The sequence below is a fragment of the Nocardia tengchongensis genome (genome assembly GCF_054781395.1).
This window is the reverse complement of record NZ_BAAGUM010000006.1, coordinates 2445677-2502586: the sequence shown is the minus strand read 5'-3', so window position 1 is coordinate 2502586 and position 56910 is coordinate 2445677. Positions and strand designations below refer to the sequence as shown.

At 69.4% G+C, this 56910-nt stretch carries 53 protein-coding genes (2 of these 53 only partly in view); 20 read left to right on the top strand and 33 right to left on the bottom strand.

The window, feature by feature from the left end; translation table 11 throughout:
• Positions 1 to 1087: the end of a helix-turn-helix transcriptional regulator gene (locus tag ACYVKL_RS22535; RefSeq protein ID WP_379165633.1), read on the top strand. Its footprint begins 1526 nt before the window's first position; only the last 1087 of its 2613 coding nucleotides appear in the window; its start codon lies beyond the left edge, outside the window; it ends in the stop codon at positions 1085 to 1087.
• Positions 1088 to 1322: 235 nt separating this feature from the next.
• Positions 1323 to 2387 (top strand): hypothetical protein, encoded by a 1065-nt coding sequence (locus ACYVKL_RS22530; protein ID WP_460772636.1) that lies wholly within the window; start codon positions 1323 to 1325, stop codon positions 2385 to 2387.
• A gap of 1 nt (position 2388) precedes the next feature.
• On the opposite strand, the gene ACYVKL_RS22525 is transcribed toward ACYVKL_RS22530, so the two are convergent.
• On the bottom strand, positions 2389 to 2949 hold the full coding sequence (locus ACYVKL_RS22525; RefSeq protein ID WP_379165631.1) for a methylated-DNA--[protein]-cysteine S-methyltransferase: 561 nt from the start codon (positions 2947 to 2949) through the stop codon (positions 2389 to 2391).
• Positions 2950 to 3001: 52 nt separating this feature from the next.
• Positions 3002 to 3304: a hypothetical protein gene (locus ACYVKL_RS22520; protein WP_379165629.1), complete on the bottom strand. Its 303-nt coding sequence runs from the start codon at positions 3302 to 3304 to the stop codon at positions 3002 to 3004.
• Positions 3305 to 3366: 62 nt separating this feature from the next.
• Here ACYVKL_RS22520 and yczR point away from each other — a divergent pair, with 62 nt between their 5' ends.
• Positions 3367 to 4860, top strand: a complete 1494-nt coding sequence (gene yczR / locus ACYVKL_RS22515; protein WP_379165628.1) for a MocR-like transcription factor YczR — start codon at positions 3367 to 3369, stop codon at positions 4858 to 4860.
• Between the two features lie 76 nt (positions 4861 to 4936).
• Here yczR and ACYVKL_RS22510 read toward each other — a convergent pair whose 3' ends face one another.
• Positions 4937 to 6226 (bottom strand): adenylosuccinate synthase, encoded by a 1290-nt coding sequence (locus ACYVKL_RS22510; protein WP_213558421.1) that lies wholly within the window; start codon positions 6224 to 6226, stop codon positions 4937 to 4939.
• 257 nt (positions 6227 to 6483) lie between these two features.
• Between ACYVKL_RS22510 and ACYVKL_RS22505 the strand changes: the two genes are divergently transcribed.
• Positions 6484 to 7143, top strand: coding sequence for a hypothetical protein (locus ACYVKL_RS22505; protein WP_379165627.1), 660 nt, complete (start codon positions 6484 to 6486; stop codon positions 7141 to 7143).
• A gap of 58 nt (positions 7144 to 7201) precedes the next feature.
• Positions 7202 to 7984, top strand: a complete 783-nt coding sequence (locus ACYVKL_RS22500; protein ID WP_379165626.1) for a site-2 protease family protein — start codon at positions 7202 to 7204, stop codon at positions 7982 to 7984.
• A 107-nt stretch (positions 7985 to 8091) separates the two neighbouring features.
• Here the strand turns inward: ACYVKL_RS22500 and ACYVKL_RS22495 are convergent, their stop codons facing one another.
• Positions 8092 to 9186, bottom strand: coding sequence for an FUSC family protein (locus ACYVKL_RS22495; RefSeq protein WP_379165832.1), 1095 nt, complete (start codon positions 9184 to 9186; stop codon positions 8092 to 8094).
• A 58-nt stretch (positions 9187 to 9244) separates the two neighbouring features.
• Positions 9245 to 9688 (bottom strand): DUF3151 domain-containing protein, encoded by a 444-nt coding sequence (locus tag ACYVKL_RS22490; protein ID WP_357189172.1) that lies wholly within the window; start codon positions 9686 to 9688, stop codon positions 9245 to 9247.
• Between the two features lie 83 nt (positions 9689 to 9771).
• Between ACYVKL_RS22490 and ACYVKL_RS22485 the strand changes: the two genes are divergently transcribed.
• The gene (locus ACYVKL_RS22485) at positions 9772 to 12363 is read left to right on the top strand and encodes an Rv0361 family membrane protein (protein WP_379165625.1); all 2592 of its coding nucleotides are present in this window, start codon (positions 9772 to 9774) and stop codon (positions 12361 to 12363) included.
• Positions 12364 to 12661: 298 nt separating this feature from the next.
• Positions 12662 to 13759, top strand: coding sequence for a fused (3R)-hydroxyacyl-ACP dehydratase subunits HadA/HadB (locus tag ACYVKL_RS22480; protein ID WP_379165624.1), 1098 nt, complete (start codon positions 12662 to 12664; stop codon positions 13757 to 13759).
• A 59-nt stretch (positions 13760 to 13818) separates the two neighbouring features.
• Here ACYVKL_RS22480 and ACYVKL_RS22475 read toward each other — a convergent pair whose 3' ends face one another.
• From ACYVKL_RS22475 to fbaA, 3 genes are all read right to left on the bottom strand, one after another.
• On the bottom strand, positions 13819 to 15285 hold the full coding sequence (locus ACYVKL_RS22475; RefSeq protein ID WP_379165623.1) for a DUF4185 domain-containing protein: 1467 nt from the start codon (positions 15283 to 15285) through the stop codon (positions 13819 to 13821).
• A gap of 64 nt (positions 15286 to 15349) precedes the next feature.
• Complete coding sequence (locus ACYVKL_RS22470; RefSeq protein ID WP_213558428.1) at positions 15350 to 16468, bottom strand: BTAD domain-containing putative transcriptional regulator; 1119 nt, start codon at positions 16466 to 16468, stop codon at positions 15350 to 15352.
• A gap of 90 nt (positions 16469 to 16558) precedes the next feature.
• Entirely contained in the window at positions 16559 to 17596 is a 1038-nt protein-coding gene (gene fbaA / locus ACYVKL_RS22465) for a class II fructose-bisphosphate aldolase (protein ID WP_379165622.1), read from the bottom strand.
• A gap of 228 nt (positions 17597 to 17824) precedes the next feature.
• Between fbaA and ACYVKL_RS22460 the strand changes: the two genes are divergently transcribed.
• Both ACYVKL_RS22460 and ACYVKL_RS22455 read left to right on the top strand, forming a co-directional pair.
• Positions 17825 to 18478 carry a DedA family protein gene (locus ACYVKL_RS22460; RefSeq protein WP_379165831.1) on the top strand — a complete coding sequence of 218 codons (654 nt, stop codon included), beginning with the start codon at positions 17825 to 17827 and terminating at the stop codon, positions 18476 to 18478.
• A gap of 8 nt (positions 18479 to 18486) precedes the next feature.
• The gene (locus ACYVKL_RS22455) at positions 18487 to 19221 is read left to right on the top strand and encodes a DedA family protein (protein WP_246598204.1); all 735 of its coding nucleotides are present in this window, start codon (positions 18487 to 18489) and stop codon (positions 19219 to 19221) included.
• Between the two features lie 25 nt (positions 19222 to 19246).
• On the opposite strand, the gene ACYVKL_RS22450 is transcribed toward ACYVKL_RS22455, so the two are convergent.
• From ACYVKL_RS22450 to ACYVKL_RS22440, 3 genes are all read right to left on the bottom strand, one after another.
• Positions 19247 to 20389 carry a glycoside hydrolase family 76 protein gene (locus ACYVKL_RS22450; RefSeq protein WP_379165621.1) on the bottom strand — a complete coding sequence of 381 codons (1143 nt, stop codon included), beginning with the start codon at positions 20387 to 20389 and terminating at the stop codon, positions 19247 to 19249.
• Positions 20390 to 20453: 64 nt separating this feature from the next.
• Positions 20454 to 21137, bottom strand: a complete 684-nt coding sequence (locus ACYVKL_RS22445) for a TrmH family RNA methyltransferase (protein WP_379165620.1) — start codon at positions 21135 to 21137, stop codon at positions 20454 to 20456.
• A gap of 17 nt (positions 21138 to 21154) precedes the next feature.
• Positions 21155 to 21556, bottom strand: a complete 402-nt coding sequence (locus tag ACYVKL_RS22440; protein ID WP_379165619.1) for a DUF4190 domain-containing protein — start codon at positions 21554 to 21556, stop codon at positions 21155 to 21157.
• A gap of 105 nt (positions 21557 to 21661) precedes the next feature.
• Here ACYVKL_RS22440 and ACYVKL_RS22435 point away from each other — a divergent pair, with 105 nt between their 5' ends.
• The 5 genes from ACYVKL_RS22435 (at position 21662) to ACYVKL_RS22415 (ending at position 25919) form a co-directional block, all read left to right on the top strand.
• The gene (locus ACYVKL_RS22435; RefSeq protein WP_379165618.1) at positions 21662 to 22273 is read left to right on the top strand and encodes a Uma2 family endonuclease; all 612 of its coding nucleotides are present in this window, start codon (positions 21662 to 21664) and stop codon (positions 22271 to 22273) included.
• A 112-nt stretch (positions 22274 to 22385) separates the two neighbouring features.
• Positions 22386 to 22832, top strand: a complete 447-nt coding sequence (locus ACYVKL_RS22430; RefSeq protein WP_357189188.1) for a hypothetical protein — start codon at positions 22386 to 22388, stop codon at positions 22830 to 22832.
• 63 nt (positions 22833 to 22895) lie between these two features.
• Positions 22896 to 24218: a purine-cytosine permease family protein gene (locus ACYVKL_RS22425; RefSeq protein WP_379165617.1), complete on the top strand. Its 1323-nt coding sequence runs from the start codon at positions 22896 to 22898 to the stop codon at positions 24216 to 24218.
• Entirely contained in the window at positions 24215 to 25327 is a 1113-nt protein-coding gene (locus tag ACYVKL_RS22420) for a phosphotransferase enzyme family protein (protein WP_379165616.1), read from the top strand. The genes ACYVKL_RS22425 and ACYVKL_RS22420 overlap by 4 nt, the downstream gene beginning before the upstream one ends.
• 103 nt (positions 25328 to 25430) lie before the next feature.
• Positions 25431 to 25919, top strand: coding sequence for a hypothetical protein (locus ACYVKL_RS22415; protein ID WP_379165615.1), 489 nt, complete (start codon positions 25431 to 25433; stop codon positions 25917 to 25919).
• A gap of 108 nt (positions 25920 to 26027) precedes the next feature.
• On the opposite strand, the gene ACYVKL_RS22410 is transcribed toward ACYVKL_RS22415, so the two are convergent.
• From ACYVKL_RS22410 to clpB, 7 genes are all read right to left on the bottom strand, one after another.
• Positions 26028 to 26714, bottom strand: a complete 687-nt coding sequence (locus tag ACYVKL_RS22410) for a lysoplasmalogenase family protein (protein WP_379165614.1) — start codon at positions 26712 to 26714, stop codon at positions 26028 to 26030.
• The gene (locus tag ACYVKL_RS22405; protein ID WP_357189198.1) at positions 26714 to 27772 is read right to left on the bottom strand and encodes a beta-ketoacyl-ACP synthase 3; all 1059 of its coding nucleotides are present in this window, start codon (positions 27770 to 27772) and stop codon (positions 26714 to 26716) included. The genes ACYVKL_RS22410 and ACYVKL_RS22405 overlap by 1 nt, the downstream gene beginning before the upstream one ends.
• A 152-nt stretch (positions 27773 to 27924) precedes the next feature.
• The gene (pyrE, locus tag ACYVKL_RS22400) at positions 27925 to 28470 is read right to left on the bottom strand and encodes an orotate phosphoribosyltransferase (RefSeq protein ID WP_213558438.1); all 546 of its coding nucleotides are present in this window, start codon (positions 28468 to 28470) and stop codon (positions 27925 to 27927) included.
• A gap of 8 nt (positions 28471 to 28478) precedes the next feature.
• Positions 28479 to 29294, bottom strand: a complete 816-nt coding sequence (locus tag ACYVKL_RS22395) for an SDR family NAD(P)-dependent oxidoreductase (RefSeq protein ID WP_357189200.1) — start codon at positions 29292 to 29294, stop codon at positions 28479 to 28481.
• Between the two features lie 145 nt (positions 29295 to 29439).
• Complete coding sequence (locus tag ACYVKL_RS22390; protein WP_379165613.1) at positions 29440 to 30543, bottom strand: type III secretion system chaperone family protein; 1104 nt, start codon at positions 30541 to 30543, stop codon at positions 29440 to 29442.
• Between the two features lie 59 nt (positions 30544 to 30602).
• A complete protein-coding gene (locus ACYVKL_RS22385; RefSeq protein WP_379165612.1) occupies positions 30603 to 31478 on the bottom strand; it encodes a DUF5666 domain-containing protein in 876 nt (291 codons plus the stop codon).
• 115 nt (positions 31479 to 31593) lie between these two features.
• Positions 31594 to 34149, bottom strand: coding sequence for an ATP-dependent chaperone ClpB (gene clpB / locus ACYVKL_RS22380; protein WP_379165611.1), 2556 nt, complete (start codon positions 34147 to 34149; stop codon positions 31594 to 31596).
• 240 nt (positions 34150 to 34389) lie between these two features.
• On the opposite strand from clpB, the gene ACYVKL_RS22375 reads away from it, so the two are divergent.
• Together ACYVKL_RS22375 and ACYVKL_RS22370 are read left to right on the top strand one after the other, a co-directional pair.
• Entirely contained in the window at positions 34390 to 35550 is a 1161-nt protein-coding gene (locus ACYVKL_RS22375) for a globin domain-containing protein (RefSeq protein WP_357189208.1), read from the top strand.
• Between the two features lie 199 nt (positions 35551 to 35749).
• Positions 35750 to 36535, top strand: coding sequence for an FAD-binding oxidoreductase (locus tag ACYVKL_RS22370; RefSeq protein ID WP_379165609.1), 786 nt, complete (start codon positions 35750 to 35752; stop codon positions 36533 to 36535).
• A gap of 142 nt (positions 36536 to 36677) precedes the next feature.
• Here ACYVKL_RS22370 and ACYVKL_RS22365 read toward each other — a convergent pair whose 3' ends face one another.
• The 8 genes from ACYVKL_RS22365 to ACYVKL_RS22330 form a co-directional block, all read right to left on the bottom strand.
• Positions 36678 to 37847, bottom strand: coding sequence for a globin domain-containing protein (locus ACYVKL_RS22365; protein WP_379165608.1), 1170 nt, complete (start codon positions 37845 to 37847; stop codon positions 36678 to 36680).
• A gap of 506 nt (positions 37848 to 38353) precedes the next feature.
• A complete protein-coding gene (locus tag ACYVKL_RS22360; protein WP_213558446.1) occupies positions 38354 to 38749 on the bottom strand; it encodes a heat shock protein transcriptional repressor HspR in 396 nt (131 codons plus the stop codon).
• Positions 38749 to 39933, bottom strand: coding sequence for a molecular chaperone DnaJ (gene dnaJ / locus ACYVKL_RS22355; protein WP_213558447.1), 1185 nt, complete (start codon positions 39931 to 39933; stop codon positions 38749 to 38751). Before dnaJ ends, ACYVKL_RS22360 begins: the two co-directional genes overlap by 1 nt.
• Before the next feature lie 54 nt (positions 39934 to 39987).
• Positions 39988 to 40572, bottom strand: coding sequence for a nucleotide exchange factor GrpE (grpE, locus tag ACYVKL_RS22350; RefSeq protein WP_213560708.1), 585 nt, complete (start codon positions 40570 to 40572; stop codon positions 39988 to 39990).
• 20 nt (positions 40573 to 40592) lie between these two features.
• Positions 40593 to 42431, bottom strand: a complete 1839-nt coding sequence (dnaK, locus tag ACYVKL_RS22345) for a molecular chaperone DnaK (protein WP_379165607.1) — start codon at positions 42429 to 42431, stop codon at positions 40593 to 40595.
• Between the two features lie 225 nt (positions 42432 to 42656).
• Positions 42657 to 43430, bottom strand: coding sequence for a DUF1707 SHOCT-like domain-containing protein (locus tag ACYVKL_RS22340; protein WP_379165606.1), 774 nt, complete (start codon positions 43428 to 43430; stop codon positions 42657 to 42659).
• Positions 43431 to 43438: 8 nt separating this feature from the next.
• Complete coding sequence (locus ACYVKL_RS22335) at positions 43439 to 44509, bottom strand: DUF1707 SHOCT-like domain-containing protein (RefSeq protein WP_379165604.1); 1071 nt, start codon at positions 44507 to 44509, stop codon at positions 43439 to 43441.
• A 63-nt stretch (positions 44510 to 44572) separates the two neighbouring features.
• The gene (locus tag ACYVKL_RS22330) at positions 44573 to 45211 is read right to left on the bottom strand and encodes an HhH-GDP family DNA glycosylase (RefSeq protein WP_379165603.1); all 639 of its coding nucleotides are present in this window, start codon (positions 45209 to 45211) and stop codon (positions 44573 to 44575) included.
• A 199-nt stretch (positions 45212 to 45410) separates the two neighbouring features.
• Here ACYVKL_RS22330 and ACYVKL_RS22325 point away from each other — a divergent pair, with 199 nt between their 5' ends.
• On the top strand, positions 45411 to 46304 hold the full coding sequence (locus ACYVKL_RS22325) for an LLM class flavin-dependent oxidoreductase (RefSeq protein WP_357189224.1): 894 nt from the start codon (positions 45411 to 45413) through the stop codon (positions 46302 to 46304).
• Position 46305: 1 nt separating this feature from the next.
• Here the strand turns inward: ACYVKL_RS22325 and ACYVKL_RS22320 are convergent, their stop codons facing one another.
• On the bottom strand, positions 46306 to 46794 hold the full coding sequence (locus ACYVKL_RS22320) for an SRPBCC family protein (RefSeq protein ID WP_379165602.1): 489 nt from the start codon (positions 46792 to 46794) through the stop codon (positions 46306 to 46308).
• Between the two features lie 123 nt (positions 46795 to 46917).
• Here ACYVKL_RS22320 and ACYVKL_RS22315 point away from each other — a divergent pair, with 123 nt between their 5' ends.
• A complete protein-coding gene (locus ACYVKL_RS22315; protein ID WP_379165601.1) occupies positions 46918 to 47400 on the top strand; it encodes a winged helix-turn-helix transcriptional regulator in 483 nt (160 codons plus the stop codon).
• Here ACYVKL_RS22315 and ACYVKL_RS22310 read toward each other — a convergent pair.
• From ACYVKL_RS22310 to ACYVKL_RS22300, 3 genes are read right to left on the bottom strand one after another with little or no spacing between them, the layout of a single operon-like run.
• A complete protein-coding gene (locus tag ACYVKL_RS22310) occupies positions 47389 to 48234 on the bottom strand; it encodes an RNA polymerase sigma factor (RefSeq protein ID WP_379165600.1) in 846 nt (281 codons plus the stop codon). The two genes, ACYVKL_RS22315 and ACYVKL_RS22310, sit on opposite strands and share 12 nt — an antisense overlap.
• A gap of 52 nt (positions 48235 to 48286) precedes the next feature.
• Positions 48287 to 49243, bottom strand: coding sequence for a haloalkane dehalogenase (locus ACYVKL_RS22305; protein WP_379165830.1), 957 nt, complete (start codon positions 49241 to 49243; stop codon positions 48287 to 48289).
• Positions 49240 to 49755: a MarR family winged helix-turn-helix transcriptional regulator gene (locus tag ACYVKL_RS22300; protein ID WP_379165599.1), complete on the bottom strand. Its 516-nt coding sequence runs from the start codon at positions 49753 to 49755 to the stop codon at positions 49240 to 49242. The genes ACYVKL_RS22305 and ACYVKL_RS22300 overlap by 4 nt, the downstream gene beginning before the upstream one ends.
• A gap of 113 nt (positions 49756 to 49868) precedes the next feature.
• Here ACYVKL_RS22300 and ACYVKL_RS22295 point away from each other — a divergent pair, with 113 nt between their 5' ends.
• Positions 49869 to 51551, top strand: coding sequence for an MFS transporter (locus ACYVKL_RS22295; RefSeq protein ID WP_379165598.1), 1683 nt, complete (start codon positions 49869 to 49871; stop codon positions 51549 to 51551).
• Between the two features lie 97 nt (positions 51552 to 51648).
• Positions 51649 to 52809 carry a zinc-binding dehydrogenase gene (locus tag ACYVKL_RS22290; RefSeq protein ID WP_379165597.1) on the top strand — a complete coding sequence of 387 codons (1161 nt, stop codon included), beginning with the start codon at positions 51649 to 51651 and terminating at the stop codon, positions 52807 to 52809.
• A 16-nt stretch (positions 52810 to 52825) separates the two neighbouring features.
• Here the strand turns inward: ACYVKL_RS22290 and ACYVKL_RS22285 are convergent, their stop codons facing one another.
• From ACYVKL_RS22285 to ACYVKL_RS22275, 3 genes are all read right to left on the bottom strand, one after another.
• Positions 52826 to 54412 (bottom strand): dynamin family protein, encoded by a 1587-nt coding sequence (locus ACYVKL_RS22285; RefSeq protein ID WP_379165596.1) that lies wholly within the window; start codon positions 54410 to 54412, stop codon positions 52826 to 52828.
• A 268-nt stretch (positions 54413 to 54680) separates the two neighbouring features.
• A complete protein-coding gene (locus ACYVKL_RS22280; RefSeq protein ID WP_379165829.1) occupies positions 54681 to 56534 on the bottom strand; it encodes a dynamin family protein in 1854 nt (617 codons plus the stop codon).
• 8 nt (positions 56535 to 56542) lie between these two features.
• Positions 56543 to 56910, bottom strand: the 3' end of a protein-coding gene (locus ACYVKL_RS22275; RefSeq protein ID WP_379165595.1) for an IniB N-terminal domain-containing protein. 1681 nt of this gene lie beyond the right edge of the window; the window shows 368 of its 2049 coding nt (coding positions 1682-2049); the start codon falls outside the window, past its right edge; it ends in the stop codon at positions 56543 to 56545.

Below are 56910 nucleotides of genomic sequence, written 5' to 3'. Positions count from 1 at the left end.
CGAGGCGGCCCGCCAGTTCGCCGAACGCGGGCACGCGGTGGAACCGCACATCGACGGGTTGAACCGGTTCATGTTCACGCACGCGGAAGTGCTGGCGCTCACCTTCACCGGTGAACTCGAGGCCGCGCGGCGGTGCGCCAACCGGCCGTACCCCTTCTCCTCCGCCGGGCAATACCTGGCCTGGGGAATGGCCAAGATCCTGCAGGGCACCGTGGATGTGGCACAGGGCAAGTTCCTGCAAGGCATCGACAATCTCGAGCAGGCGCTCGCGGCCCTCACGACCGAGGGCGCGGCCGCCTGGATGTTCCCCGCACAGTTGCGGCTGGCGGAGGCGTATTCGGCGCTCGGCCGGCCCGCCGACGCCGCGGAAGCCATTGCGGCGGCGTCCTTCCGAGGCGGACGGCACAGCGCGGTGTACGGGGCGCTGCTGGAATTGGCGCGGGCCATGCAGGCCGCCGCCGAGGGCACCGCGACACCGGCCGCTCGACTCGCCATCGAGGCCGCCGACCTGGCCGCGCGCTCACACCAGCACGCCGTCGAGGCGATGGCGCTGCACACCGCGGCCCGCTTCGGCGACTCCTCGGTGGCGGGGCGGCTCGCCGATCTGGCGGCCCGCGTCGACGGGCGGCTGGTGCAGGTGCAGGCCCGGCACGCGGTGGCGGTCGCCGCCCACGACGGGCCCGGATTGGACAACGCCGCAGCGGAATTCGAGGACATCGGGGCGATGCTGTCGGCGGCCGACGCCGCCGCGCAGGCCGCGTCCGCGCACGAGCGGGCCGGGGATCGCCGACGACTGCTGGAATCGGCCGCCACCGCCAACCGGCTGGCCGCCGCGTGCGGCGGGGCGGCCACGCCCGCGTTGCGGCAGTCCGCGCAGCCGTTGCCGCTGACCACGCGGGAACGTGAGATCGCGAATCTGGTTGCGGCCGGGCTGTCGAACCGGCAGATCGCCGACCGGCTGACCGTCTCGGTCCGTACGGTCGAGGGCCACCTGTACCGGGCGTGCATCAAACTCGACGTCACCGACCGCGAGGCGCTGGCCGAGCTGATGCGCGGCGGCACACCTTCCGGCAATACCGCTAGCTGACCTGGGCCGCGGTCAGTACACCGCCCCTGGAGTCGGGTCCCTCATCCTGCTCGGCCGTCCGCGCAGCGCCGTGGCGGCAAACTTCGCACCCCCAATTCGGTGCTGCGACCTGCGCGAACACGGTCGCACCGACGACGCGGCAACGCTCTGCCGGGGGCGGTCGCGAATCACCGGCATCGATGGGCGGTCTGCGGACCGGTGAAACGAAATATGTTCGGAAGGTTGGTGTTTCGGCATGCGCGGTCGGCAGCGTGACAATCGGAATCGGGAAACGGCGGGCAGCGTCGCATGGCGCGCCATCGTGGTGGGGGCCATTCCGCTGGCACTCGCCGTGGCCTGCTCGAGCACCGGCGACACCAAGATCGCCGACGGCACCGCCACCCAGGCCGCCGTACCCCTGACCGGCAGCAGCACGTCGCCGGGCGGCATCGGCCCCCAGCGTGTGGGCACCCCCAGCCTCGATGGGCAATTCGGCACCGCCAACCCGAACTCGGAGGGCTTCGAGGCCACCGGCCCCGTCGGCCACCTCCCCGGCCTGCGCACCGCCACCGCGCAGCCCGGCGTCGCGCTCCCCGCCGGCGACCCGGACCGCCCCGTCCGCACCGCCACCGTGCAGCCCGGCGTCACCGTCCCGAACCGCCCTGTCCCCCAGCCTATGTCGCCGCAGTCACAGCGCGCCGACTACCCGGTCCCGGCCAACTTCCGCCCGATCCCCAACACCCGAGACGCGGCCCCCGCCTTGGACGTCCAAACCCTGCACGCCCCCACCCCGGTCACCCCCGTCCTCCCGATCGCCCCGCCCCCGCGCACCGTCCGCATCGGCGACTTCACCACCCCCGCCCCCGACGACCTCCCCGACAACGTCCTCGACGGCGTCAACGGCCTCGCCGCCGACACCGAAGCGGGCCTCGCCACCGGCCTCAACTCCATCGGCGTCAACCCGAGCCGCTCCGACAAGATCGCCGCCGGCACCCTCGCGGGCGCGGCGGCGGGCGCGGGAATCGGCGCGGTCGGGGCGGGAGTCCCCGCCGCGCTGGCCGGAGCGGCCGTGGGCGGGACGGCCGGCGCCGCTATCGGTACCGCCGTCGGATTCGGGCTCGGCGCGGCCTCCGCGGCGGTCGCGCCGGGACTCGCGGCGATCGACGTCCCCGGCGGCATGATCGGCGGCGCACTGATCGGCGGCGGTGTCGGCGCGGCGGCGGGCGCCGCGGCGGCCGGACTCCCCGCGGCCGCACTCGGCGCAGTGGTCGGCGGCGCGGCCGGTGCGACGGTCGGCGGCTTCCTCGGCGGCGCCCTGTAGTTCAGAAGAGGGTGGGTTCGCCGAAGCCCGGGGTGCGCTCGATTTCGAGGAGACGCTGTTTGGTGGTGAGGCCGCCGGGGGCGGAGAAGCCGTGCAGGGCATGGTCGGCGGCCAGGACTCGGTGGCAGGGGATGATCAGGGGGATGGGGTTGCGGCCCAGGGATTGGCCGACGGCCTGGGCTCCGCCGGGGGCGCCGATGCGGTGGGCGACCGCGCCGTAGTTGAGGGTGTGGCCGGGGTCTATGGCTCGGGTGACCTCGTAGACCGCGCGGTCGAAGTCGTTGAAGAGGGTGGGGTCCACCGGGATCCAGCGCAGGTCGTCGAGGTCGCCGGTGAGGTGGGCCTGGATACGGGTGATGGCCGCGCGCATCTCCGGGGTGGGGTCGGCCTCGTGCAGGTCGGCGCGGCGGTGGCGGCGCAGGATGTAGGCACGGGTGGCCGCCGGGTCGCGGTCGGGGAGGGCGAAACGCAGGACGCCGGTGGCGCTCCAGGCGATGGCGCAGACGCCGATCGCGGTATCGAAGAGCGCCGCCGACGCCTGGGGGCGTGCCGGGGCGGACATAAGGCCAGTGTGCACGGTGGCACCGACAAAACGCGGATTCGAGGCCAGTTGGCTAGAACTGGACTGTTTCGTTTCGGCAGGGGATGGTGGAGAGGGCCGCCACGGCCGTAGTGCGGCGGCCGAATCTGCGAGGCGGGACCGCCGAGCAGACATCGGGACGCAGGGCCGCCACGGCGGCGAGATCCGAATACTGGCGCGCCGCCTCATATTCCGAGACTGACCAGTCCGACATGGGGGCATGCGGGCGATACCGCTCCAGAAGCACACCCCAGCGCTCGCCCGGCTCGGGTGCGTACCGGTACACCAGACCGGCGAAGGCGGCGACAATCACGAGGGAACCGAATAGAGCGACCATCACCCCATGGTGGACTTTTCGTGGACTTGAAGAAAATATCCAGTACCTGAATACTGGCCTGTATGGCGACACGAGTGATCGGCGCGGCCAGCCTCACGCGCGACCTGGGCCGGTGGCGCAACGACGAACCGGGCACCGCGATCGACAACGGCAAGCGGTCCACCCGGCCCGCGTACGTGGCCCTGGCGGAAAGCATCCGCCTGCTGATTCACGACGGCCGCGCGCCCCTCGGCGTGGCCCTACCCAGCGAACGCGACCTGTCCACCAGCCTCGCGGTCAGCCGCACCACCGTCACCTCCGCGTATTCGCTGCTGCGCGAACACGGTTACCTGATCAGCCGCCAGGGCTCCCGCAGCACCGTGGCGCTGCCCCCCACCGTGGTGCACGACGGCGCCAAGCCCGCCCGCAGCATCCTGGCCATGATGGCGCAGCCCGAACTGCCGACCATCGACATGACCTACGCCTCGATGGCCGCCCCGCCGCAGATGACCGAGGCGTACTCCTTTGCCCTGCAAGGTCTTCCGACCTATCTCGGCACGCACGGCATGGACCCGGTGGGTGTGCTCATGCTGCGTGAGGCGCTGGCCCGCCGCTACACCGAGCGCGGCCTGCCCACCGAACCCGACCAGATCCTGATCACCCTGGGCGCACAGCACGGCCTGCGCCTACTGCTCAATGTGCTCACCACCCCCGCCGAGCGCGTCCTGATCGAGCACCCCACCTACCCGAACGCCATCGAGGCGATTCGCGATGTGGGCGCGCGCCCGGTACCGGTGCCGATGCGCCCCGACGGCTGGGATCTGGACGGAATCCGCAGTGCCGCACGGCAGACCGCGGCCAGCATGGCCTACCTGATCCCCGACTTCAACAACCCCACCGGCCACCTGCTGGACGCGGAGGGCCGCGCCGAGCTGGCCGCCATCGCCCGCGAAACCCGCATGACGGTGATCGTCGACGAGTCGATGGGCGACCTGAACCTCTCCGATGTCGAATCCCCGCCGCCCGCTGCGGCTTTCGCCCGCGGTTCGGAGATCGTCACCATCGGGTCGGCGTCCAAGTCCTTCTGGGGCGGCCTGCGCGTCGGCTGGGTCCGCGCCAACCAGCCGCTGATCACCAAGCTGCTCGGCACCCGCTCCACCGTCGACCTCGGCACCCCGGTGATGGATCAGCTGGCCACCGTCCACCTGCTCCGCAACGAGGACGAGATCCTCACCACCCGCCGGGCGCAACTCCGCTCCCGCCGCGCGGTGCTGCTGGAAACCCTCGCCGAGGAACTCCCCGACTGGCGCGTCACCCCCGGCGCCGGCGGCATGTCACTGTGGGCCCAACTCCCCACCCCGGTCTCGACCGCGCTCGCCGCCACCGCCCCCAACCACGGCGTATTGCTCGCCGCCGGACCGCGTTTCGGCGTGCAGGGCGCGTTCGAACGCTTCATCCGCCTCCCTTACACCCACGAGGAAGCGGACATCAGGCTCGCGGTGAAGTCGATCGCCGCGGCCTACCAAGGGCTCAACCCGCACGCCGCCGACCCGCTGGCCCCGCTCATCACCTACTGAGAACGCCGGAAAAGACTTCGCCCCCACCGCATTCGATGCGGCGGGGGCGAAATGCTTTACGGCTCAGGGTCGCGCGTCAGCTGAGGATGTCGTGGCGGACGATGGTCTGGTCGCGGCCCGGGCCGACGCCGATGCACGAAACCCGGGCGCCGGACAGCTCTTCCAGGCGCTTGACGTAGGCCTGCGCGTTGGCCGGGAGCTCCTCGAAGGTGCGGCAGCCGGAGATGTCCTCCCACCAGCCGGGCATCTCTTCGTAGATCGGCTTGGCGTGGTGGAAGTCGGTCTGGGTGGTCGGCATCTGCTCGACGCGCTCGCCGTCGATCTCGTAGGCGACGCAGATCGGCACGGTGTCCAGGCTGGAGAGCACGTCCAGCTTGGTGAGGAAGTAGTCGGTGATGCCGTTGACGCGGGTGGCGTAGCGGGCGATCACGGCGTCGAACCAGCCGGTGCGGCGGGCGCGGCCGGTGGTGACGCCGACCTCGCCGCCGGTCTTGGCCAGGTAGGTGCCGGACTCGTCGAAGAGTTCGGTCGGGAATGGGCCGGAGCCGACGCGGGTGGTGTACGCCTTCAGGATGCCGAGCACCGTGGTGATCTTGTTCGGGCCGACGCCCGCACCCACGGCCGCGCCACCGGCGGTCGGGTTGGAGGAGGTGACGTACGGGTAGGTGCCGTGGTCGACGTCGAGCAGGGTGCCCTGCGAGCCCTCCAGCAGCACGATCTCGTCGCGCTCCAGCGCCTCGTTGAGCAGCAGGCGCGAGTCGGCGATGCGGTGCTTGAAACCCTCGGCCTTCTCCAGCACCTCGTCCACCACCTGCTGCGGGTCCAGCGCGCGGCGGTTGTAGATCTTCACCAGCACCTGGTTCTTGAATTCCAGTGCGGCCTCGACCTTCTGGGTGAGGATCTTCTCGTCCAGCACGTCGGCGACGCGGACACCGACGCGGGCGACCTTGTCCTGGTAGCAGGGGCCGATACCGCGGCCGGTGGTGCCGATCTTCTTGTTGCCCAGGAAGCGTTCGGTGACCTTATCGATGGCCACGTGGTACGGCATGATCAGGTGCGCGTCGGCCGAGAGCAGCAGGCGGGAGGTGTCCACACCGCGCTCTTCCAGACCGGCGAGTTCGGCGAGCAGCACGCCCGGATCGACCACCACGCCATTGCCGATGACGTTGGTCACATCGGGAGTCAGGATGCCGGACGGGATCAGGTGCAGTGCGAAGCTCTCACCATTGGGCAGTACGACGGTGTGCCCGGCGTTGTTGCCGCCCTGGTACCGAACTACCCACTGGACTCGGTCACCGAGCAGATCGGTGGCTTTGCCCTTGCCCTCGTCGCCCCACTGGGCGCCGATCAGCACGATTGCCGGCATGCGAGTGTCTCCTACGGGTTCGACGCGCAGCACCCATGTTGCTGCAGCCACCCGCCATCAGAAGGCGTGGCCGTAGGGACACTTTACGGGATGCCCCGTCAGGCCCCCGGGATGGCGTACCCGCAGTTCGCGCACAGCGAGGACAGCGGCGTCATGGAGACGGGACTATGGTGGCACGGGGAGAGGGACCGGCAGGGGGTCCATCGGAACCAGCGAGGCGGATAGGTGTTGGCAGGCCAGAGGAGGGTGTTCGGCAGTTGAGTACCCATGTTCTCCGCTGCGACGGCGCCCCCGTTCCCATCGCGCTCGCTTCTTTGCCCCTCACTCAGACCGCCGCCATCCCCGACACCGGCACCCTGGACGAACTGCTCCCGGTGATGGCCGCCGACAGTCTGCCCCGGCTGATCGTGCTCGGTGAGGACGCCGGCCTGGCCGCCGTGCTGACCCACCTGATGCGCACCGAACGCCTGCATGTGGAGATCGGCTACGTGCCCATCGACCGCACCTACGGTTCCCGCGCCTACGAGACCGGCACCGGTTCCGCCGCCGCCAAGCGCGCGCTCGAGGGCCGGCCCACCGAGACCCCGCTGATCCGCGACGACACCGGCAAGGTGCTCATCGGCCGCGCCACCATCGTCGGCGAGGACGGCGGCAAGCTCGAGGGCGAGGCCTACGTCGACGACACCCGGTTGTTCACCGGCAAGGTCTCCACCCTGCACGTCTCCCCCATGCTGGAAATGCCCGGCCTGCACGCCACCGTGCATCGCGGGCTGCGCAAGAAGCGCTGGGTCGCGGGCCGGGCCATGCAGCTCGGCACCCCCGGCGCGCTGGTCACCCGCGACGGCATCACCGCCGATCGAGTGGTGAAGCGCTCCACGTTCTATCGACACCACGAGCCTTGGCTGCTGGTTCGCTGATCCACCCCCAGAATGGGTATCGGCACGACGAAGCAGCCGAGCCAGTTGGGAGTCTCAGGTGAATTACCCGCGCGCGGTCGGACGGAAGTCCGGTGCGGTCCGGCCCAGTCCGGTGTTCCTGGCGGTGGTGGCGGTCACGGTACTGGGCGGCGTCCTGGCCTGGACCTCCGACTACGGTTCGCGGCAAGCACAATTCGGGGTTTTCATCCTGGTGGTGGCCGGGTGGATCGTGTCGGTCTGCCTGCACGAGTTCGCGCACGCCTTCGTGGCGTGGCGGGCCGGGGACCACGAGGTGGAGATGCGCGGGTACCTCACGCTGAATCCGCTCAAGTACAGCCATCCGCTGCTGTCGATCGGGCTGCCGGTGGTGTTCATCGCGCTCGGCGGTTTCGCGCTGCCGGGTGGCGCGGTGTACCTGCAATCGGGCAACTTCAGCCCGCGCACGCAGCGGATGATCAGTGGGGCCGGGCCCGCGGTGAACGCGCTGTGCGCGGCGGTGCTGCTGGTGATCGTGCGGGTGTACGGCAGCCAGCACTCGCACGAGGTGTTCTGGTTCGGGCTGAGTTTCCTTGCTTTCCTGCAGATTTCGGCGACCGTGCTGAACCTGCTGCCGATTCCCGGCACCGACGGGTACGGGATTCTGGAGCCGTCGCTGAGTTATCAGACGCGGCGGGCGCTGGATCAGATCAAGCCGTACGGCATCCTGATCCTGTTCGCGCTGCTGTTCACGCCCGAACTCAACCGGCTGTTCTTCGACAGCGTCAGCGCGCTGTTCGAGCTGTCCGGAGTGCCGGGCAACTGGTGGCGGTTCGGCAGCGGGCTGACCCGCTTCTGGCTCTGAAGCCGGACCAACCCCTCGCGGATCCGGCTTGCCATGAACGGTAGGCGGGCGCGATCGGACCGGCCCGAGTAGCGGACTACGCGAATCGGGCGGGCCGCGCCCGCAGGTCAGTCGATCGGCGTGACATAGGGGTGCGGGACGGTCGGGGGCAGCAATGCCATGGCCGACAGCCGGCGCACCCCGCACACCTGCATGAGATCCACCACGATGGACCGCAATTGGGCGAAGACCACGTGTGCGGACAGGCCCGCGCCGTCCACCAGATCCTTGGTCGCGCCCTTGCCGACCGAGCGCAGCGCGCGGGTCGCCTCGGCGGGATCGGGTTTCTCGTCGGGGTCGGCGAGCATCATGCGGCGCACCACGTCCACGGCCTGGCTCAGCTTCTCCAGCTCCGCGATGAGGCCGGGGGCGAGCACCTCGTCGTCACGCACCGAGGTGAGGGCGCGGCGCAACAGCACGCGGGTATTGCGGACCGCGTTGTCGAGCGGGTCGGCCGCGTCCCGCAAGCGGCTCAGTCGGGTGCGGGAGTTCCAGTACAGCGGGGAGATTCGAATGATCTCCTGGCTGCCTTCGAGAGTGTTGCGCAGAGAGTCGATCGCACCCTGGGTGCCGCGTACCGACTCCAGCGCCTGCTTGACCTTCGCGGCGTCCTGCTCGAGCAGGCCGTCCGCGCATTCGGTGAGGGCGGCGCCCATCACCTCGAGGATCCCGGCCGCCTGCTCACGGGCGCGGCGCACCGGATGCAGCGGAATCGCCGCCACCACCACGATGCCGACCAGGCCGCCCACCAGGGCGTCGATCATGCGCAGCGACGCCCCGCCCTGACCGGGCGGGTAGAGGGTCGCCACCAGCACCGCGGAACTGGCCGCCTGCATGGTGATCACCGGGCCGCCGTCGAGGAAGACGGCCGCGCACATGGCCAGCACCACCAGCAGCATGATCTGCCAGCCACCGGTGCCGACCCGGGACACGAACAGGTCCCCGATGCCGATGCCGACGGCCACGCCCACGATCAGCTCGATCGACCGGCGCAGCCGCGCCCCGAACGAGACGCCGATGGAGATCATCGCCGCCATCGGTGCGAAGAACGGACGCTCGTGCCCGATCACGTTGTGGGCGATGAACCAGGCCACGCCCGCGCCGATCGCGCACTGCACGATCGGCAGCAGCGACGAGCGGACCCGGCCGGCGGCCTTGCGCATGCGAGTGACGCCGCTCTCGCGGGCGGCGTCGATGGTTTCGCCTAGGCCACCGCTCAATTCAGTCGAGGCCGAGCTCGGCGGCGGCGCGGGGGTCGCAGTCCTCGAGCAGGTCCAGGCAGCGCGCGTACTCGTCGGTCTCACCGATGGCGCGGGCGGCCTTGGCCAGTGCGCCGACGCTGCGCAGGAAGCCCTGGTTGGGTTCGTGGCTCCACGGCACCGGGCCGAAGCCCTTCCAGCCGTTGCGGCGCAACAGGTCCAGGCCGCGGTGGTAGCCGGTGCGGGCGAAGGCGTAGGCGGAGATGATGTCGTGGTTGACATCGGTCTCGGCGGCGGCGCCCCGCTCCAGCGCCGCTTCGGCCAGGTAGGCCCAGGCGATCGAGGCGGTCGGGTGGGCCGCGGCGACCTGCACCGGGTCCTGTTTCTGGAGCAGCGCGTCCTCCGCGTCGGTGTTTTCCGGAAGGAGGACCGGCTGCGGTCCGAGCAGATCGCCGAAGGAGGTCATGCCGATCATTCTGCACCGGTACCCGGAATGCTCAGTAGGCTGACCTTCGAATCACAGTTCCGCCGAAGCGAGGGGTGCAGCGCGTGTCCGACCCGAAAGACGACCAGCAGCAGCAGGGGCCTGCCAACCCGGCGTCCGGCCCCGCCGCAGGCGAACGGGCCACCGGCACACCCTCGAACCCAGCCGACCAGTCCGCTGACCGGCCCGAGAACGGCAAGGACGCCGCGGCCGGCGCCGGCCCCGCCGACACCGCACCTCCGACCGCGGCCACCGAGGCCATCCCCTCCCCCAACGCCCGCACCGAGGAAATCCGCACCGGCGCAGGCAAACCCGCCGCCTCCGGCGCACCCGCCGCCAAGTCCGGCCCCTCCGGTTTCGCCACCATCCACTACGAAAACCCCAAGGCCGCAGGCCCCTCGGGCGCGAGCCGCGTGCAGCCGCCGGCCGGCGCGGGCCGCGTCCAGGCCCCGAAGTCCGGACCGCAGGGCGCACAGCCGCCCACCGCCGGACAGCAGAACGCCCCGGGCGGACAGACACCTTCCGCGGGAGCGCAGCGCGCGCCGGGTGGACAGGCCCCGACCGCGGGACCCCAGAACGCACCCGCCGGACAGACCCCAGCCGCAGGGCCGCAGGGCACGCCCGGTGGACAGGCCCCGGCCGCAGGCCCCCAGAACACACCCGCCGGGCAGACCCCAGCCGCAGGGCCACAGGCCACGCCCGGTGGACAGGCCCCGGCCGCAGGCCTCCAGAACACACCCGCCGGACAGACCTCGACCGCGGGACCGCAGCGCGCGCCCGGTGGACAGACTTCGACCGCGGGACCGCAGAACGCACCCGGTGGACAGACACCGGCCGCAGGACCTCAAGGCGCACCCGGTGGACAGCAACCGGCGGCCGCGCGACAGGGCTCGGGCGAATTCAAGCCGCAGAACTCTCCGAGCGGGCAGCCCCCGGCCCCCGGTTCGGCGGGGCAGACCGGAGCGCCCGCGCGTCCGGCTGCGGCCGGTCAGCCGCCCGCACCCGGCGGACGCCCCTCGGGCACAGCGCAATCCGAATCGGCCACACTCGCCGGCAGCGCAGCGGACGCTGACAAGTCCGGCACCGCCGCATCCGCCGGAGGCCCGGGTTCCTCCGCACCGCAGGGCGAGCAGCGCAGTGGCGCAGGGCAATCCGCTCCGGGCGGACAGCAGTCCGGCGCGGGCCGTGGACCGGGTGCCGCGTCGCCCGCCGATGACGCTCCTACCCAGTTCATTCCGATTCAGCGATCGGGTGGCGAGCAGGCCGCACCGGTGGACGCCGGGGCCGACGCCACCACCCAGTTGATCAAGATTCAGCAGCCCGGCCAGGGCGCGAGTGTCGCCACCGGGGTGGACGGGCCGAGCGGCGAGAGTCAATCCGGTTCTGCCGCCAAGGATTCCGGGCAGGCGGCGGGCAAGGCCGGTGAGCAGGAGAAGTCCGCACCGAAAGAGGTGCCGACCAAGGGCATGCCCGCGGCTTCCGGCGAGAAGTCCGGCGGCACCGGCGATGCCGGCGCGGCGGGCGGCGAGACGCCGGTCCCGCCGTCGGGTGACGCGGAAACCGTTGTGATCAAGAAGGTTCCGAAGGCAGCCGATGCGGCCGCGCCGGCGGCCCCGGATGAGGCGGGTACCGAGAAGATCCGGGTGTCCGGGCCGCAGGGGCGGGCGGTCAGCAAGCCGCCGCAGTCGCCGCGGGTGAATTCGGGGCCGCGGAATGTCGGGCCGAGGGGGAACGCTCCGGCGCAGGACGCCCCGGTCGAGGAGACCCGTCCGTCGCCGCCGCGCCCGCCGATGGCTCCGCCGATGGGTCCGCGCCGGACCGGCACCGCGCCCTCCCCGGCGGATATGCAGCCGACCACGCCCGGCCAGCCGATCGGCGGCCCGCGGATCGCGTCGCCGCAGCGGGTCGGAGCGGGTGCGCCGCAAGGCCCGCAGGGACCGCGCGGGCCGCAGGGGCCGAACGGCCCGCACGGACCGGGCGCACCTCAGGGACCGGGTGGCGCGCAGGGCCCGAACGCGCCTCAGGGACCGGGTGGACAGCCGGGACCGAACGGACAGCAGGGTCTCGCCGCTGCCCAGGGACCCGGTGCGCAGCCGGGGATGCGACCGGGTGGACAGCCGGGCATCGGCGCACCGGTGGGAATCGGTGCGCAGGGGCTGGCGCAGCCGCAGCGAGTGCCCCCGGCCGAGGCCGTCGACGGGGCTCCGAAGGCGTCCGGCGGATCGAAGAAGATGTGGCTGATCGCGGCGGCGGCGGTGCTCGCGGTGGTCGCGATCGTCGGTGTGGTGCTCGGCGTGAAGAAGAGCAGCGAAAGCAATTCGCCCGAAGCGCAGGTGCAGAAGACGATCACGTCGTACACCGATGCGCTGGACAGCGGGAATCTGGAGACGCTGCGGTCGGTGACCTGCGGTGCGCAGCACGACTTCTATCAGAAGATCTCGGCCGACCAGTTCGCGAGCGTCTACAAGACGTCCAAGGAGCAGAAGAGCATTCCGCAGGTGAAGAGCGTGGACGCCATCCAGATCACCGGCGACTCCGCGCTGGCACAGGCGACCGTCTTCACCGAGGCCGATCCCGCGAAGACCTCCTCGCGCACGTTCGATCTGCGTAACGAGGGTGGTTCCTGGAAGGTGTGCGAGCCGCAGAACGGACACTGACACACAGGCCGATCGGCCCCGCGCGAACCGGGGTCGGTCGGTCCGCACGCCCCGACCCGATCGGCCCGCACGCCCCGGCCGATCAGCTCTGACACGTGGACCGGTCCGCTCTTCCCGGTGGCCGAATCTGCCCTGACACGTTCTTGTCATCACTCGCGATGAACATCACATAGATCTGGTCACCGGTCCGACACGTCGGTAGGGTGTCGGGGTTGTCTGGGCTGGCTGTTTCGGCATTCGGGCACGTCAGCGGTGTTTGTACACCGTCCACCAGAGCGAATTGCAGGAGCTGAACACCATGCCGAGTACGGCTGAGCACATCGTGCCGGATACGGCAGAGAGCATCGCCCCGCTGACCGCGGAGCCCGCCACCGCCACCGCCGCCGAACTGGTCGGTCGCCACTTCCGCGTCCGCGATCACTACGACGTGGGCCGCGAGAAGGTCCGCGAGTTCGCCCGCGCGGTCCGCAACCAGCACCCCGCCCACTACGCCGAGGCCGACGCCACCGAGATCGGCTACGCCGGCCTGCTCGCCTCGCCGACCTTCGCGTCGGTGATCGGCGCGGCCACCACCCGCTCGCTGATCGGGTCCGTGCTCACCGAGTACGACGTCTCGCAGATCCTGCAGACCGACCAGGTCTTCGAATACCACCGCCCGATCCTGGCCGGCGACCGCCTGGGCGTGGACGTCGTGGTGGAGAGCATCCGCAGCTACGGCGGCAACGACTTCATCACCGTCAAGGTCACCCTGACCGACGACGACATGCGCCCGGTGCTGGTCGCCACCACCACCATCGTGGCCCGCAAGGGCGTCGAGATCGATCCGGTCGCCGTCGAGACGGTGTCCGGCGTGGTCATGCACGGTCACGTGGTGGCTCCCGGTGAGTTCGACAACGACCCGGCCGGCCTGATCCTGCTGGCGCCCGAGGACGTGATCGAGCCGGCCGCCCCCGCCGCGCAGCTCCCGGTCCACACCGTGCCCACCACCGCCGACGTGGCCGCGGGCACCGAACTGCCCGCCGCGAAGGTGCCGGTCACCCGGGGCGACCTGGTCAACTACGCGGGCGTCTCCGGCGACCCGAACCCGATCCATTTCAGCGACGCCGCCGCCACCCTGGTCGGCCTGCCCACCGTGGTGGCGCACGGCATGCTCACCATGGGCCTGACAGCCGGCTACCTGGTGGACTGGCTGGGCGATCCGTCGGCGCTGGGCAAGTTCAGCGTCCGCTTCTCCGGCTACGTGCCGGTGGAGCCGACCGCCCCGACCTTCGTCGAGTTCACCGGCAAGGTGAAGTCGGTGGACGCCGCCACCGGCGCGGCGACCGTCGTGCTGGGCGCGACCTCGGAGGGCAAGAAGCTGTTCGGCCGCGCGATCGCCGAGATCCGGCTGAGCTGAGTCGCAGACGAAAAAGGCGGGCCCGCACAGATTGTGCGGGCCCGCCTTTTTCGCGGTGCTCAGTTCAGCGTCGCGTGCATCAGGTAGACGTTGTAGTCGTTCCAGGTCGACATGGTGAAGTACAGGTCCTGACCAGTCGACCACGGGTGGATGAAACCGCCGTACAGCTCCGGGAATTGGAGAGCGCTCACGGTGACCGCGCTGTCGGACCACACGCCCTGCGGTGAATCCGATTCCCGCACAACCAGACCCGCCTTCGCCGTGTCGAGGTAGCTCATCTGCCATACCTTGCGGTCCTCGTCGTAGCGGACCGACAGTTCCCCGGCGGGCGCGTCGACAATCGGTGTGGCGGTCGCCGTTCCGTTCGTGGCGGGCGCCCAGGAGCCGCCCTGCCAGTACTGGTAAGCGGTCGGGTTGAGCACCTGGTCCTTGGGGACCCGGGCGAGCCCGACCCCGCCCAGGCGGGTGTTGGGGATGCCGAACATGTACACCCAGTCGCCCTGCGGCACCATGGCCGCGACCTGGAAGCTGGAGACGCCGAAGATGTTCTCCCACTTGGCGTGCGGATCCTTGGTCCAGTGTTCGCCGTGGTCGTCGGAGTAGGCGAGGCCGCCGTAGTTGGTGTACCAGGTGCCGGGCACGCTGTTCCAGGTGCGAATCGACATGTAGCTCATGTACTGCCGGTCGCCGAGCGCGAACCCCGAGGTGGGGATGGTGGTGATCTCGATATTGTCCATCTTGCGGCTGCTCAGCATTTCCGCGGCGTGGCAGCGGTCGTCGGTGACCATGCGGTCGAAGACGACGCCGTTGGCGAGATCGCGGTTCTTGCTGAACGCCAGCAGGTTCGAGCGCCAATCCTCGCCCATGCCGCCGGGCGGATGGAATTCCCGGCCCACGGTGTCGCCGAAGGCGATGGCGATCTCGTCGGGCGCGCTCTGCCACATGATGCCCAGATCGGTGCCCTGCACCTGCCAGCGCTTGTCGGTGCGGTTGAGCGAGTCGGCGCCGGTCAGTTTGGACACCTCGCGCACGTCGGAGACCTGCGGCGCGGGCCGGGCGGGTGACTGCGCGGCGGGCTCGGTCGCCGGGTGCGCGGGCTCGGGTCCGGGCGGCAGCGCCGGCGGATTCGGGTTGGGCAGTGCGAAATTGAACGGCTGCGGCCGCAGGATCAGCTTCGGCAAGCCGAGCTGTTCACCGAGCCCCGGTGGCGGGGCCGGAGTGTCGGTGAGGTCCGGGCACGGGTTCACGCACGGGTCCGGCGGCAGCTCCATGGTCACCCGTTCGGTGTTCTCCGGCAGCGGCCCGGTGTCGACGGTGACGACCGGATACGCCACCGGCACCTCCACGGTCTTGGGCACCACCGACACGTGTTCGGGCCGGGCGTCGGTCCCGCAGGCTCCGATGCCCGGAACCTCCGGCGCCGCACCGGTTTCCGGTTCCGCCACCGCGACCGGCCGACCCATTCCGACGAGCACTCCCGCCCCGAAGATCACCGCCCCCGCAGCCGCCACGAGCCGCTTGGCCATGCGTTCAACCCTCTCGACAATCGGGTCACCCGGACATCATCCGGGGCGGACCCTACCCGAAAGGTCAGCGCAGAGCCTGGAAGACGATCACGGTGGTGCCGATCCGGATGGCGTCGCCGTCGGCGAGCACCGCCGCGGACTCGATGGACTCCTCGTTGATGTAGATCCCGTTGGCGGAGTGCAGATCCTTGATCAGCAGTCCGGCCCGGCTCGGGGTGATCTGGGCGTGGTACCGGCTGGCCTTGGGGTCGTCGAGGATCAGATCGTTGTCGGTCATCCGACCGATCTTCACGCCGTTGGCGCCGATCGGCACCACCCGCCCGTCGGCCAGGCGCAGCTGTCCGGCGCGGACCGCGCGCGGCATCTCGGTGACGGTCTCGGTCATGGCCTTCGCCATGCGTTCGACCTCGTGAATCTGCCCGGTGCTCAACGGTTCCTGGCGCAGCACCTTCTGTTCCAGCGCGATCAGCGCGGGACCTGGATCGATGCCGAGTTCGTCGGCGAGCACGGTGCGCACCCGGCGGCAGGCGTCGAGCGCGTCGGCTTGGCGTCCGGACAGGTACAGGGCGGTGATGAGCTGCGCCCACAGCGGTTCCCGCAGCGGGTGCGCGCTGGTCATCGATACCAGTTCGCCGACCACGGAAGAGGCGCGGTCCAAGGCGATTTCGGAGTCGATGCGGGCGGAGGCGACCAGCAGCCGCTCCTCGTCCATGGCGGTGGCGAAGCTCTCCGCGAAGCCCAGACCGGACAGGTCGTCGAGGGCGCGGCCGCTCCATTCGGCCAGGGCCGCACCGAAGAGCCGGGACGCGGTGGCGGGGTCGCCGATGGCGGCCGCCTCGGAACCTTCGCGGCGCAGCGTCTCGAAACGGCCGAGATCGCACTCGTCGTCCTCGATTTCGAGGCGGTAGCCGGAGGATTCGGTGCGCAGCAACGCGACCGGGTCGATGCCGGCGGTACGCAGCGTCTTACGAATGTTGGAGACGAACACCTGCAGGCTAGCCTGATAGGAGTCCGGCGGATCGTCGTTCCAGACGATGTCGGCCAGTGCCTGGGAAGACACCGCCCGCCGCCGGTTCACAGTCAGCGCCGCCAGCAGCGCGCGCGGCTTGGGGCCGCCGACCGGCACGGACCGACCGGCGACCAACAGCTGCACGGGGCCCAGGACCCGTACATCGACAGTCATGCCACCTGCCTCGATAGAGACCGCGGCGCGCCCGCCGCTCGAAAATTGCCCGGGATTCCGCTGCGCTGCGCGGAATCCCGAGCGTTGAGCTTACTTGGCGCTGATCGAGCGTCCCGCCGAGTTGAGGTCGTTGCAGGCCTCGACGACGCGCGCGGCCATCGAGGTCTCGGCCTTCTTGAGGTAGCTGCGCGGGTCGTAGACCTTCTTGTTGCCGACCTCGCCGTCGATCTTCAGCACGCCGTCGTAGTTGGCGAGCATGTGCCCGGCCACCGGACGGGTGAAGGCGTACTGGGTGTCGGTGTCGACGTTCATCTTCACCACACCGAAGCGCAGCGAGTCCTCGATCTCCGACTTCAACGAGCCCGATCCGCCGTGGAAGACGAAGTCGAACGGCTGCGCGTCCGCGCCCAGGCCCAGCTTGGCGGCGGCCACGCGCTGGCCCTCGGCCAGCACCTCGGGCTTGAGCACCACGTTGCCCGGCTTGTAGACGCCGTGCACGTTGCCGAAGGTGGCGGCCAGCAGGTACTGGCCGTTCTCGCCGGAACCGAGCGCGTCGATGGTCTTCTCGAAGTCCTCGGACGAGGTGTAGAGCTTGTCGTTGATCTCGGCCTCGACGCCGTCCTCTTCACCGCCGACGACGCCGATCTCGACCTCGAGGATGATGTTCGCCGCGTGCGCCTGCTTCAGCAGTTCCTTGGCGATCTCGAGGTTCTCGTCGATCGGGATCGCGGAACCGTCCCACATGTGCGACTGGAACAGCGGGTTCAGGCCGTTCTTCACGCGCTCGGCCGAGATGGCCAGCAGCGGGCGCACGAAGGTGTCGAGCTTGTCCTTCGGGCAGTGGTCGGTGTGCAGCGCGATGGTGACGTCGTAGCGCGCGGCCACCACGTTCGCGAACTCGGCCAGCGCGACCGCGCCGGTCACCATGTCCTTCACGCCCAGACCGGAACCGAATTCCGCACCGCCGGTGGAGAACTGGATGATGCCGTCGGAACCGGCGTCCGCGAAGCCCTTGATGGCCGCGTTGATCGTCTCCGAGGACGTGCAGTTGATGGCGGGGAACGCGAAGGAGTTCTGCTTGGCCCGAGCAATCATCTCGGCGTAGATCTCCGGAGTCGCGATGGGCACGTGGACCTCCGTGGGGTGTGTGCTGCGATACAACAAAATTCTGTCAGCCCACACCATAGGGGAGCGGCTTTTTCCACGGTCCGGGGCCTCGGATACTCGACAACTTTGTGAGCTTGCTTCGACGTTCGGTGTGATGTCCGGGGTACCGGTACTGTGGTGGCCGTGACCTTGCTGGCCGTATCCGATGCCGTGACGACCAACGCCGCGCTGCCCGCGATCTTGGACCCCATGCACCTCCTCACGGAGACGTGGCTGTCCCACGCGGTGCTCCCGGCGATCTTGGCCATCGTCTTCATCGAGACCGGCCTGCTGTTCCCGATCCTCCCCGGCGACTCGCTGCTGTTCACTGGCGGTCTGCTGGCGGCCTCGGCGCATCCGCCGGCCGGTATGAACATCTGGTGGCTGGTTCCGGCCACCGCGTTCGTGGCCTGGCTGGGCGATCAGAGCGGCTACTGGATCGGGCGCACCATCGGCCCGGCGCTGTTCAAGAAGGAGGACACCCGCTTCTTCAAGCAGCGCTACATCACCGAGACGCACGCCTTCTTCGAGAAGCACGGCCCCAAGACCATCGTGCTGGCCCGCTTCGTGCCCATCGTGCGCACGTTCATGCCGGTGCTGGCCGGTGTGTCGAAGATGGACTACCGCAAGTTCGCGACCGTCGACATCATCGGCGCGGTGTTGTGGGGCGGCGGCGTCACCGTGCTCGGATACTTCCTGGGCAATGTCGAGTTCATCCGCAAGAACGTCGAGGCGATCTTCCTGCTGATCGTGTTCGTGTCCATTCTCCCGGGCATCATCGCGGTCGGTAAGAATCTGCTGCACCGCGGTTCGCACCCGGAGCAGCAGGAGCTGGCCACCTCGTCGAACGAGTCGACCCGCTGAGCCCTTCGGTGCCGACCACCCCGCTGACTCTCCTCGCCTCCGGTCCCCGGGCGCTCGCCTTCGGCGGGTTCGGCCCGCTCGAGACGGCCGGGCCGGTGCTGGTGTGGACCATCGTCCTCACCTTCGTGTTCCTGGAGTGCGCCCTCATCATCGGGCTCTTCCTCCCCGGTGACTCCATGCTGATCACCGCCGGTGTGGTGCTGGCCTCGCAGGTCAATGGCGAGGGCCACGTGTGGGCGCTGTCGATCGGCACCATGATCGCGGCCATCGCGGGCAATCAGGTGGGCTACGTCTTCGGGCAGCGCACCGGGCACCATCTGGTGGCGCGCAAGAACGGCAAATACATCAACACCCGCAATCTGGCACGGGTCTCGGAACTGCTGCACCGGCACGGGTTCCTGGCGGTGCTGGTGGCCCGCTGGATTCCGTGGGTGCGCACGCTGTGCCCGCTGGTCGCGGGCGCGGCGGGGATGGATCACCGCAAGTACACCATCGCCTCGTCGGTCGGGGCGGTGATCTGGGCGCCCGTGATCCTGCTGGCCAGCTATTACGCGGGCAGTTTCCTCGAGGGCATTTCCTGGTTGATGCCCGCGGTCATCGGCACGCTGATCGTCGGGTTGATCCTGGGTACGGTGATCGGCGTGCGGCAGTACCGGGCCGAAATGGCTCGGCCCGCCGAGGATTTCGATGTCGATCTGGACGAGCCGGCGACGGTGCCGCTTCCCCGGCAGCACCGGGCCTGATCCGGCGCGATCGACTGATCCGGCGCTAGAGCCCCGCGGCCGTCACCGTGTGCGCGGCCTCCATCAGTTTCCAGCCCGAAAGCTGCACCGACAGATCGCGTTCGGGGCTGCGTGAGGCGCTGACCGAACCGCCCTCGAAGACACCCGCGCCCGCGACGCCGGGCAGCCGGGCGGGCTGCCGCCAATCCGCACCGAAGAGCGGTTCGCCTTCCACGTCCAAGCGGTGTTCCCAGGCCGCGGTCGCGGAGGAGCGGACGATGGCGGCGGCCTTGCGGCGCGCGCCGATATGGACGGGCTCGTCGCCGGGGAGCATGAGCGCGGCGAGCGCCAGGTAGCGAACGAGGATGCCGTTGAACAGGCCGCCGTCACCGCCCCCGTCGCCGACCACGATGCCGCGATCGGTCATGTGCTCCTCGACGGCGTCGATCAGCCGGATCGCGCGTTCGGCGTGCCGGGGCTCGCCGGTGTGCACGGCCAGTTCGGTTTCGAGGCCGAGGGTGACGCCCTGGCAGTAGCTGTAGACGGGCGTCTCCACCGCACCGGACGGTAGGTGGATGCCGTCGAAGATGAGACCGGTCTCCTTGTCACGCAGGTTGGCGTCGAGGAAGTCGGCCAGTTCCTGCGCCCGCGGGTAGTTGCCCAGCCGGGCCATGGCGATGCCGACCGGTCCGTTGGCCGGGGCGTTGAAGAAGTCCGAGCCCTTGCGCCACGGCACCGCGCCGAACTCCGGCTCGAACCCGTTGACCAGCGCCTTCTCCAGCACCAGCAGTGCGCCGCGGACCTCGGCCACCCCCTGGGTGCGCTCGGCGCGTTCCAAAGAGATGGTCAGCCAGGCCATGTCGTCGTAGTAGTTGTTGGTCCAGCCGGTGATGTTGCGCAGCCGCATGGCGTGCGCGATGGACCAGAGCCGGCGCTGCCGGGCGGGGGTGGGCGCGCGATTGGCGGCATCGACCGCGCAGTCGATCAGGTGGGCCTGCCACCAGTAGTGCCAGAAGGCGAAAGTGCGCTCGCGTTTGGTGGCGGGCCAGCCCACCACGCCGAGCTGGGTGCCCGGGCAACCCCACAGTTTGCGCAGGTGGCGGGACAGAATCGCGGCCTCGGCGAGATCGGCGCGCTGCGACCAGAGGGCAGCGGTCGGCTCGATGGTGCGTCCCGTCCGCGATGTCATGGGACTAATAATGCCAATCGGACAACCCTGTTCGTGGCTTATTTGTTACCGAGAGTCGTACGCCTCACCACGCCGCGGTGAGGTCCGCGTGCTGCCGGATCCACGCGTGCATGGCGATCCCCGCCGCCACCCCGGCATTGATGCTGCGGGTGGAGCCGAACTGCGCGATCGAAACGGTCAGCAGTGCGCCCGCTTTCGCGGCCTCGGTCACACCCGGTCCCTCCTGCCCGAACAGCAGCAGGCAGTTCCGCGGCAGGGTCGCGGTCTCCAGCGGCACCGCGCCCGGCACATTGTCGACCGCGACCACGCTCAACCCCTCGGCGGCCGCGAAACGCAACAGCTCGCCGGTGTCGGTGTGATGGTGAATGTGCTGGTAGCGGTCGGTGACCATGGCCCCACGCCGATTCCACCGCTTGCGTCCCACGATGTGCACGGCCGCCGCGGCGAACGCATTGGCGGTGCGCACCACCGTGCCGATATTGGCGTCGTGCCCGAAGTTCTCGATGGCCACGTGCAGCGGATGTCGGCGGGTATCGATGTCGGCGACGATCGCCTCCCGCCGCCAATAACGGTAAGCGTCCACCACATTGCGGCGGTCGCCGTGCGCGAGCAGCTCCGGATCCAGCCGCGGGTCCGCGGGCGGCTCGGTGCCGAACTCCGCGCGCCAGGGTCCGACGCCGTGCGGATGCTCACCCCATTCGGTCGGGCCGGGGGCTTCGGACTCTGCGGCGGTCGGGCTGGAACTCACCCGGCGATGGTAGTCGGCTACTGCGAGGAGCCGACCGCGCCCACGATGATGGCGAACACGACGAACAGGATCAACAGCAGCATCACCGCGGTGGCGATGATGCCGCAGATCCAGCCCGCGGTCACCATGCCGCTACCGCCGATGGCGCCGTTGGACTCGGCGATCTCGCGGCGCGCCTTGCCGCCCATGATCCAGGCCACCGGGCCGAGCAGCTGGCAGAACACCAGGCTCATCACGCCGAGGATGAGCACCACGACGGCCTGCGGATGATCCGGGGCGGGGGCGCCGTAATAGCCCGGCGGGTAGTAGCCGGGGAGCGGCGGCTGATAGCCCGGGTTGTAGCCCGGCTGCTGGTAGTAGCCCGGCTGCTGTCCCTGGGACTGCGGATCCCAGCCCGGCGGGGGCGCGTCGTAGGTCATGCGCTGAATGCTAGGTGGTGGTGCGCCGCAACGGGTGCGGGCGCTTCCGTGGTCGAAGGAGGGAAACATCGCTGCGCGGTTGCCGGGCGTGGAAGACTGTGGCGCATGACTCGGTCGAGTTCCGCGGAGTTGCTGAAATCGGTTGAATACTGGCCGAATCACTTGCTGTCCATCGCGGAGTGGTCGCTGCTTCCGGAGAACAATCGGCACTGCCGCGAATTGGTGGACGGCGTGCTGGTGGTGGCGCCGCAGCCGCCGCGGCATCAACTCGCGGTGTGGCGCTTGGCAGCTCAGCTCGAGCGCGGGCTGCCGCGGCAGATGGCCGCCATGGCGCGGATCGAATTGCTGATCGACGAGGGCACGCCGCCGACGGTGCGGGTACCGGATGTGCTGATCGTGGGCGGCGCCGCGGGGGCCGAGCATGCCACCCGGGTACGGCCGGCGGATGTGCTGGCGGCCATCGAGATCGTGTCGCCGGGGTCGCGGCGGGTGGACCGGGTGATGAAGTTCGCCGAGTACGCGGCGGCCGGGATCGGGCACTATTGGCTGCTGGAGACCGAGGAGGCGTTGCGGCTGCTGACTTTTCGGCTGCGGGACGGGCAATACGTACCGACCGGTGAGTACTACGGGCAGGTGACCCTGCAGCTCGACGACCTCGGCCTGCCCTTGGACCTGGACGCCCTGACCGCGCTCCGCGCATCCGGCGTCTCGGTTTGATCCCCGGCTGCTCTCGATTCGCCGCGCAACCCCTCTGACCTCGCCTGATCGGCCCACACGGGACAAAATTCGGGACTATCCTGGAGTCCCGAAGGCCGTGGTTGGAGGTCTGATGGACCACGCGCGCATCGCCCGAATCGTGCTCGGAGTGACGGCGGCATATCTCGTCGCACTCGGGTTGTGGCTGGGCTGGCTGGTCCCGCTCACCCCGCCCGGCACCCTCCCGGTGCAGGTCGTCACACTGGTCGGACTGTACGGAACCTTCCTCGGCCTGGGCATGCTCTTCGCCCAGCGGCCCACCCGCTCCGACCGGAAACTGCGGCGGCACGGACTCGAAGGGTGGGCGAACATCGAAGGCGTGCATCCGCTGCAACGCACCGACCACTGCACCGAGCTCACCGAACTCGACCTGGAACTGGTGGTGCCGGGCTCGGAAACCTATTACGGCAGCATCGTGTTCGACGTCGAACCGGTGGTGAAACCGAGAATCGCTGTGGGCGGCACGATTTCGATCCGCGTCGATCCCCGCAACCGCGACCGCATCATGCTGTGCCTGTGACCCGGGCGCGCTCGCCGGGACACTCTGCAGGATTCGCCCAATCCTGGCCGTAGCATCCTGGCCATGACGATCGCCGACAAACCGGACCGCCGGGAAGCGCCGCTGGTGCTCGACACCGAGCCGCCGCGCAGCCTCGGGTTCACCGATCAGGCGGCGTTCTGGCTGAATCTGGGCGTCAGCCTGATCGGTTTCAGCGGCGCCGCGGTGGTGCTCACCCCCAACGGCTCACACCTGCCCCTCACCGGGGCGCTGCTGGCGACCGTGGTCGGCACCGTGATCGGCGCGGCCATGGTGGCCGGGCCCGCCGCCATCGGCTCCCGCACCGGCGCGCCCGCCATGGCGGTGCTGCGCGGACTGTTCGGCACCCGGCTGTCGTATGTGCCGACGGTCGCCAACATCGTGCAGTGCATCGGCTGGGGCGTGTACGAACTCACCGTCATTACCCTCGGCGTCTCGGCGCTCACCCACGACCGGGTGCCGCACTGGATCGTCATCATCGGCGCGGGCGTGCTGTCCACCGTGATGGCCATCTGGCCGCTGTCCGCGGTGCGGGCGCTGCGCAAATACGTGTCGGTGGCGGTGGCCATCGCACTGATCTACTTCACGATTCAGCTACTGCGCCAACCTGTTCCGTTGCCCACGGACACCAGCTGGAGCGGCTTCTGGCCCGCCGTCGACAGCACCCTCGCGGTGTCCATCTCCTTCGTGCCGCTGGCCGCCGACTACACCCGGCACTCTCGTTCGGCGCGCACCGCGGCGGGGGCCACCGTGGTCGGATACTCCGTCGCGCAGGTCTGGTGCTACCTGCTGGGCATCCTCGCGATCCTGCAGGCGGGGGGCAACGCCGACCACATCTTCGACACCTTCCTCGGCGTCACCGCCGGATGGCTGTTCTTCGCGGTGCTGGTGCTGCGCGAATCCGATCAGTCCTTCGCCAACATCTATTCGACAGCCATGTCGATCCAGAACCTGCTGCCCCGGGTGGACCGGCGGCTGCTGGCGTCGCTGGTCGGCCTGGTCGTGACGCTGCTGGCCCTGCCGGTGCGCGACTTCAGCAATTACGCCAACTTCCTGGTGCTGATCGGCTCGGTCTTCGTGCCGCTGTGCGCGGTGCTGGTCGTCGACTACTTCTTCGGCCGCGGCCGCACCGGCTGGGACCTCACCGAATCCGCCCCCACCCGGCCGCTCATGCTGCTGCCGTGGGCGATCGGCTTCGTCACCTATCAACTGTTCAACCCCGGCTACATCAGCTGGTGGAGCGAATTCTGGATCAAGGCGCAGGACCGGCTCGGCATCCATCCGGGCTGGTGGTCCTCGGCCTCGCTGTACTCCTTCCTGGCGGCCGCCGCCGTGACGGCGATCCTGGTGCGGTTCCGCCGGGGATGACCGACGGCCGGGTCTACGGCATGGGGCTCGACCCACTGGTCGAACCCGACTGGCCCGCACTCACTTCCGCCGAGGTGGACGCGGTGCTGGGGCCGGACGCCGCCATCACCTGGCGCAGTCCGCGACCGCTGTCGGCCACCGCGCGGGTCCGGCTGCCCGACGACCGCGAGGTCATCCTCAAACGCCTGCCCCGCACCCTGCGCGACGCCGCCGCGCTCGGCGAGGAACACCGATTCATGGATCACCTGCGCGGGAACGGAATTCCGGTGCCCGGCGTCCTGCGCACCCTCGAAATCGGCGAATTCTCCTACGAAGTGCAGGAACTCGGGGCCGGGACCGACGATTACCGGGGCGTCTTCTCCTGGTCCCCCTACCGCTCTCTCGACGATGCCGCCGCAGCCGGGCGCATGCTGGCCCGGCTACACCTGGCCGCCGCCGGATACGACGCACCGAACCGACCGCCCCGGCCGCTCCAGGCGGGCTTCACCGTGTTCGCCGCCGCCGATCCCCTTGCGGCCGTGGCGCAACGCGCAGTCGAACGCCCCGCGCTGGGATCCTTCCTGGCCGGCCGCGATTGGCGGGGTGACCTGGAACGCGTCCAGCTACCCGCCTGCGAGCGGCTGCACCCGCTGCTCACCGACCTGGAACCCCTGTGGACGCACAATGATTGGCACGGCACCAACCTGCTGTGGCGAGACGGCGTTGTCGCCACGGTCATCGACTTCGGCCTGTGCGACCGCACCACCGCGATCCACGATCTCGCCACCGCGATCGAACGCTGCGCGGTGGACTGGATTTCGATCCGCGCGGGTGGTCCCGCACATGTCCGATTCGATCAGGTCCGGGATTTCCTGCGGGCCTACGCATCGGTCCGCCCGCTGACCCCGGCCGAACGCCGCGCCCTCCCCGCGCTACTCCCGATGGTGCACTGCGAATACGAACTCTCCGAGATCGACTACTTCCTGGGCGTGATCCCCGGCGGCAATCCGGAGAATGCCGAAATCGCCTATACCGATTACTTCCTCGGTCATACCGCTTGGTGGCGGGAATCATCGGCGGGGCGGGAACTGCTGACTGCCGTCACCGAAATATCCGACTTGATTCCGTGACTGCGATCCGCTAGAACTTGTTCTGTTGCTTTTCGCAACGCGAATCGTTCTGCACGCCATCTGAGTTCAGCGTGCGTCGGGGGTCGGGAGGATAGGAATAATCATGCGTCGCACCATTCGCAATTTCGGTCGTAAGGCAGTTGTCGCGGCTCTGCCGCTGGCGGTCGCCGCCACCTTCGCCGGCGCGGGAACGGCTTCCGCCACCGCGCCGGTCGAGGCCCCGCAGTCGGCCCCGATCGTGCAGCTCGCCGCGGCTACCCCGGCGGCTCCGGCCGCGGCGGCCATCGCCCAGCCCGTCGCCGCCGAGGCCGCGCAGCCCGTGACCCCGGATGTCGCCCCGGTCGCGGCCGAGGTCTCGCAGCCGCAGGATATCGCCACCGACCCGAATGCCCAGAACCACGATCCGATGGCCAATGCCGCCGCCCTCGGCTTCGTCATCGGCGCCGCGACCGGCGCCGTCATCTGTGGCATCACCATTATCGGAATTCCGCTGATCCCGCTCTGCGCCGTCGGCCCCGGCCTGCAGCTCGCACTGGTTGGCCTGCTCGTCGGTGCTATCGCCCCGAATTCCGTTCCGCAGATCCTGCCCTGATCCTTCGCGGACGAGACACGAAGAACCCCATCCAGTGATTTCTGGATGGGGTTCTTTCATATCGAATTCCGGTGACGGATACGGTGACCTATTCGGTTACCGATATACCTACCGATGCGCGCGCGGATCCGCCAGCAGATACTGCGCGGCCGCATAAGTGCCGAGAATGACACCCTCGGTGATTCGGCGGGACTTCTCACCGCGCGCGAAAATGCGGCGCAGCACGATCAATCCGTCGGACACGGTGAACAGCAGTGCGCCCAGGCCCAGCCGGCTGCGCGGATCCACGTTCGGAACGTTCACGCCCGCAATGTTCTTCGCGTCGCGCGCCAATTCCGGATCCGAGGCCAGCGTGGCCGCGGCGCCCAGCGTCGCGCCGTACACGGTGAGCGGCACCGCCACGGTCGGGGCCTTGAACCGCATCAACGTCGCCGCACCCAGCCAGGCCGCCAGCCGCTGGCCCGCGATGGCGGGCCGGGGCCGAGCGCCGTGCCGCCACCACAGCCACGAGTATCCGGACTGCATGACCGCGAAAGACGAAGCGCCCGCGATCAATCGGCGATCGTCGTCGGGGTCGATGAGCAGCACGTCACCCACGGTGGCGGCGGCCAGCGAACCGAGCAGCACGGTGCGATCGGTGGGCTGCAGCCGCTTGCCGTTGACCGCCACATCGGCGGCCAGCAGCGGCATCAGCAGGGGCTTCGCCACCCACTGCAGTTTCTCGCGACCGGTGACCGCGCCGTAGACGGTGACCGCCGCCGCACCGATGAAGGCGGCACGGAACGGGCGGGCCATCAGAAGCTGGGCTCGGCCGGAGCGGGCGGCAGCACCGCGACCTGGCCGGCGTAGGACAGGCCCGCACCGAAGCCGAGCAGCAGCGCCAGCTGACCGCCCTTGGCCTTGCCGGTCACCAGCATCTCCTCGATGGCCAGCGGGATCGAGGCGGCCGAGGTGTTGCCGGTGTTCTCGATGTCGTTGGCCATCGGCAGATCGTCGGGGAGGCCGAGGTTCTTCTTCATCAGCTCGTTGATCCGGGCGTTGGCCTGGTGCGGGACGAACACCTCGATGTCGTCCTTGGACACGCCCGACAGCTCGATCGCGCTGGACAGCGCGCGCGGCAGGGTGACGGCGGCCCAGCGGAAGACCTTGGGGCCCTCCATGTGCAGCGACATCCGGCCCACGGACTCCACGGCCGGGTCGGTGCCCTGCAGGCGCTGCGCCTTGTTCATGAACTCCAGGAAGTCCACGTCCTGCGCGATGGCTTCGGCGTTCTCGCCGTCGGAGCCCCACACGGTCGGGGAGATGCCGTTCTCCTCGGCGGGGCCGATCACGACCGCGCCCGCGCCGTCACCGAAGATCATGGCGGTGCCGCGGTCGGTCGGGTCGAGACCGACGGTCATCGTCTCGGCGCCGATGAGCAGGATGTATTCGGCCGAGCCGGAGCGGATCATGTCCGCGGCCACGCCGAGGCCGTAGCCGAAACCGCCGCAGCCCGAGACCAGGTCGAAGGCTGGGATGCCGTTCATGCCCAGGTCCGAGGCGACGGTCGGGGCGCCGTGCGGGGTCAGCTTGAGCCAGCTGGAGGAGGCCAGGATCAGCGCGCCGATCTTGGACCGGTCGATGCCGGTGTTCTTCAGCGCCCGCTCGCCCGCGGCGACCGCCATGCTGCGCAGCGTCTCGTCGCCGGAGATCCAGCGCCGGTTGTGGATGCCGGTGCGCTCGAAGATCCAGTCCGGAGTGGAGTCGAGAACCTCGCACACCTCGGCGTTGCTGACGACGCGCTGGGGCCGGTAGGCACCGATGCCGAGCATCGCAATATTCTGCTGACCCTTGTTGATTGCAATGCTCACCACAGGTGACTCACACGACCCTTCGCACAATCATTGTCGACACCGTTGTCGGACGTAAGACCAGGACACAGGCTAACCCAGAGCAAGGTTTCAGCCCAGAGCCAAGTCTTGTTAACCGTCCAGTAAGGACACGCCCTGGCACCGGGACATCAGTCCTACCCCAACGCGAGGTCCTTCAGGCCCAGAATCGATCGATATTCCAAACCTTCGGCGGCGATGATGCCGTCGGCGCCGGTCTCGCGGTCCACCACGGTGGCCACGCCGACCACGATCGCGCCCGCCTCGCGCAGCGCGCGCACCGCGGTGATCGGGGAGTTACCGGTGGTGGTGGTGTCCTCGACCACCAGCACCCGCTTGCCCACGATGTCGGGGCCCTCGATCTGGCGCTGCATGCCGTGCGTCTTGGCGGCCTTGCGCACCACGAAGGCGTCGACCGGCCGGCCCGGCGCGTGCAGGACCGCGGCCGCCACCGGGTCCGCGCCCATGGTGAGCCCGCCCACCGCGTCGAAGTCCCAGTCCGCCACGAGCTCGCGCAGCAGCTTGCCGATCAGTGGGGCCGCCTCGTGGTGCAGGGTGGCGCGGCGCAGGTCCACGTAGTAGTCGGCTTCCTTGCCCGAGGACAGGGTCACCCGGCCGTGTACGACGGCGAGTTCGCGCACCAGAGCCGCGAGTCTGTCCCGGTCGGTGGTCGTTACCTGCATTGCTGTGTCTATGTCCTTCCGCGTGCGTTGAACAGGCCCCGGTTCAGGCGGGTCACCAGGGTTCGTGGGATGAGCCCGGCGATCGAGACGATCGCTTTGTACTGCAGTCCGGGCACGCTGATCACCCGGTCTTTCTCCAGATCATGCAGCGAACCGGCCACCACCTCGTCCACGCTCAACCACAGGGGTCGCGGTAGCGAGGCCATCTCGATGCCGGCCCGCTCATGGAATTCGGTGCGGACGAATCCCGGGCACAAGGCCTGCACCCGGACTCCGGTTCCGGCCAGCCCGCCGGCCAGCCCTTGAGAGAAGGATACGACGTACGCCTTGGAGGCCGAATAGGTCGAGCCCCGTCCCGAGATCAGGCCCGCGACGCTGGCCACATTCACCACGGTGCCCTTGGCCGCGTGCAGCATGGCCGGCAGGGCCGCCCGGGTGAGCTGCACGACAGCGGTGACGTTCACATCCAGTTGGTGCTGCAGAGCGTCAGGGCCCTGCGTCCAGAATTCGCCCGACATGCCGAATCCCGCGTTGTTGACCAGGAATTCGACGCCTTCGGCGAGGCGGGCGGCCACCCGATCGCGGTCCGCGGAACGGCTCAGATCGGCGGGCAGCGTCTCGGCCCGCGCGGCGAACCGCACCTGGAGATCGTGTGCCAGCGCGGCCAGCCGCTCCTCATCCCGCGCCACCAGTACCAGGTCGTAGCCGAGGGCGGCGAGCCTGGTGGCGTATGCCTTGCCGATGCCGGAGGTCGGTCCGGTGACCAAGGCCACCGGACGGCGCGCGCCCGGCAGGCGCACCTGATCGGGGGAACTCTCGGTCATCGACGGCCCATCACTCGCACGTTCGGGGAGTGGTCGGCGATGACCGGAACTGCGCCCTCATTCTGTTCCCTGGCCGACCCACACGCGGCGAATTCGCGCAGACACGGTGTGGCTGCGGCGCGCCGCGCGTGGACACGGCCGGGCGTCACCTCGGGGCTGGTCCCTGGTAGGGGCGGAAGCCCGGATGGAAGGGGCCGCCGGGCGGGGCGCTGCGGCCCTGATCCTTGCGCCAGCCCTCCTCGGGCTCACGGTCCGGATCGGATTCCTCGCGCCATTCGTCGGATTCCGGTTCGTCCCAACGGTCTTCACCCTCGGGGCGGGGGCCGTCCTCGGGGGCGGGCGGCCAGTTGCGGCGCGGGCGGTTGCGCGGGTCCGGCACGACTTTCAGTGCGGGCCGCCAGTTTTCGGGCTCGTCGTCCGGTTCGCCGGCGCCGGCAATATCGCTGACCAGCGGCGAGTCGTAGTCGTCGGCGTCGCCGCGCGGGCGGGCCGGGCGGTCGTCGCGGGGGCGTTCGGCGCGCGCGGGACGGTCGCCGTCGCCGTAGTCGCCGAATTCGTCGTGGCCGTCGTAGTCGTCGTCCCCGGGAACCGGTTGCGAACGACCGGGTTCGGGCAGTTCGTCGCGGCCGCGCTCGGCATTGATGACCGGCGGCAGCACGTGCAGCAGACCCGACAGTCGCAGCACCGCGTCGATGGCGGTCTCCCAGTCCTTGGCGACCGCGCCGACCGGCAGCATGCCGAGCGTCCAGTTGCCTTCGGACCACAGCTGCTGCACCTCGTCGGGCAGCGACTCGATGAACGCCACCATGCGCTGATCCACCGCGTGCCGCGCGACATCCGGATTGGTCGCGAAGACCACCCGGTCGCCGATGGCGCCGAGCAGCTCCAGATCGTGATCCTTCGGCGGCGCCGCGGTTTTCAACCGCAGGTCGATGTCGATGTCCGAGCCGATCTGCCGGCGCACCGCGACCAGGGTGGCGGCGTCCTCCAGATCGAAGAGCACGAACTTCTCACCCTTGCGGTTGCCCGACACCACGTCCACCGCGGACAGGTAGCCGAGTTTGGCCAGCGCGCCGCGCCGCCAGGTGGAGGCCAGCGCGGGCTCCACCGAAACATAGGTGTAGCCCTGGGATTTCGCCCAGACCTGCCGCACATGCCCGGTGCGCTGCCGCTGCAGCCGATCGAAATAGAGCAGCACGATCGCACCTACGAGCGCGATCGCCGCCAGCCCGAACCATATAGCCGTCATCGCCGCCTACCCTATCCAGAGTGAGGGCGTCATGCCCGGCACGCCCACAGCATTCTTGCTCATCGAGTCCCGCTCGGCAGGGACGTGCTGAAGATCAGCTTCGCCTGAATGGATCCGTCGGAGTTCTTGTCGCCCTGAACCATCACCACTTCGCCGACCGGCAGGTCCGCGACTTTGGTACTGCCCAGGGAGATTACCTGCGTCTTGTCGTCGGTCTTCACCGTCACCGTGCTCCCGGACAGCGCCGTGATGGTGAGGGTGGCGCCGTCGTTGGACGCGATGGTCCCCATGTCCGCGCCGAGCTGGTCCAGATCACCCAGGCCCGGAATCGTGGGCACGCCGCTGGGCAGCGGCAGCGAGGAGGTGTTGCTCGGGAAGGCCGGCATCGGAAGGCGGGAGTTGTTCGGTCCGCTCGCGGTATCCGACGAATTGCCGGACAGCACCGTTCCCACCACGACCCCGACGATCGCGACCGCGATGATCGCGGCCAGGCCCAGCGCGATCCACATGGTGGTCCGGCGTGGCGGCGGGGGCGGCGCCGAATTCTGCGGGAAGCCGCCCGGCGGATAGCCGCCCGGCGGCTGACCCGGCCCACCCGGATAACCGGGACCGCCGGGCGCGGGCGGATACATCGGTGCGCTGTAGGCCGCCGTGGGCGTATACCCCGGCTGACCCGGATAGACGGCCGTCGGCTGCTCGTACCCGCCGCCGGTGTCGTAGCCACCCCAGCCCGCGTCCGCGGGCGGGAACACCCGGGTCGCCTCGGGGCCGGGCGGCTGCCCGAAATAGTCGGTCGGACCAGCGGGTATGGACTCGGTGGGCCCGTACGCCGCGGCGCTATCCGAGGTGTGGCCGCCGGGTACGGCCTGCTCGGCGGGTCCCTCCCCAGGGCCCGGTTCCGGCCGCCGCGACCACGGATCGCTCGGATCAGTCATGGCCTCCAGGGTAGGCGGAGTACGGCTACCGAGCCGCGAACTCGACCGGACGGTTCCGAAACGGCGAGGCCCCCGGGCAAACCGAAGTTCACCCGGGGGCCTGCGTTCGCGCTGGTCAGCGCCCGACGATCAGGCTGTCGCCGTCGGGGCTGACGTTCACCTTCACGGTGTCGCCGTCCTGCACCTCCCCGGCCAGCAGTTCCTTGGCGAGCGAGTCGCCGATGGACTGCTGGATCAGGCGGCGCAGCGGGCGCGCGCCGTAGGCCGGGTCGTAGCCGCGCACGGCCAGCCAGAAGCGGGCCGAGTCGGACACGTCCAGGGTGAGGCGGCGCTGGGCGAGCCGCTTCTGCAGCTGGTTCAGCTGGATGTCGACGATCTGCTCCAGCTGTTCCTCGTCGAGCGGGTGGAACATGACCACGTCGTCGAGCCGGTTCAGGAACTCCGGCTTGAAGGCGCGGCGCACCGCGTTCATGACCGTCTCCCGGTCACCGCCCGCACCCAGATTCGAGGTCAGGATGAGGATGGTGTTGCGGAAGTCGACGGTGCGGCCCTGGCTGTCGGTGAGCCGGCCTTCGTCGAGCACCTGCAGCAGGATGTCGAAGACGTCCGGGTGGGCCTTCTCGATCTCGTCGAACAGCACCACCGTGTACGGGCGTCGCCGCACCGCCTCGGTGAGCTGGCCGCCCTGGTCGTAGCCGACGTAGCCGGGCGGCGCGCCGACCAGGCGGGCCACCGAGTGCTTCTCGGCGTACTCGCTCATGTCGATGCGGACCATGGCGCGTTCGTCGTCGAACAGGAAGTCCGCCAACGCCTTCGCCAGCTCGGTCTTACCGGTGCCGGTGGGTCCCACGAACATGAAGGAACCGGTCGGGCGATTGGGGTCGGCGACCCCGGCCCGCGCCCGGCGCACGGCATCCGACACCGCTTGCACGGCTTCCTTCTGCCCGATCACCCGGTTGCCCAGCTCGTCCTCCATGCGGAGCAGCTTCTGGGTCTCGCCCTCCATCATCCGGCCCACGGGGACACCGGTCCACGCCGACACCACCTCGGCGATGTCGTCGGGTCCGACCTCCTCCTTGAGCATGACGTCACCGTCGGCGGCGGTCTTCGCCTTGGCCTCGGCCTCACCGAGTTCCTTCTCCAGCTGGGGGATTCGCCCGTACCGGAGTTCGGCGGCCTTGTTGTAGTCGCCGTCGCGTTCGGCCCGCTCGGATTCGCCCTTGAGCGCTTCGAGCTGTTCCTTCAGCACAGACACCGCGTCGATGGCCTGCTTCTCGTTCTGCCAACGGGTCATCAACTGGTTGAGCTTCTCGCGGTCGTCGGCGAGTTCGGAGCGCAGCTTCTCCAGTCGCTGCTTGGACGCCTCGTCGGTCTCCTTGGCGAGCGCCACCTCCTCGATCTCGAGCCGTCGCACCACGCGCTCGATCTCGTCGATTTCCACCGGGCGGGAATCGATTTCCATGCGCAGCCGCGAGGCCGACTCGTCGACCAGGTCGATCGCCTTGTCCGGCAGGAACCGGGAGGTGATGTAGCGGTCGGACAGGGTCGCCGCCGCCACCAGCGCGGAGTCGGTGATCCGCACGTGGTGGTGGTTCTCGTAGCGCTCCTTGAGCCCGCGCAGGATGCCGACGGTGTCCTCCACCGACGGCTCGCCCACCAGCACCTGCTGGAACCGGCGCTCCAGGGCCGGGTCCTTCTCGATGTGCTGGCGGTACTCGTCCAGGGTGGTCGCGCCGACCAGGCGCAGTTCACCGCGGGCCAACATGGGCTTGATCATGTTGCCGGCGTCCATGGCGGATTCGCCGGTCGCGCCCGCGCCGACAATGGTGTGCAGCTCGTCGATGAACGTGATGATCTGCCCCGCAGAGGATTTGATCTCCTCCAGCACGGCCTTCAACCGCTCCTCGAACTCACCGCGGTACTTCGCGCCCGCGACCATGGCGCCCAGATCGAGCGAGACCAGCTTCTTGCCGCGCAGAGATTCCGGGACGTCCCCTTCGATGATGCGCTGGGCCAGGCCCTCCACGATGGCGGTCTTGCCGACACCGGGCTCGCCGATCAGCACCGGGTTGTTCTTGGTGCGACGGCTGAGCACCTGCACGACCCGGCGGATCTCGGTGTCGCGCCCGATGACCGGGTCCAGCTTGCCGTCGCGGGCGGCGGCGGTCAGGTCGGTGGAGTACTTCTCCAGCGCCTGGTACGAGCCCTCCGGATCCGGCGAGGTGACGCGGGCGTTGCCGCGCACGGCGGTGAACGCCTCACGCAGCGCGTCGGCGGTCGCGCCGTACTTCAGCAGCAGTTGCTGCACATCGGAGTCCCCGGCGGCGAGGCCGTAGACCAGGTGCTCGGTGGAGACGTACTCGTCGCCGAGCTCGGTGGCGAGGTGCTGCGCGGAGCTGAGCGCGGCAATTGCCTCGCGGCCCAGATTGGGGGTGGTGGTAGCGCCCGTGGCGCGCGGCAGGCGATCGACGATCTCCTGGGCTTCGCGCCGGACCGCGGCCGGATCGACGGCGACGGCCTTGAGCAGCGGTGCGGCGATGCCGTCGGTCTGATCCAGCAACGCCACCAGCAAGTGAGCCGGACGGATCTCCGGGTTTCCGGCGACGGAGGCCGCCTGTTGCGCGGCCGTCAGGGCCGCCTGGGTCTTGGTGGTGGGATTGAACGAGTCCACTGTCACCTTCCTACTAGTCGTTGCTGTCTACAACACGCCAGAAGTTGAGTCTGTTCCGCTCAAGTCTGACCAGTTTTCGACGCCTACGCCAGCGGGCGAGCCGATGCCCACGCTACGCGTCCGATGATCAGCGTTGGCTATATCCGTGCGACCACCGGGTTTTAAGGGATACTTGACGCGGAGGGCCGCCTGGCAACAGGCGTTCCGGGGTTGTATGCACAGGAAGGAAAGCTCGACGTCGTGGATGCGCGTTCGGCAGCGCTGGTCCGCGCAAACTTTCGGACAGTCGTCGAGGCCCCCAACGGGCCTGAACGATTGATCAGCGCGTTCTACGGTCATCTTTTCGCGGAGATCCCCGCCCTGCGGGAACTGTTCCCCTCCGCCATGGACATGCAGGCGAAACGGTTGGTCACGGCCATCTCGTTCGTACTCGACAATCTGGAGGACTGGGACCGCGCACAACGCTTCCTGGAGCAACTCGCGCGCGACCACCGCAAATACGGGGTGGAGGCCGCGCACTACGACATCGCGGGCCGCGCCCTGCTGCATGCCTTCCGCAGCTACAACGGGGTAGCCAACTGGTCGCCGCCGCTCGAGTCCGGCTGGCGCGACATCACCATCCTGATCTCGGCGTCCATGGCCATCGGCGCGAATTCCGATAAGTCGCAGCCCTATTGGGAGGCGACCGTGGTCGGGCACCGGCGCGTCGTCGACGATCTGGCCATCGTGCGCCTGCAGACCGACACCCCGATCCCCTATCAGGCGGGGCAGTACGTGCCGGTCGCGATCCCGCAGCGGCCCCGGATGTGGCGCTACCTGTCGCCCGCCATCCCCACGAATCCGTACGGCGAGATCGAATTCCACGTGCGCAAGGTGCGCACCGGCTGGGTGAGTCCCGGCATCGTGAACGAGACCCAGGTCGGCGACCGCTGGATGATCGCGGCCCCGCTCGGCGGATTGCACGTGGACCTGAGCCGCCGCAAGGACGTACTCATGATCGGGTCGGGCACCGGCATCGCGCCGTTGCGGGCGCAGCTGATCGAGATGGGGCGGCGCGGCATCAACCCGCGCGTGCACCTGTTCATGGGCGGCCGCTACCCCTGCGATCTCTACGACGTCGAAAACATGTGGCAGCTCTCGCAATCCAACCCGTGGCTCACGGTGATCCCGGTGTGCGAGAACGAGACCAACCCGTGGTGGCACCCCTACCCGCCCGCCGATCCCCCGTTCGGCATGCACCGCCGGCTGATCGGCAACCTGGGCGCGGTGGTCGCCAGCTTCGGCGCCTGGGCCGACCGCCAGATCCAGATCGCCGGTTCGGCCCGCATGATCGCCGACACCAAACGCGCCTTGCTCGCCGTGGGCGCTCCGGAGTCGGCGATAAGCTCGGATCCGGTGTAGGGCAATCGAAACACCTTGCAGCCCTGCGTAGCTCGACATCCGATACCCGCAGATCCGCCCTGAGGTTCGCGGCCGTCCCGATTCTGGACCGACGGAGCGGGGGAGCGAAGCGGAGGAGCGGAGGAGGGAAGAATCGGGACCTAGGGGCCGCGAACCCGCCGGAGCGGAGCGGAGGCAAATTGATACTGAGGAGTAAGCGTTGACGATCGGGCCCGAAGAGACCGGTGCCTTGCCATTGGGCGAGCAGACCGAGTGGACCGCCACCGTGGTGGGGGCGCACCGGTTGCGGGATGACACCACGGTGGTGCGGCTGATCGGCGAGTTCGTGCCGTTCGCGGCGGGCCAGTCGGTGGAGGTGCGCACCCCGCAGCACCCGAACATGGTGCGCCGCCTGTATTCCGCGCTGCCGCCGTCGCTGGACGGCAAGCTGGAATTCCATGTGCGGACACTGCCGGGCGGCTGGTGCAGCGGGACCATCGTGTCCGATGCCCATCCGGGCGACGAATGGCGGATCAGCGCGCCCGCCGGCTGGCTGGCCGTGGAACCCGACGCCACCGATGTGGTGATGATCGCCGACGGGGTGGGGCTCGCGCCGATGCGCGCGCTGCTGCTGGACCTGGCGCGCCGGGAGCAGCCGCCGCGCACCCACCTGTTCGTGGGCGGGCGCTACCCGCGCGACCTCTACGCCTCGGACATGCTGTTCCTGCTGGCCGGTGAACTGCCCTGGCTCACAGTCGTTCCCGTGGTGCAGGACGAATACGATCCGGACCTGACCGACCCCTGGTACGAGCAGTGCCGCGTCGACATCGGCTTCCGCCCGGAGGAGATGATGCCGGGCACCATCGCCGACATCCCCGAACGCTTCGGGCCCCTGGACCACCACCAGATCCTGGTCTGCGGCGCCGCGGCGAAGGTGCGCAACACCATCGACCAGCTGGTCGCCATCGGCGCCCCCGCCGAAGCCATCCGCTACGAAGGGTTTTGATCATTGCCAACGCGGCAACTGATTTCGTAAGGATCTGGGTAACTCCGCGGGGACGCCCATAATCGGTTCGGCACGAACCGCCGGCACGGGTACGAGACCGGCCACGGCTCTCAGCCGTCCGCTGAAGGCGCGGAGAGGCGGGTTAGAACAGGGGGTCGTGGCGGATGTTCTGGGTGGCGGTGCCGGCAGCCATCAGCCGGAACTTGGTGGTCTGCACCATCGAGGGCGCGCCGACGATCTGGACGTCGCGGTCCTCCCAGGAGCCGTGGCTCGCCACGATCTTGCCGATCTGACCGACCACCCGTGGTTGCAGGCCCGGGTATTCGGGGGCCTCTTCGGAATTGTCGAAGTGCCACCACGGGTTCTCGGTGGACTCGGTGACCGGGTGCACGGTGAGCCATTTGTTGGCGCAGGCCAGTTGGCTGAGCACCTCGAGATCGTAGAGGTCGCACGGGTAGTGGCCGCCGACGAACAGATCCACCTTGGGGTTGGAGCGGCGCGCGGTCATGGCCATCAGCTGGGCGCGCAGCGGCGCGACGCCGGTGCCGCAGCCGATCATCAGCATCTTGCGACGGGTGTTGCGGGGCACGCCGAGACCGCCCAGCGGCGATCCGACCAGCCACTGTTCCCCGACCCGGCTGTGACCGACCATGGCCGGGCTGACCCAGCCGCCGGTGACGCCGCGAATGTGGAATTCCAGTTCGCCGTTGGCGTTGGCGGGGATGGCCGGGGACAGGTAGCGCCACATCCGCGGGCGGGAGGGGATCTGCACGCTCATGTACTGGCCGGCCGCGTATTGCATGGGCTGGTCCAGCTTGAGGCGCACCACCGCCAGGTTGCGCAGCACCTCCCGGTGCTCGATGACGGTGCCGGTCCACACCGGCGGGGTGGTCTCGCCCTCGGCCGCCTCGATCATGGTGCCGGCGATGACGCCGATGCCCTCGTCCCAGGCGCGCCCGACCTCGTCGGTCCAGATCTCGGTGCCGGCGTACGCCTCGAGCGCGCTCTTGAGCGAGTTCCCCACGGCTACATAGTGATCGGCCACCACGCCGTACTTGCGGTGGTCGCGGCCGAGTTGGGCCAGGAAGGGCAGGAGCCGTTCGGGTTCCTCGAGCCGGTCGATGACGTAGGCGATCGCCTTGACCAGCCGGTCGCGCTGAGCATCCAGGGCGGCGGGGAAGAAGTCTCGCACGTGCGGGTACTCCGTGAAGAGGATGGCGTAGAACGATCGCGCGAGTTTCTCGGGGCCACCTTCTTCCGCAGCAACCGCCTTGAACGTTGTTCTTATCAATGCGACGGTGCGCGAATCCATTTGTGTCACAACCCCATTTCGCAATCGAACGCAGGCGTGACCGGCGAGTGAAGTGCTGCGGGACACTCGACAGCAGCCGTTGCCAAGCAAGTGTAGGCGAGGTTAGCCAGCAACGGAACGGGACGTTTCAATAACGCGCCCTTTATTGCTCGAAAACGTGAACGTTGCGGGGTATCTAATCCAAAAACAGACTGATCAACTGGAACACGCCGTGCGACACGGTCTTTCAGTCGCCGATTCTGGCTGATCCGTTTTGCAAGACTCAGGAAAACAGCGATCCCGCCGCAACTGCGTTCGTCGTGGAATTCCTTGAAGCATACGGACAAAACTCATGTTCGGCAGCCAACAATAACCTACCGGTCCGTTTGTTCTTAACTATCGCAATGACCTTCGCCAATCCCACAGTCCGCTAACGCAACTCAGCACATAACCCGCAACAATCGCAACCGAGCGAACGAAGGAAGGCGGTGTCCCGACCGGGACACCGCCTTCCGACTTGCCTTGCCCTACTGCGGCTTACGCCGATTTCGGGGCTGCCACACCACGAGAGCGGTGCTGCGTTGCGGCGGGGTCAGGTCGGGGCGGTACCCCGACCGGAGCCTTTCCACCTCGGCGGTCAACTCGCTCACCCGCTGCTGCAGCTCGTCCACCTGGTTGGTGAGTTCGATGATCCGTTTGATGCCGGCCAGGTTCACGCCCTCGTCCTGGGACAGGCGCTGCACCTCGCGGAGCAGCTCCACATCCCGGTCCGAGTAGCGTCGGCCGCCGCCCGACGTGCGTTGCGGCGTGACCAGACCCAGCCGGTCATAGGTGCGCAGCGTCTGGGCGTGCATGCCCGCCAGCTGCGCGGCCACCGAGATCAGGAAGTACTGCGCCCCGGTCTGCTTCGGATCCGAACTCATTACGCACCTGCCCATCCCGCACGGGGATCGAACCCACTGGTCTTCTCCGCCTCCGCGTAGCGCCGCAGCGCCTCGGTGGCATCGTCCTCCAGTTTCTGGGGCACCGCGACCTTCACCGTGACCAGCAGGTCACCGGCGGCTCCGTCGCGCTTGGGCACACCGCGCCCGCGCACCCGGAGCGTGCGGCCGTCGGCGGTGCCCGGCGGCACCTTGACGCCCACCCGGCCGTCCAGCGTCGGCACCGACACCGTGGTGCCCAGCACCAGTTCGGCGTAGGACACCGGCAGCACCAGGGTCAGGTCGTCGCCGTTGCGGCCGAAGACCTTGTCCTGGCTGACGTGCACGGTGACGTACAGGTCGCCCGGAGGCGCGCCACGCAGGCCCGCCTCACCCTGACCGGCCAGCCGGATCCGCTGCCCGTCGCGCACGCCCGGAGGAATGCGCACGGTGATGGTGCGGGTCCGGTTCTGGATGCCCGAGCCGCGGCAGTCGACGCACGGGTCGTCGATGATCGACCCGGTGCCCCGGCAGTCCTCGCACGGCTCGCTGAAGCCGAACGCGCCCTGGTTGCGGCTGACGACGCCGGAACCGTTGCAGTGCGGGCAGACTCGCGGGCTGGTGCCCGGCTTGGCGCCGCTGCCGTGGCAGGTGGTGCAGGCGGCCGGACTGGTCATCCGCAGCGGGACGGTCACGCCCTGGGCGGCCTCGCGGAAGCCAAGGGTCGTCTCGGTCTCCACGTCGGAACCGCGCCGCGGACGCGACGACGCCCGGGTGCCACCCCGATTGAACAGTCCGCCCAGCAGGTCACCCAGGCCGCCATCCGCGCCGCCCGCGCCACCGGCGCCGGCCCCGAAGATGTCGCCCAGGTTGAACTCGCCACCGGAGAACCCGCCGCCGGGCTGGCCGTAGCCACCCCCGGGCGGGAACCCGCCGCGGCCGAAACCGCCGCCCGCGAACAACTTGCGGGCCTCGTCGTACTCCTTGCGCTTCTCCGGATCCGACAGCACGGCATTCGCCTCGCTGACGGCCTTGAACCGCTCCTCGGCCTGGCTGTCCCCGGGGTTCTTGTCCGGGTGCAGGTCACGGGCCAGCCGGCGGTAGGCCTTCTTGATCTCGTCCTGGGTGGCGCCGGAGGAAACACCCAGATCCTTGTAGAAGTCCTTCTCGAGCCATTCTCGATTCACCGGGCATCTCCTCCTTTCTGTGTTGTCGAGGACGCGGGGTGCGTCCGATTGCTGTTAATCAGTGCCAGCGGCATCGGTGCCAGCGTTCTGCGAATCCGGCTGCGCCGCAGCCAGGTCCGCCACACCGTCGGTGACGCCGACCAGCGCGTGCCGCAGCACGCGATCGCCGAAGCGGTAGCCCTTGCGCATCACCATGCCGAGCACGGGATCCGCGCCGCTGCCCTCGTGCTGCACGGCCTCGTGCAGGGTCGGGTCGAAAGGCTCACCTTCCGAACCGAATTCCTCGAGACCCTGCTTCTGCAGAGCGGTGACCAGCTTGTCCGCGACCGACTTGAGCGGGCCGTTGTCGAGGTCACCGTGCGCGCGAGCGCGATCCAGATCGTCCAGCACGGGCAGCAATTCGCTGACCACCGCGGCCTTGGCGGTGTCGATGGTGACCTTGCGGTCCCGCTCGACCCGGCGACGGTAGTTGGCGTACTCCGCCGTCAGACGCTGCAGATCGGAAGTGCGCTCGGCCAGTTCGGCCGTGATCGCGTCGGCGAGGGCGTCCTCGCTGACCTCGGGAGTCCCCTCGGCCCCCGCGGCCGCGGCGGTATCCGCCGCGGCCTCGAAGACCTCACCCGTGGCCGGATCGACCATGTTGTCCGGGTTCTGGTTCGTCACTTCTTCTCAGGCTCCTCGACGACCTCGGCGTCCACCACGGTGTCATCGGACTCGGGCGCGGCGGCGCCGTTGCCCTGAGCGGCCTGGTCCGCGGCCGAGGCCTCGTAGATGGCCTGGCCCAGCGCCTGCGACTCGGTGGCGAGCTTCTCCACCGCGGTCTTGATGACCCCGATGTCGGTGCCCTTCAGCGCGTCGTTGGCTTCGGCGATGGCCGCCTCGACCTTGGTCTTGATGTCGGCCGGGACCTTGTCCTCGTTGTCCTTGATGAACTTCTCGGTCTGGTGCACCAGCGACTCGGCCTGGTTGCGGGTCTCCGCCTCCTCGCGACGCTGCTTGTCTTCGGCAGCGTGCGCCTCGGCGTCCTTCACCATGCGGTCGATCTCCTCCTTGGACAGGCCGGAGCCGTCCTGGATCTTGATCGTGTTCTCCTTGCCGGTGCCCTTGTCCTTGGCGGTGACGTGGACGATGCCGTTGGCGTCGATGTCGAAGGTGACCTCGATCTGCGGCACGCCGCGCGGGGCCGGCGGGATGCCGGTCAGCTCGAACGATCCGAGCAGCTTGTTGTGCGAGGCGATCTCGCGCTCACCCTGGAAGACCTGGATCTGCACGGACGGCTGGTTGTCGTCGGCCGTGGTGAAGGTCTCCGAGCGCTTGGTCGGGATCGTGGTGTTGCGCTCGATGAGCTTGGTCATCACGCCGCCCTTGGTCTCGATACCCAGCGACAGCGGGGTGACATCGAGCAGCAGGACGTCCTTGACCTCACCCTTGAGCACACCGGCCTGCAGGGCGGCGCCGATGGCGACGACCTCGTCCGGGTTCACGCCCTTGTTCGGCTCCTGACCGCCGGTCAGTTCCTTGACCAGGTCGGAGACGGCGGGCATACGGGTCGAACCACCGACGAGCACGACGTGGTCGATGTCGCCGACCGCGATGCCGGCGTCCTTGATGACCGACTGGAACGGCTTGCGGGTGCGGTCCAGCAGATCGGAGGTGATCTTCTGGAACTCGGCGCGGGTCAGCTGCTCGTCGAGGAACAGCGGGTTCTTGTCCGCGTCGACCGTGATGTAGGGCAGGTTGATCGAGGTCGACTGCGAGGACGACAGCTCGATCTTGGCCTTCTCGGCGGCCTCGCGCAGCCGCTGCATGGCCATCTTGTCCTTGGTCAGGTCGATGCCCGAGGTGCCCTTGAACTTGTCGACCAGCCAGCCGACGATGCGCTCGTCCCAGTCGTCGCCACCGAGGTGGTTGTCACCGGAGGTGGCGCGGACCTCGACGACGCCCTCGCCGATCTCCAGCAGCGAGACGTCGAAGGTGCCGCCGCCGAGGTCGAAGACCAGGATGGTCTGTTCCTTGTCGCCCTTGTCCAGGCCGTAGGCCAGCGCGGCCGCGGTCGGCTCGTTGACGATGCGCAGGACGTTCAGGCCCGCGATCTGGCCGGCCTCCTTGGTGGCCTGGCGCTGCGCGTCCTCGAAGTAGGCGGGGACGGTGATCACGGCGTCGGTGATCTCTTCACCCAGGTAGGCCTCGGCGTCGCGCTTCAGCTTCATCAGCGTGCGCGCGGAGATCTCCTGCGGGGTGTACTTCTTGCCGTCGATCTCGACCGACCAGTCCTCGCCCATGTGGCGCTTGACGGACCTGATGGTGCGGTCGACATTGGTGACGGCCTGGTTCTTGGCGGGCTGCCCGACGAGCACCTCACCGTTCTTCGCGAACGCGACGACCGAGGGGGTGGTCCGCGATCCTTCCGAGTTGGCCACGACGACCGGCTCGCCGCCTTCGAGAACGGCGATGACAGAGTTCGTGGTCCCGAGGTCGATACCGACCGCACGAGCCATGGTGATTCCTCCTACGTTGACGAACATGAGTGCCGACAGCACTGCATCTCAGTAACACTGAGCGTGGTCGGCTCAATCCTGCACCCGCATCCGGCGGTGTGCAACTTGAACTTGAGTCCAACTCGCTCAACCTTGCTGACCTGTCCCAACCGGAGACGCACGTCATCTATTCCGCGAGCCGAAAAAAAATTCTCGGTGGATTCCAGTGGTTCAGCCGAGCCCGGTTCAGCTGGGCGGATTGATCCTGATCGGCTCACCGGTGGCGGTGACCATGAAGTAGCCGCTCTTGGGACCGTCGGCGACGTACACGGTCACCGTCGGACCGCCGTCCTTGCCGTGCGCGATGATGACGTGGCTGATCCGGCCGTTCGGGACGCCCGCCGACCGCGGGGCCCCCGCGAGCAGGCCCGCGATCTTCTTCAGATCCAGGACCGACAGGTCGATGATATCGGTGCCCGGCGAACGGGGAACATCGCCGGTGGTGCGGAAACTGCCGTCGTAGCGGTAGTACCCGTCGCGCGCCGCGGCCGGATCCTCCGGCCGCCGCTCGATCACCACATAGGTGGGGAACAGGGTGATCTCGTCGGCCTTGGTGTCACCGAAGTGGTCCTTGTAGGCCTCGACGAAACTGGCCAGGCCCTGACCCGTGGTCGGGTCCGGCAGGTCCGGTTTCGGCGCGGCGACCCGGGACACGCAGCCCGCGAACGCGCCCAGCAGGGCCGCGGCCAGCACGATCGCGGCCGCGACCTTCCAGCGGGTGGACGGGCCGCGCCGGCGCGGCCGCACCACCGGCGAATTCACCAGGTTGGCCGGGATCTGGAGATCCTCCAGCACCACGTCGAGTTCGCCGAAGGTCTTGGCCGCCAGGGCTTTCGCGGTCCGCTCGGCGTGTTCGCCGTCGGTGAGCTCGCCCGCCGCGTGGGCGGAGTCGAGCAGGGTGCAGGCGTCCACGCGATCGGTGTCGCGGGCGCGCAGTCCGTGGGAGCGTGCATCGGCCATGGTCTCGCCTATCCCCCGAACGCCACGGTGCGCGTGATCCGGCCGTCGAGAGTCGCCTCGACGAAACCGGATTCATTGGCCTGGTTGCCCACGTAGATGCGGACCACCGGCCCGGCGCCGCTGCCCCCGATATCGAGGTAGTTGACGGCGCCCTGTTCGACCTTGGTGAGGGCGGGAGCCTGCGCCGCGAGCGCCGCGACGGCCGTCGGGTTCAACGCGGAGAGGTCGACGGACGGCGTTTTCGGGTCCCGGGTCTGGGGTTGGTCGGTCTGCTCGAAGCCGCCGAAGTAGTTGTAGTGCACCTTCCGGTTGGGCTGCGGCGCGCGGGTCACCACCGCGTACCCCGGGTACAGATCGAGCTCGTCGACCAGAGCGTCACCGAACTTGGCCCGGTAGACGTCGCGGAAGTAGGAAATGCCCTCGGCCTCGGTGAGTTTCGGGCGGGGCAGCACCAGCGGCTGGATGATGCCCAGGTCCACCGCGGGCGGTCCGGCGGGCGGGGTGGCCGGGCGGGCGACGGCCACGAAGGTGCCCACCGCCACCGCGATGCTCAGCGCCGCGACGCCCGCGGCGAGCCAGTTCTCCCGCCGCGAGGTGGGCGGGACCGGGTCGGGCCGGGCGTCGGCGGGCCGCTGCAGATCGTCGGTGAGCTGGGCCAGCTCACCCAAAGTGCGTGCCTCACCGGCGAGTTCGGTGAGGGTGCGGTGATCGGCGGTGCTGAGCTGGCCGTCGGCGAGGCCGGCGTCGAGCAGGGTGCAGGCGGCCTGCCGGTCGGTATCGCGGGCCCGGGTGCCGGGCGGGTAGCCGCCGGCGCCGCGCCGGCGCGACCGCGTACCGGTCGGGGCGAGGTCGGCGGTCTTGGCGCTGGGTTGCAGGTCCGCGGTGAGCCGTTGCAGTTCGCCGAGCGTCTGGGCGCTCTGCGCGCGCTCGGAGCGCTGGTGATACTCCTCGACCGCGAGCTCGCCCTCCTCGAAGGCGGCGTCCAGCAGCGTGCGCGCGTTGACGCGGTCGATGTCCCGCGCCCGCATGCGCCCGGTGGCGGGCGAATCCCCGGCCGATCCGGACGATTTCGAGCTCACGCGGGGATCGTAGACGGATTCCGTTCTTGTCGCGCGCCTTCTTTCATGCCCGCAGGGTGTGACCTATCGGATTCCCAGGTCATCTTTCAGGCCGTGCTCCAGCGTGACGCGGACCAGGGCCGCGGCCAGCTCGGCGACGTGACCGGGCCGAGCGAGGGCGGCGAGCGCCGACGGATCGGCCGGCAGGTCCAGTTCACTCGCGCCGCGGCGGGCCCGCTCATCGAAATAGGGGCGAATCCAGGTCCAGGTGTCCTGCACCTCGCGCAGGAAGATATCCGCGCCGACGGGACCGATGCCCCCGAAGCGCTGGAGCAGCCGGGCCAGCTCGGCGGGCTCACGGCCCGATTCGGTTGCGAGCCCGCGCATATCACCGTGCCAGTCCTCGATCAGCTGGGCGGCGTTGGCGATCAGGCGGGTCGCGGTGGATTCGTCGTAGCGGACGTAGTGGGCGCGGCCGAGCGCGGCGACCAGGTCCGACCATTCGGCCTCGGCCACGCGGTGCGGGGTGGTGTAGCCGGCGGCGAGGAGTTCGCGGGCGGCGGCCACCGCGATGCGGGCCGAGATGCGGGTGCTGAGCAGCTGGGCCAGGATCAGCAGCTGGTAGAGCGGCGCGGGCTTGTCGGCGAGGCGGATTCCGGCGTCGGCGGCGTAGCCGGACCCGGCCCGGTCCAGCAGCGCGCGCACCGTGTCCTGCTCGTTCATCGGCCCCGGCCTCCTCTCGCCGTCGGCAATACCAGTGTCTCTCCGCCGGCAATACCCGCGTTCCGCCCCGAGACGTACACACCGGCCGAGGTGCGGCGCAGACACGCCCGGGATGCGTGTAGACGCCCGAAATGCCGGGGTTGCGCCCGGCCGCCCACGAAGATCAGAAGCATCGATTTCCGCTGGTAGAGGAGGTCCGATGAAGGCACGGTTCGGTATTTCGATACCGCCCGTCGCGTCCGCGCTGCCCGATGTCATCGACATGGCCCTGGCCGCCGACGCCGAGGGACTCGACCTGGTCGGCATCCAGGACCACCCCTACAACGCGCAGTTCGGCGACGCCTTCGCGGTGATCGGGGCCTGCCTGGCCGCGACCGGACGGGTCAGCCTCTACCCGGGCGTCGCGAACCTGCCGCTGCGCACCCCCGCCATGATCGCCAAACAAGCCGCCACCTTCGACCTGCTCAGCGGCGGACGCTTCGAATTGGGTTTGGGCACCGGGGCTTTCGAGAGCGGCGTGGTCGCCATGGGCGGGCCCGCCCGCAAGGGCCGGTCCGCGCTCATGGCCATCGCCGAAGGCATGGCGATCATCCGGGCCGAATGGCGCACCGGACAACCGGTTTCGGTGGTGGGTACCGAATACACGGTGCAGGGCATCGACGGCGGGCCCGCACCCGCGCACCGGATCGAGATCTGGCTGGGCGCCATGGGCCCGCACGCCCTCGACCTGATCGGCGCGGCGGCCGACGGATGGGTTGCGCCGCTGCCCAATTGGCTGCCGTGGGACCAGTGGCCCGCCGCCAACGCCCGCATCGACGCCGCGGCCCGCGCCCACGACCGGGACCCGCGGGCCATCGCCCGGCTGGCGGCGCTGCCGGGCGTGGTGAGCGACCGGGCGCTGCACCCGGATCCCCACGGCACCGACCCGATTCACGGTTCACCCGAGGAATGGGCGGACATCATCGTGCGACTGGCCCGCGACGCCGGCTTCGACACCTTCGTCTACTGGCCGCCCGGATTCGACGTCGATCAGGTGCAGCGCTTCGCGCGACTGGTGGTGCCGCTCGCGCGAAAGCTGCTGGACGACCTGTGATTCAGCCGCGCGCGGCCGCGGCCGCGGCCTCCGCCTCGATCTGGCCCGGGAACTCGCTGGGCTGGCCGACGCCGGTGGTGACCAGGTCGCGCAGGCTCTCGGTGATGTAGAAGGTCCAGGCCGGGGAACAGGCCGAGTAGCACTCGTAGTCGGGCACCAGGCCCACGTGGGTGAAGGTGAGTTCGGTGCCGCCGTCGGTGGCGGCGATGTCGAAGCGGATCTCGGTGTTCACCCATTCGGTCTGGTCCTGGATGAAGGTCATGTGGTTTTCCTGCACCAGCCACACCACGCGCTGGTCCGGCACCACCTCGGTCAGTTCGATCTCGCTGCGGTGCACCCCGGGCGCCTCGAAGACGAAGCGGTCGCCCTTCCGCTCGGTGCCGCCGCGGATGCCGGGCGACCACCACCCGCGGGCGTTCAGGACGGCCGCGAAGACCTCGGCGGGGGTCTGGTCCACGGTGATGCTCGTGGTGAAGTTCTGATCGGTCATAGCAGGTCCCAGCTCTTTCTGACGGACATGACAAGGGTCGGAGTCGGCGGTCTCGCGAGAACTTACTTTCATCACGATAGCGACGTTGCTTGCATCACACAAGCAGAGAAGTACCCTGGAGACATGTTGGGACGCATGTACGACGGGGAGGTGTGCTCGGCGGCGCGCACGCTGGAGCTGGTGGGCGAGCGCTGGAGCCTGCTGATCGTGCGCAATGCCATGTTCGCCGGCATGACCCGGTTCACCGAGTTCCAGCGTGCGCTCGGCATCGCGCCGAACATCCTCACCAAACGGCTCGCCGAATTCGTCGAGGCCGGAATCTTCGAGCAGCGCGCCGGCACCGCCGGCGGGCACCCCGAATATCTGCTCACCGCCAAGGGACTCGACCTGAAGCCGGTCCTCCTCGCGCTCACCGCCTGGGGCGACCGCTGGGCCGCGCCGGACGGCCCGCCGGTCACCTACCGGCACACCGGCTGCGGCGGGAAAGTCGGTGTGCGCCTGGAATGTTCGGACTGCGACGCCACCCCAGACCTGCCGGACGTGACGGCCGAACTCGCACCGTGGGCGTACGAACGCAAATACGGGGCCTCCGCGTCACTCCAGTAGCGGGAACCGGCCCGAACGCAGCAGCCCGGCGATGGCCTCCATCTTCGCCTGCGGCGCGGCGTAATCCGGGTGCGCGCCCAGCACGGCCGCGGCGTCGTGCAACCGGATCATCTGCCGCTCGGCCTCGGCCACCCCACGCCCGCCCGGCGTGATCGGATGCGCGGCGAAGGCCGGGCGGCGCGGATCCACCCGCCCCAGTTCGACCGCCTTCTCCACCCGCCGCGAGCAGCGGCAGAAAGCTTCGGGGTTGGCCAGTCCACAGGTCGACTGCAAGAAGTTCCCGAGTCGTTTCTTGGCCCGCTCCACCCGTTTCCGGTACGCGGCGGGCGTTGCGCCGACGATCCAGGCGGCCTCCTCCGAACTGACCTCGAAGACGTCGGAGAGCACGTAGGCGACGCGTTCGTCGCGGCCCAGGCACTGCAGCATGGCCTGACTGCAATTGAGCCGGACCTCGTGGGTGAGCAGGGTGGCTTCCGGACCGCGATAGTCCTCCTCCGCCAAACCGTCCCGCAGCCCCTCGCCGAACTGGTCCAGGCTCAGCTGCTGCGCCTCCTGCGGCGTCTGCCGTTTCAGGTTCAGCAGGTAGTTGACGCCGATGCGGTACGCCCAGGTGGTGAGTTTGGCCTCGCCGCGCCAGCTCGCCAGATGGCCGACCGTGCGCAGCAGGATCTCCTGGGTGGCGTCCTCGGCGTCGGCGGGCCGCCACACCATGCGCAGCGCCAGCCGGTAGATCGGATCCTGTAGCAGCCGAACCACATCCGCGACCGCGGCCCGATCGCCCCCGACGGCCCGCGCGACGAGATCGCGCTCGTCGATCTCCGATCCGGTGTCCATACCGCCAGCATAGGGACCGGGTCCGACATCGCGGGGCCGTCAGCGGGACCGCTCAGGCGACGGCCGGCGCGGTGAGCAGCGTGTGCCGGCGCAGCCAGTCCGCGACCGCCCGGCCGATGGCGTCGGGCTGATCCTCCGGGCAGTGATGCCCGGCCGGGCCGATATTCGCGAGCTCGGCCGACGCGAAGGTCCGCATCGCCCAGTCCATCGCCTCCGGCGAGCCGAGGCCGACACCGTCCTCGACGTGCATGACCAGCTTGGGCACCGCCGGGCTGGCGGCCATCCAGGCGTCGTAGTTCTCGATGATGGCGACCACGTCGGCGGGCTCGCCGTCGAGCGGGAACTCCCTGGGCCACACCAGCATCGGCTTGCGGGACGCCGGGGTCGGGTACGGCGCGCGGTAGGCGTCGAGGGCCTCGGGAGTCAGGGTTCGGGTGGAGTTGGGCAGGTTGAATTCGATGAACATATTGCGTTCCAGCACCATCTCCTCGCCCTCGGGGGAACGGAAGCGGCGGAACAGTTCCGCGCCCTGCGGCGGCATCTCCGACCAGGTCATCGGCCGCAGGAAGGTCTCCACCACGGCGATGCCGCGCACCCGTCCGGGATGCCGTGCGGCCCAGTCCATTCCGAGCGCGCCGCCCCAGTCGTGGCCGACGATCACGACCTGCTCCAGGCCCAGGGCCTCGAACCAGGCGTCCAGGTAGCGGGCGTGATCGACGAAGCGGTAGTCGCTGTCGGGCTTGCCGGAGGCGCCCATGCCGATGAGATCCGGTGCCAGGACGCGGGTCTCGCCGCTCACGTGCGGGATGACATTGCGCCAGATGTAGGACGAGGTGGGGTTGCCGTGCAGGAAGACGACGGGGATCTCCCCGCCGGCGTGCGCGGCGCCGGTGTCGGTGTAGTCGATGAACGAGTCCAGCACGTCGATGGTGGCCATCGTGGTGTCCTTCCGGGTGAGTTGCCTACACCTGGTTGGACACGCGCCGGGACGGCTTGTGACCGGACTCAGCTGTGACCTGGGTCATACATCGGCAGGGCACCCGGGCCCAGCGTGAGGCCCGGATGGACACCCGGGGTCAGGCCGGTGCCGATGGCGATGCGCTGCAGCATGGCGAGCATTCGCGGCCGATCCTCGGGCTCCAGCGGGGCGAGCAGTTCGGCGTTCAAGCGATCGGCGAGCTCGGCCGCACGGGCGATGGCCTCGCGGCCGGCGGGCAGCAGGTGCACGGCGTGGGCGCGGCGGTCGGCGGGGTGCCGGCGCCGCTCGACCAGGCCCCGCTTCTCCAGGGCGTCGATCAGGCTGACCATGACGTTGCGATGGATCCCGAGCAGGTCGCACAGCTGCTGCTGCGTCCGCCCGTCGTTGGCCTCCAGCAGGCGCAGCGTGCCGTACTGCGGTGGCTTGATCCCCAGCGGCGCGAGCAGCTGTTCGAACCGGTACGCGGAGTGCGATCCCAACTGCCCCAACAGAAATGCGGCACTTTCGAACAGCGGCGAGTTCTCGGGATCAGCGTCGGTCACCCGTACAGGGTACAGCAATGCCCAAGCCATGATTGCCCTCTTGATTGATAATCACTTCAGGTGCATAGTTTGAAGTGGACCTCCACCCCACACCGAATCGAAGAGAGTTCGCAGTGGATACCGACATCACCCCCACCCTCGATCCACGCCGCTGGATCGCCTTCGCCGTCGTGCTGGCCGCCGGATTCATGGACCTGCTCGACGTCACCATCGTCAATGTCGCCGTGCCCAGCGTGCAGAAGGACCTCGGCGCGGCCTACTCCCAGATCGAATGGATCATCGCCGCCTACGTGCTGTCCTTCGCGGCCGTGCTGATCACCGGCGGCCGGCTCGGCGACATCTACGGCCGCAAACGGCTGTTCCTGCTCGGCGTGGCCGGATTCACCGCGGCCTCGCTGGCCTGCGGTCTCGCCTCCTCGCCCGCGATGCTGATCGGATCCCGCTTCGTGCAGGGCGCGATGGCCGGGCTCATGGTGCCGCAGATCCTGGCCATCATCCGCGTCACCTTCCCGAAGGAGGAACGGGCCAAGGCGATCGCCGTGTACAGCGGCGTCGGCGGGTCGGCGTCCGCGGTCGGGCTGTCGCTGGGCGGGCTGCTCGTCGAATGGAATCTGTTCGACCTGGGCTGGCGGCCCATCTTCCTGGTGAACGTGCCGGTCGGCCTGCTCGCACTGGGCGCGGCCGCGGTGGTCATGCGGGACTCGCGGTCCGCGCACGCGCCGCGGCTGGACATCATCGGCATGGTGCTGGCCATCTCCGCGGTGCTGCTGCTGGTGTATCCGCTCACCGAGGGACGCCGATTGGGCTGGCCCGCCTGGACTTTCGTCATGATCGGCGCGTCGGCCGCGGCGCTCGGCGCCTTCCTGGTCTACGAGCGGTGGCGGGCTCGCACCGCCGGATCCCCGCTGATCGACCTGGACCTGTTCCGGTCGCGGCCGTTCACCATCGGCTTGAGCAGCTGGCTGTTGTTCTGGATCGGATTCGGCGGGTTCTTCCTGATCTGGACGCTGTTCATGCAGGCCGGGCTCGGGTGGTCGCCCATGCGGGCCGGACTCACCTCGGTGTTCTTCGCGGTCGGCGCGGGCATCGGGGCGGGCGTCTCGGTGAGCGCGCTGGCCCCGCGGTTCGGCAAGTGGGTGCTGCTGGCCGGCGGGCTGGTCACCGCGGGCGGGTTCGCGCTGTACGGCGCGTTGGCCACCTACTACGAATCCGATTTCGCCTCATGGCAAATGGTGTTCCCGCTGCTGGTGACCGGCATCGGCTTCGGCATCGTGGTCGCGCCGACCATCGACATGCTGCTCGGGCAGATTCCCGACCGTGAGGCCGGGGCCGCGTCCGGGCTGCTCAACACCGGTCAGCAGCTGGGACTGGCGCTGGGCGTGGCACTGGTCGGCATCCTGTTCTTCGGGCAGCTGGATCACGATTCGGCGCGCGGCGTGGATTCCGTTGCGGGACAGACACGGACCGAACTGGCGGCGGCGGGGCTGCCCGGGTCCGCACAGGAGCAGATCCTCGCGAACTTCCGGGCGTGCGTACGGGATCGCTCGGGCGAGGTGGATCCGTCGGTGGTTCCGGCGAGCTGCCAGTCGGCTCCGGCGGACCCGGCCGTCGGGCAGATCCTCGCGCGGGCGGGCGCAGACGCCAATGCGGTCAACTTCGCGCACACCTTCCAGTACACGCTGTGGTGGGGCATGGGGCTGATGACGCTCGTCTGCCTCGGCTTCGTGGCACTGCCCCGCGACACCCGGCTCGAACAGCACGAGATGGCGGAGGAGGAGGAGCTCGTCGGCGTCTGAGCACCGACACGGCCGCGGGTTCGGTGAAACCACCGGACCCGCGGCCCGTTCCGGTGAAGAATCCAGACAGATCACCGACTTCCGACAGGAGCCAGTCATGCGCGCGGCCGTGGTCAGCAAGGGCGAATTCCAGGTCGAGGACCTCCCGGCACCCGTCCCGGGGCCCGGCCAAGTGCTCATCTCCGTCACCCGCTGCGGCATCTGCGGCTCCGACCTGCACGCCCGCCTGCACTGCGACGAACTCGCCGATCTGGCCGCCGCCACCGGCTACGACCGGTTCATGCGTTCCGACCAGCGGATCGTCATGGGCCACGAATTCACCGGCGAGATCGCCGAATACGGCCCCGGCACCCGCCGCCGCTGGAAGCCCGGCACCCCCGTGGTCGCCATGCCCATCCTGCGCACCGGCCGCCGGCCCGAATTCACCGGCCTGTCCGCTCACGCCCCCGGCGGCTACGCCGAACAGGTCCTCGTCCAGGAACCCGTGACCTTCCAGGTCCCGAACGGCCTGTCCCCCGACCACGCCGCCCTCACCGAACCCATGGCCGTGGCCTGGCACGCGGTCCGCAAGAGCCGGATCACCAAGGGCCAGACCGCTTTCGTGATCGGCTGCGGCCCGATCGGCCTCGCCGTCATCTCCATGCTGAAGGCCGCGGGCGTCCACACCGTCGTCGCCAGCGACTTCTCCGCCCGCCGGCGCGAACTCGCCACCGCCTGCGGAGCCGACGTGGTCGTCGACCCGGCCACCGAATCCCCCTGGGACGCATCGCCGAAGAAGTCCCGGATCAGCGGCGTCACCGACATCCTCAACCTCGGCTTCGACGCCATGGAACGCCTCCGCCGGATCCCCGACATCCCCTGGTGGTACCTGTTCCGCGCCGCCCACACCCTCGATCGCGGCCCCTCCGGACCGGTCGTCTTCGAATGCGTCGGCGTCCCCGGCATCATCGACCAGATCCTCACCGCCGCACCCCCGTTGACCCGCGTCGTGGTCGTCGGCGTCTGCATGCAATCCGACGCCTTCCACCCCGCCACCGCCATCAACAAGGAAATAGAACTCCGCTTCGTCCTCGGCTACGACCCCGGCGAATTCCGCGACACCCTGCACATGATCGCCGACGGCAAGGTGGACCCGTCACCCCTGATCACCGGCACGGTCGGCCTCGAAGGCATCGACACCGCCTTCACCACCCTCGCCTCCCCGGACCACCACGCCAAGATCCTCATCGACCCCCGCAGCGACCGCACCGCGCCCTGACGCGGCGCCGGTCACGTCAGCGGCCGGGGCGCAGCGCCGGGAACGGGGTGGTCGGGGGCTCGTGGAGGATGTCCAGGAGACCCTCGGCGCTGCGGGCCGCGGTGAGGCAGGCGTTGGCGGTGAACTGGTCCGCGAGGGGGTGGCGGGCTCGGGAGCGCCACTTGTGGACCGCGGCCAGGGCCGCGTCGCGTTGGGTGTGTAGGTCGGTGTGGGCGGGTAGGCCCAGGCGGAGGGTGGGGGCCACGCCGGTGCCGCCGATGAGGCGGTTCAGCTCGGCCAGATCGTCAGGGGGGAGCGGCAATTCGTCGGCGCGCAGATGGGCCAGGAGACGGAGTTCGGCGAAACCGTGGACGTCGGCCAGAAGCGTGCGGACGCGCGGGAGCAGGGCGTCGGCGGTGGAACCGGGGTTCGCGGCGAGGATGCGGGCCAGGGCGGTGAGGGCGGAGTGGGCCTTGAGTTCGTCTGCGCGCTGGGCGAATTGGACGTCCAGGACGGTGCGGAGTTCGTCCAGGCCGCTGCGGCTGGAGAGTTCGGCGGCGAGCGCCTGCGAGCCGCGCACACCCAGGCGGATCAGGGTGACGGCCAGGCGGATACCGAACAGGCCGAAACGCGCCGTCAGATGGGCACGCAATTCCGCGGGAACCGGCAGCGGCAGGTCGGGGTGGGCGAAACGGTCGGCCGAAAGCAGGGCGGTGGTCAACTCGTCGACCGGGATGGCGGCCAGCGCCTCGAACGCGTCGTACTCGCGTTGCCGGAGCGTGGCGGCGGCGAACGCCAGCAGACCCGCCACCGGAATCACCGACTGGCACAGGCCCGTTCGCTCCAACTCGGTGGCGAAACGGGTGGCCACATCACGGGCCGAATGCAAGGCGTCGATGCGGCCCGCACCGATCTCGTCGGCCCGCGACACCACGCCCACAACACCAAGTGGACCCGAGAAACTCTGCGGCGCACCGGTACTGCCACTCTGCCCGCCACCGATCTTCTCCAGGAAGTCGACATCGGCGGCGTCCAGCCGACGCAAGAGATAGAGGACGGCGTCGGCGGGCGGCAGGGCCGGGCCCGGACCGCCGGGCGTCAACAGGCGCGACGTGCGCGCCGACACCTCGCGCGACAACGACGAAATGCCGGGGGTGTCGATGATGGTGGTCTGCGCCAGCTCCGCCGACGGCCACTCCACCGCCAGCTGATCCACCTCACGCGGCGTCGGCGAATTCCAGCGCAACGCCGACAGATCGAAGGTGAGGCCGTGCGCGCCGGGCAGGCCCTCGGCCCCACGACCGCGGCGCACCACCACATCGGCGCGCGCACCGTCGGCGCTGTACGCGGTGACCCGCGGCGCGGTCCCATTGCGGTACCAGGTGACCAGGCGCGTGCACTCGGTCGCGTCGGTCGGCGCGATGTCCTGCCCGACCAGCGCGTTCAACAGGGTCGACTTGCCCGCCTTGAGCTGACCGGCCAAGGCCACCCGCAACGGCTCGTCCAGCCGGCGCGCGCACTCGTCGAGCTGACCCCGCACTCGCGGCCGCTCCCCCAGCGCCCGCCGCGCCGCCGCCACCAGCCCGCGCGTCTCCGGCACCAGCCCGTATCCGACACCGCTCAACACACCGCACCTCCACGCATCCGCAAGGCATTCGCCCGGACACGCGGAATCGTTATCAGACCCCAGCAGGTCTCACAGCCGATTCCCAGTCCCGGGAACCGGCCCGCGCCGACGCCGGCCGCGACTCCGTCCGCCACACCACGATCTTGCCCGGGCCACGGCCGATCACCCCGACCCGGCCCCGGTGCGCCGCGCCCGGCTCCCGCCGACGGCTACCTACCGCCCGCCAACGCACACCAAGACCCCCTGCGGCCTGGTGGGCGGGGACTCAGCGGCCGGGCGGGAGTTGCGTGCGGTCGGCCGAGGTCAACGCGTCGTGCGTCCCCGGGCCGAGCAGCGCCCCGGCGTGGCGGCGGAGTTCACCGACCACACGCAGGCGGCGCTCGAGCTCGACGGCGCGTTCGGTGCCGCGGGCGGCCTCCACGTTCGCGGCCTCCTGGGCGGCGCGCAGCGATTCGTCGATCGAGCGCAGGGTGCGCTCGGCGATGGCGGTGAAGTGATCGCGCAGCAGCCGGTGGATCCGGTGCAGACGGTCCTTCGTCTCCTTGCCGCTGTGGAAGGCGATGTCGTCGAGATAGCGGCGCACCGCCAGCTTGGCGTCGGCGCGGCGCTTGGCCAGCCGAGCCTTCTTGTCGTCGCTGAACGCCTTGCCGCCCAACAGCACTCCCGCGCCCAGCGACAGCGGGTTGATCAGCGCCATCCCCGCCATGGTGCCGACCATGCCCGCCATCACCACGCCGCCGTACGAGCCGCGCACACCCACCAGCAGCTTGTGGCCCAGACCCAGGTCCGGTTCCAGATCGGCGAGGGTGCAGGACTCGGTGCGGGAGTCGTCGTCGAGGGTGTCCCGCACCTCCGGCAGATCCACCGCGCCCAGGTCGGTGAAGTGGGTGGCGACCTGCTCGGCCAGTTTCACCGCGCGGGTGCCGGTCCACACCAGGTTGTCGCCGAGCGCCGAACCCACGGTGGCCGTGAGCCATTCGTCCATGCTGTCCCAGTGCTTGCCGGGATCGTGGTCGTCGATCCAGTCCTCGGCGGTGCGGGCGATATCGCGCAGCCGATTCCGCAGATCGTGATCGATGTCGCCGGCCAGGTCGGTGATGCCGTCACCCAGCGTCTGCTGCCAGGCGGCGGTGTGTCGGTGCAACTTCTCCGCCTCGGCCTTGGCGGCATGCAATTCCCGGATGGCCGCCGCGCCCCGCGCCGGATCCCGCAACGCCACCAGCTCCGAACCCAGCGCGAGCGCCAGATGCTCTGCGGCGGAGGAGATGTCCAGGGCGACCGCGCGCTGCAGGGCCGCCTGATCCCGCGCCACCACCTGCTCACGCAGGAACTGGAACACCAGCCCGAAACCGGACTCACGACCCAGACTCTCGTCCTGCAGGCGCATGGCGTGCGCACGCAGCAGCGCCGACACCGGCAGCATCGGCAGCTCGATCTCGTTGACGCGCAGATGCTTCCGGTTCGCCTCGAACACCTGCCGCCAGTGCGGATACAGGTCGATCTTGGTGACCAGCACCGCGACCGCCGGGCACAACTCCCGCACCTGACGCAGGAAATCGACTTCGGGATCGGTGAGTTCGGTGGACGCGTCGGTCAGCACCAGCACCGCGTCCGCGGCCGGCGCCTGCGCGAGCACCCCGGCCGCGCCGGTGGTTCCGTGCACGCCCAGTCCGGGGGTGTCCACCACGACGATGCCGTCGGCGAGCAGCTGACTCGGGGCCTCGAGCTCGAGGCGCAACACCGCCCGGCCCTGCGGGCTGCGCGCGGTGAGGGCCGGGACCGTCTCGAAAGGCACCGGCTCCCGGGTGTTCTCGCCGCCGTCCGCGCCCGCCGCGACCACCGTCGCGCGCGGTTGCGGGCCGTAGGACAGCACGGTGGTCACCGCGGTCGCCACGTCATCGGCGACCGGGCACACGTCCAGGTTCACGAGGGCGTTGACGAATCGGCTCTTGCCCTGATTCCCCAAGCCCGCAACCAGGATCCGGCGCCGCGGATCGCGGACCTTGCCCGCGACCGTCTCCAGCCGGGCGACCAGATCTCCGCGCTCCGCGGCCCGCGCCACCGCGATGGTCTCCGAGACCATCGTCAACAGCGGATTCGCCACCACCATGCCTGTCATAACTCCCGTCACGAGTGCAGGATGTCACCGACGATGTCGCCACCGGCGTGCGTCCCGAGATCCACCCCGGTGTGCGCGCCGCCGTCGGCGAACAGCGACGCGTCCGGACCGGTGGTGTGCACGCCGCCGCCGAAGGCCTGCGAAACATCCACGCCGGCCCAGGGATTCGTGCCCGCACCGTGCAACCCGGCATCCACCGCGCTGCCGCCGTGCAACCCGGCATCCAGTCCGCTGCCGACCTGCGCCGCGCCGCCGACCTGAGTCGCCCCGGTGACCCCGGTATCGAGTCCGCCGCCGATCCCGGCCACCGCGTTCCCGACCCCGGTGAGCCCGGCCCCGACCTGAGTACCCGCGCCGACCGCCGAGTGCACCCCGG

Bases quoted from the DNA above. Each gene is read 5' to 3' on its own strand.
- ACYVKL_RS22530 (WP_460772636.1), top strand. From the start codon at position 1,323: ATGCGCGGTCGGCAGCGTGACAATCGGAATCGGGAAACGGCGGGCAGC.
- ACYVKL_RS22525 (WP_379165631.1), bottom strand. From the start codon at position 2,949: ATGTCCGCCCCGGCACGCCCCCAGGCGTCGGCGGCGCTCTTCGATACC.
- ACYVKL_RS22520 (WP_379165629.1), bottom strand. From the start codon at position 3,304: ATGGTCGCTCTATTCGGTTCCCTCGTGATTGTCGCCGCCTTCGCCGGT.
- yczR (WP_379165628.1), top strand. From the start codon at position 3,367: ATGGCGACACGAGTGATCGGCGCGGCCAGCCTCACGCGCGACCTGGGC.
- ACYVKL_RS22510 (WP_213558421.1), bottom strand. From the start codon at position 6,226: ATGCCGGCAATCGTGCTGATCGGCGCCCAGTGGGGCGACGAGGGCAAG.
- ACYVKL_RS22495 (WP_379165832.1), bottom strand. From the start codon at position 9,186: ATGCGCAAGGCCGCCGGCCGGGTCCGCTCGTCGCTGCTGCCGATCGTG.
- ACYVKL_RS22490 (WP_357189172.1), bottom strand. From the start codon at position 9,688: ATGACCTCCTTCGGCGATCTGCTCGGACCGCAGCCGGTCCTCCTTCCG.
- ACYVKL_RS22480 (WP_379165624.1), top strand. From the start codon at position 12,662: ATGCCGAGTACGGCTGAGCACATCGTGCCGGATACGGCAGAGAGCATC.
- ACYVKL_RS22475 (WP_379165623.1), bottom strand. From the start codon at position 15,285: ATGGCCAAGCGGCTCGTGGCGGCTGCGGGGGCGGTGATCTTCGGGGCG.
- ACYVKL_RS22470 (WP_213558428.1), bottom strand. From the start codon at position 16,468: ATGACTGTCGATGTACGGGTCCTGGGCCCCGTGCAGCTGTTGGTCGCC.
- ACYVKL_RS22460 (WP_379165831.1), top strand. From the start codon at position 17,825: ATGCACCTCCTCACGGAGACGTGGCTGTCCCACGCGGTGCTCCCGGCG.
- ACYVKL_RS22450 (WP_379165621.1), bottom strand. From the start codon at position 20,389: ATGACATCGCGGACGGGACGCACCATCGAGCCGACCGCTGCCCTCTGG.
- ACYVKL_RS22440 (WP_379165619.1), bottom strand. From the start codon at position 21,556: ATGACCTACGACGCGCCCCCGCCGGGCTGGGATCCGCAGTCCCAGGGA.
- ACYVKL_RS22435 (WP_379165618.1), top strand. From the start codon at position 21,662: ATGACTCGGTCGAGTTCCGCGGAGTTGCTGAAATCGGTTGAATACTGG.
- ACYVKL_RS22430 (WP_357189188.1), top strand. From the start codon at position 22,386: ATGGACCACGCGCGCATCGCCCGAATCGTGCTCGGAGTGACGGCGGCA.
- ACYVKL_RS22425 (WP_379165617.1), top strand. From the start codon at position 22,896: ATGACGATCGCCGACAAACCGGACCGCCGGGAAGCGCCGCTGGTGCTC.
- ACYVKL_RS22420 (WP_379165616.1), top strand. From the start codon at position 24,215: ATGACCGACGGCCGGGTCTACGGCATGGGGCTCGACCCACTGGTCGAA.
- ACYVKL_RS22415 (WP_379165615.1), top strand. From the start codon at position 25,431: ATGCGTCGCACCATTCGCAATTTCGGTCGTAAGGCAGTTGTCGCGGCT.
- ACYVKL_RS22410 (WP_379165614.1), bottom strand. From the start codon at position 26,714: ATGGCCCGCCCGTTCCGTGCCGCCTTCATCGGTGCGGCGGCGGTCACC.
- pyrE (WP_213558438.1), bottom strand. From the start codon at position 28,470: ATGCAGGTAACGACCACCGACCGGGACAGACTCGCGGCTCTGGTGCGC.
- ACYVKL_RS22395 (WP_357189200.1), bottom strand. From the start codon at position 29,294: ATGACCGAGAGTTCCCCCGATCAGGTGCGCCTGCCGGGCGCGCGCCGT.
- ACYVKL_RS22390 (WP_379165613.1), bottom strand. From the start codon at position 30,543: ATGACGGCTATATGGTTCGGGCTGGCGGCGATCGCGCTCGTAGGTGCG.
- ACYVKL_RS22385 (WP_379165612.1), bottom strand. From the start codon at position 31,478: ATGACTGATCCGAGCGATCCGTGGTCGCGGCGGCCGGAACCGGGCCCT.
- ACYVKL_RS22365 (WP_379165608.1), bottom strand. From the start codon at position 37,847: ATGGATTCGCGCACCGTCGCATTGATAAGAACAACGTTCAAGGCGGTT.
- ACYVKL_RS22360 (WP_213558446.1), bottom strand. From the start codon at position 38,749: ATGAGTTCGGATCCGAAGCAGACCGGGGCGCAGTACTTCCTGATCTCG.
- grpE (WP_213560708.1), bottom strand. From the start codon at position 40,572: ATGGTCGATCCGGCCACGGGTGAGGTCTTCGAGGCCGCGGCGGATACC.
- dnaK (WP_379165607.1), bottom strand. From the start codon at position 42,431: ATGGCTCGTGCGGTCGGTATCGACCTCGGGACCACGAACTCTGTCATC.
- ACYVKL_RS22340 (WP_379165606.1), bottom strand. From the start codon at position 43,430: ATGGCCGATGCACGCTCCCACGGACTGCGCGCCCGCGACACCGATCGC.
- ACYVKL_RS22330 (WP_379165603.1), bottom strand. From the start codon at position 45,211: ATGAACGAGCAGGACACGGTGCGCGCGCTGCTGGACCGGGCCGGGTCC.
- ACYVKL_RS22325 (WP_357189224.1), top strand. From the start codon at position 45,411: ATGAAGGCACGGTTCGGTATTTCGATACCGCCCGTCGCGTCCGCGCTG.
- ACYVKL_RS22320 (WP_379165602.1), bottom strand. From the start codon at position 46,794: ATGACCGATCAGAACTTCACCACGAGCATCACCGTGGACCAGACCCCC.
- ACYVKL_RS22315 (WP_379165601.1), top strand. From the start codon at position 46,918: ATGTTGGGACGCATGTACGACGGGGAGGTGTGCTCGGCGGCGCGCACG.
- ACYVKL_RS22310 (WP_379165600.1), bottom strand. From the start codon at position 48,234: ATGGACACCGGATCGGAGATCGACGAGCGCGATCTCGTCGCGCGGGCC.
- ACYVKL_RS22290 (WP_379165597.1), top strand. From the start codon at position 51,649: ATGCGCGCGGCCGTGGTCAGCAAGGGCGAATTCCAGGTCGAGGACCTC.
- ACYVKL_RS22280 (WP_379165829.1), bottom strand. From the start codon at position 56,534: ATGACAGGCATGGTGGTGGCGAATCCGCTGTTGACGATGGTCTCGGAG.